Below are 56,890 nucleotides of genomic sequence, written 5' to 3'. Positions count from 1 at the left end.
CGGCGTCGCGCTCCCAGGCCCGCACCCGGTCGAAGGAGTGTACGGCGGAGCTCTGGTGGACGGGGTGGAGCTGCCCGGCGAGGGCCTCCTGGACGAGCTGCGAGCCTTCGGCGACGCCGACGTGGTTCGGGCCCGCGTCCGTGACCGGCCACGCGGCGGTGGGCGGTTCGGCGAGGAGGGGGTTGGTGGCGCCTTCCGCGGGTTCCGGCGCCCAGGTCGCGACCTCGTCGCTCCCGGCCCGGATCTCCAGCAGGAAGTCGGACGGTTCGAGGGGCCTCGTGGCCGTGCCCCAGCGGTAGCCGGAGGCGAGGAGCAGGTAGTGCGCGCGGGTCACGGCGACGTAGGCGAGCCGCCGTTCCTCCAGCAGGTCCCGGTCGCGGCTGCGCTCGTCGAAGTGGGCGAGCTCGTCTCTGGTGAGGCCGGTGAGCCGGGGCAGGTCGACCGCGTCGCCGCGCAGGGGGTAGGGCAGTTTGCGGAAGTTCTCGGTCCACCGCGAGTTGGTGCGGGGGCTGGCCGGGAACAGGCTGCCCTTGCCGATGGTGCCTTTGGAGGTGGTGGTCTGTGAGAGGCCAGGGACGACGACGACGGGCCATTCCAGGCCTTTGGCGGCGTGCACGGTCATGAGCTTGACGCTGTTGGTCTCGCCGACGCGGCCCGCCTCCAGGCCGAACTCCTCGGTCTCGGCGGCATTCAGGTAGGCGAGGAACGCGCCGAGCGTCGGGTCCTCGGCGTCACCGGCGAAGCGGGCCGCCGCGTCGAGGAAGGCGTCGAGGTCGGCGCGTGCGGCGAACGCCCCGGAGCCGCCTGCCCGGGCCGCCACCTCAATGTCGAGTGCGAGCCGCCGCTCGACTTCGGTGATGAGGTCGGGCAGCGGCTGCCCGGCGTGCGCCCGCAGCACTCGCAGTTCCTGGGCGAGGGCGAGGAGCCGCACGCGGGCCAGCGGGGAGTACGGCTCAAGCCACTCGGGCCGTTCCGGCAGCTCGTCCAGGGCGTCGACGAGGCTGCCGCGCTCTTCGCTCATGTCGGCGGCGACCTGTTCGACGGGGTCCTTGGGCCTTCTGGCTCCGCTCGCGCTCTCCCTGGTCAGCTCGCGCGCGTGGTCGCCGAGGATGCGCAGGTCGGCGGGGCCGATGCGCCACCGGACTCCGCCGAGCAGCCGCAGCAGCGCGTCTCCCGCCGTGGGGTCGTAGAGCACGCGCAGGGTGGCGACGATGTCGGCCACCTCCGGCACGGTGAGCAGGCCGCCGAGCCCGACCACCTCGACGGGGATGCCCTTGGCTTCGAGCGCCTTGCGCAGCGCGGGGAACTGGGCGCGTTTGCGGGCGAGGACCGCGATGTCGCCGGGTTGCAGCGCCAGGGGCCCGCCCCACGTGCTCTCTTTGACCTTGTCGCGTTCGCCCCGCCCCCACGGCGCCCCGTCGGGGGCTTCCTCCTTGCCCAACAGGGTGTATACGCGCTCGGCGACCCACTGGGCCTCGTCGTCGGCGGTCTCGTGGAAGGCGCAGACGACGCGCCCGCGTTCCACGCGGCTCGGGCCGGGGGTGAGCACGGGGACGTCGCGGAGCTCGTTTCGCAGCGGCAGCTGCACGTTGCCCGCCACCTTGAGGACGTTGGCGCCGTTGCGGAAGCTGACCGACAGGCGACGCACCGGGGCGGGGTCGCCGCCGACGGCGGGGAAGTCGGTCGGGAACCTGGTGAGGTTGCCGGCGGACGCGCCGCGCCAGCCGTAGATCGACTGGGAGGGGTCGCCGACGGCGGCGACGGCGTGGCCGCCGGAGAACAGGGCGCGCAGCAGCGCGAGCTGGGCGTGGCTCGTGTCCTGGTATTCGTCGAGCAGCACGACGGGGAACCGCGTCCGTTCGATCTGCCCGACTTCGGCGTGCCGCATCGCGATGCGGGCGGCCAGCGCCATCTGGTCGCCGAAGTCGATGACCTCGCGTGACCGCTTGAGCCGGTGGTACGCCTCGACGAGCGGCAGCAGCTGGGTGCGGATCTCGTGGGTGGCGAGCGGCTTGCGCTGGGCCAGCACGGTCTTGCCGGTGAGCTCGGCGAAACGCGCCTGAAGCCACTCGCCGGTCTCGCGGACGTCGCCCGGTTCGCGCAGGTGCTCGGCCAGCTCACCGGCCAGCTCCAGCACGGCCGCGGTGACCGACGGCGGGCCCAGCTCGACCTTGTCCATCGGCCCGTCGTATCCGGCGACGACCCGGGCGGCGAGCTGCCAGGCGACCGCGGGCGTGATCAGACGCATGGTGGGTTCGAGGCCCTCGCGCAGCGCGTGGTCGGTGAACAGGCGCGAGGCGTAGGCGTGGTAGGTGGAGACGGTCGGTTCCTCGTCGAGCTGGTCGGCGGAGATCAGTTTGTGCTCGACGAGGGCGGTGAGCCGCTTGCGCACGCGGGCCGCCAGCTCGGCGGCGGCCTTGCGGGTGAAGGTGAGGCCGAGGACGCGCTCCGGCCGTACGAACCCGTTGGCGACCAGCCACACGACCCGGCCCGCCATCGTCTCGCTCTTGCCCGACCCAGCGCCCGCCATGACGACCATGGGTTCGAGCGGCGCCCTGATGACCTCGGCCTGCTCGGGTGTGGGGGCCGGGAGCCCGAGTTTGGCGGCGAGTTCCTCCGGCGTCAGCACACCTGGCCTCCTTGGTCGTTGACCGGGCAGCTCCCCTTGACGGCGCAGGTGCGGCAGCCGTCGTTGACGGTGGCGGAGAAGGAGGCTCTCGACATGCCGGAGGCCACCTCGTCCACGAGGTCCTTCGCCCAGCCGGGGTCGGGGTCCTCGCCGAGCGCCCGCTGCACCTGTTCCTTGGCCACGGGCGCGTCCTTGCCCGCGGCGTTGCCCACCTGGACGAGGGCGGCGCCGCCCGGCTCGATCATGCCGTATCTCGCGAACGCCCCGAGCACGGTGGCGAGCTGGTAGACCCCGAGCTGGGGGTTGCGCTGGAGGTCGCCCTTGGGCGGGGACGACCCGGTCTTGAGGTCGATGATCACGGCCCGGCCGCGTTCGTCCTGTTCGACGCGGTCGACCCGGCCCCTGATCGCGACGGTGTCGGAGACGGCGGCCGTGAGTTCGCGTTCCAGGGCGACCAGTTTCCTCGGGTTCTCGTGGTGCCACCGTACGAAGCGGGCGATCATCCGCTCGGCCACGGCGCGCTGCTTGCGGTTGAACCAGACGCCGCCGAAGTCGAGGCTGCCCCAGATCTCGTCGAGGCGGGCGCCGAGCTGCTCCTCGCTCGGCATGCCGGTCGCGGCGAGCACCGCGATGGCGTGGACGACCGTGCCGAGGCTGCGGGCCGCGTCGGTGCCTCCGCCGCCGACGGCGGTCTCCAGGAGCCACCGCAGCCCGCATCGGGTGAAGTTCTCCACGGCCGAGGGCGAGACGCGCACCACGCCGTCCGGCCAGCCGATGGGGCGGGTGTCGGAGAGCTCGGTGAGGGCGTACCAGTCGTCGGGGTGGGCGCCGCGCACACCGGCCGCCGCGAGGCGGGCGAGGTGCTGGGCGGCGATCTGCCGCATCTCGGCGGGCCTGTCCTGGTCGCACACGGCCGACCGCAGGTCGGCCACCAGCGCGGACATGCTCAACCAGCGGGCGCGGTCGAGCGCCCCGGCCTCGTCGCCGCCGCCGGGCACGAGCTCGGCGAGGAACCGCGACGGGCGCTCGTCGGTGTCCTCGCCGCCGACCGCCGTGACGACGAGCCGCTTTCGCGCGCGCGTGGCGGCCACGTAGAACAGGCGCCGCTCCTCGGCCAGCATCTTCGAGGTGAGGGCGGCGGCGGCCACGTCGCCCCGGACGGGGTCGCCGCCCTCGACCAGGCCGACCAGGCTCTCGATGCCGAGCATCGACCCGCGCAGCCGCAGGTCCGGCCAGACGCCCTCCTGCGCCCCGGCCACGACCACGACGTCCCACTCCAGGCCCTTGGACCGGTGGGCGGTGAGGATGCGTACGGCGTCGCCGTCGGGGGCGCGCTCGGCCAGCGAATCACCGGCGATCTCCTGGGACGCCAGGTCCTCCAGGAACACTTCAGGCCCGGCCATGGGCAGCCGGTCGACGAACCGCGCGGCGTGGTCGAACAGCGTGACGACCGCGTCGAGGTCGCGGTCGGCCCGCGCGCCCCGGGCGCCGCCCGCGAGGCCCTCCCGGGTCCACGTGTCGGCCAGGCCCGACGCCTGCCACACCGTCCACAGCACGTCCTCGGCCGACCCGCCCCGCTGTACGGCGTCACGCGCGACGGCGATGAGCCCCGCCACCCGTTCGGCGGGGGCGGCCACGTGGCCTTCGACGCGCACGAGCCGGCGCGGGTCGCGCAGCGCGGCGACGAGCAGTTCGCCCGATGTGAGGGCACGCGGCGGCTCCCCGTCGCCACGCGGCTCGCCGTCGCCCTCCCCCTCCGGAAGGCCGACCGGCTCCTCTCCCCGGGCTCCCCGGGCTCCCCGGGCTCCCCCGACGTCCTCGCCTTCCCCGTCTTCTGCGCCTTCTTCGCCCTCCCCGTCGCCCTCGTCCACCGGGCGGTCGGCGACGCGCAGGGCGCGCCGCAGCCGGCGCACCCCCATGGTGTCGGTGCCGCCGAGGGCGCCGGTCAGCAGCTCCTCGGCGACGGCCTCGTCGAGCGCCACCGGATCGACGGCGACCCGGAGCAGCGCGATGAGCGGGCGGACCCCCGGCTCCTTGGCGAGCGGCACCTCGTCGCCCGCCACCGCCACGGGCACGCCGGCGCCGATGAGCGCCCTGCGCAGCGTCGGCACCTGGCGGCTCGCCGACCGCACCAGCACCGCCATGCGCGACCACGGCACGCCGTCGAGCAGGTGCGCCCGGCGCAGCGTGTCGGCGACGACGGCGGCCTCCTGGCCGGCGCTGTCGGCGAGCAGCGCCCGCACCTCGCCGGGTTCGACGCCCGGCGCGGCGGCCAGGTCGCGGTGGCCGCCCTGCGCGGCGGGCAGGCGCTCGGTGACGCGGCGCGAGGCGCGCAGCAGCGCCTCGCCGCTGCGGCGGCACACGCGCAGCGCGACCACGGGGGCGTCGGCGCCCTCACGGGTGGGGAAGCGCTGCGGGAACGCGAGGATGCCGCGCACGTCGGCGCCGCGGAACCCGTAGATGGACTGGTCGGGGTCGCCGACGGCGATGAGGTCGCGCCCGTCGCCGGCGAGCTGCTGGAGCAGGAACTCCTGCGCCGGGTCGGTGTCCTGGTATTCGTCGACGAAGACGACGTCGTAGGCGGCGCGTTCGCGCCTGCGCACCGCCTCGTCGGTGAGGAGCCCTGCGGCGGCGCGGATCAGCTCCGCGTAGTCCAGCACCGGCACCGGTTCGAGGTCGAACCGGGCCTGGTAGCGGTGGGCGAAGCGGCCGACCGCCTCCCAGTCGTCGCGGCCCTGGCTCCTGCCGTACGCGATGAGGTCGTCGCCGTCGAGGCCGCGCTCGGCGGCGCGGGCCAGGAAGTCGCGCAGCTCCTCGGCGAAGCCCCGGGTGGTGAGCGCCTCCCGCATGCGGGACGGCCATGCGCGCGCGCCGTCGGTCACCTCGCCGTGGAGCAGGCGGCGCACTTCGAGGAGCTGTTCGGGGCCGGTGAGCAGGCGCGGCGGCGGCTCCCCGGCGAGGACCGCCTCGCGGCGCAGCAGGGCGTAGGCGTAGCTGTGGAAGGTGAGCGCGAGGGGCGTGCGGGTCGTACGGCGGAGCCGGCCGGTGATCCGCTCGCGCAGTTCACCGGCGGCTTTGCGGCTGAATGTGAGGATCAGCACCCGCTCGGGGTCGACGCCGCGCCGCTCGACGCGGTCGACGACCGTCTCGACGATCGTGGTGGTCTTACCCGTGCCCGGCCCGGCGAGCACGAGCAGCGGCCCGCTCTCGTGGTCCACCACAGCGCGCTGGTGCTCGTCGAGCACAGGGGCGGCGCGCCCCCCCGCACCTTCGCCTCGCACCAAACGCCACGTCTGACCACTCACAGTTCAGCATTCCACCAGACCTCAGGGACAGATCGTGCCCACTTGACGCCTCTGGCGGTGGGTCAGGGGGCCCAGGGGATCTGCGGGGACCGGTGGAAGTCGATGCCGAGCCTGCGCCAGCGGGGTGCGTGCGCCGCCGGCCGTACGGCGAAGTCCTCGAATTCGCGGGCCTCCCGCCTGCTCCACGCCACCAGATCCCCAGCACACCCAGAAGTGCGGCGATGACAGCCCATGTCCTCACCCGTCTGATTCGATCAGGCGCGTTGCGGGAGGACAAGAGAATAGAAAAGTTTGTTTATTAATTGACGTGGCCGCGGACCGGGCCGCGCGGGGTCGCGGCCCGGTGCCGACTCGGTAGCGCTCGGGATTAGCGGCTCGGGGGTCTTGGGGGCTGCTACGCCGGCTCGAAGACGTGCTCGATGAAGCGGTCCGTGGCCTTGCCGTCGTCGCGGGGGGCGTAGGTGGTGCGGAAGGCGGCGTAGCGGTTCGCGAAGCGGGCGGAGATGGTGGTGATGTCGCGGATGGCCTCGACGGCCTGCGCGGCGGTGGACACGACGGGGCCGGGGGCCTGGCCGTCGATATCCAGGTAGAGGCCGCGCTTGTTGGCATACCTTTCGAGGTCGTAGGCGAGGATGACGACCGGCCGGCCCGTGGCGACGAAGTCGAACATGGTCGAGGAGTAGTCGGTGACGAGGACGTCGGCGACGAGCATGAGCTCCGCGATGTCCGGATATGTCGTGACGTCGGTGATGAAGTCATCGCGGTGCGAGGGGCCGAACGGCCGGGCGCTCCCGGCGCGGGCGCCCACCGAGCCCGGCCCGGGCACCACCGGCACCATGGGCACGGCCTGCATGGGATGCGCGCGGACCAGCAGATGGTGATCGGCCCCGAGCACCCTGCGCGCCAGCCTCACGTCGAGCTTGACGGTGCCGTTCTTGCGGTCGTAGTCGCGCCACGTGGGCGCGTACAGCACGATCTTCCGGCCCTCGGGGACACCGAGGCGGCGCCGTACGTCCGCCGCGAGGCTCTCGCGGTCGGGCAGGGACAGCAGGTCGTTGCGCGGGAACCCGCACTCCAGCACCTCGCCCTGATAGCCGAAGGCCTGGCGCATCACCGAGGAGGCCCAGGTGCTCTGCGTGACCAGCAGGTCCCACCCGCGCACGTCGGCCGCCTGGCGGTACCACACGGGCGGCTTCGGGTCGCGCGACATGTGCGGCAGGTCGTTGCCGATGTGCTTGACCGGGGTGCCGTTCCAGAGCTGCACGACGGTCTGGTCGTCCCTGGCGCGGAACCACTGCGGCAGCAGCCCGTTGGCCACGACGAAGCGCGACCTCGCCAGCGCCGCGTAGTGCCCGCGCCCGCCCGCCCGCACCACGGTGGGCGCGATGCCGCCGCCGAGACCGAGCTCGGCCGAGCCGGGCGGGGTGAAGGCTCCGTCCTTGACGACCCAGATGTGCTCGCGGTCGTCGCCCCGGCGCAGCCGCTCCTCGTAGATCGCGCGGGCGTTGTCGGCGTAGTGCCGCCCGTCGTTGACGACGTAGACCGTGGCCTCGCGCAGCGGGGCGCTCCGCTCGGCGGGGTAGACCGTGCGCCGGAGGGCGTAGAGCCCGGCCGCGCCCATCTCGTCGGCGGGCCGGTCCTCGCCGACCGAGATCATCGGCACGTCGAAGCGGGTCGACACCAGGCGGTACTCCCGCCCGGCGACCATCCTCGGCCCCTCGTCCAGCGACGGCAGCAGGTCGTGCGCCACCCGCACCGGCACGACCTCGCCGACGGGGTGCCGGACCGTGAGGGTCCAGTTGCCCGACGCGAGAGGTACGGCGTCGCCGAACCTCTCCATGGCCGCCGGGGAGAACCGCGCCGTGAACCGGTCGCCGTCGCGCTCCAGGGGCACTTCGTACAGCAGCCCGGTGCGGTTGCGCAGGGTGAGGACCCGCCGCCCGCGCTCGGGGTCGGGGTAGGAACCGGAGAGCGTGAGCACGGCGCCGTCGGTCCACGCCACGGAGGTGATCACCGGCCGGGCGCGGTGCGCGGACACCACGACCCGGTCGCGCCGGTCGGCCAGCACGGTGATCTCGCGGTCTCCGGACAGGAGGCGGGCCTCGGCGGCGCTCCCCAGCATCACCGGGGCCGCCGGGTCGCCCTTGGGCTCGATCCACAGCCTGCGGCCGTCCTTCTCCTGGAGAAGCGAGGAGACGGCCAGGTCGACGACGACGTCGGTGCCCCCGTCGACCGGGGTGAAATCAGCGGACATGCGGTGCCCGCCGAGCCTGGCGTGCCCCCGGGTGGTGGGCCGCCCCGGCAGGAAGACCGTGAGTGCGAGCCGGTCGTCGTCGAGCCGCACCGACCTGAGCTCGGCGCGGGTGGGCTGGAGCACGACCTGCACGGCGCGGTCGGAGGTCCACACCGGACGGACGAACCGGCGGTCGCCGACCGCGAGCCCCGTCGGGCGCTCCGTGCGCCCGGGAACCGGGCCCTTCAGCAGGCCGACGGCCCGGGCGGCGCGACTCCAGATGACGATCTCGGCCCGCCAGGTGGTCGTCTCGGGCACCGCGGGCCTGCGGCGCAGCAGCCGCCTCGCCCCTCGGGCGAGGGCGCGGACGCCCGCGCGCCACCGCAGCGAGCCGGGGTGCAGCTCGGCGACGAAGCCCGACCAGTCGTAGTTGCAGCCCGGCTCGCGCGCGCCGTGGGTGGCCTCGGGGCAGTGGGTCCTGCGGGTGCGCAGCCGTACGGGGGGAAGCCAGCGGGGGCCGCGCAGGACGACGGTGGCCCGGTTGAAGCGCCGACCTCGCACCGACAGGCCGGCGAGGTAGGCGTGGCCGGTGATGCGCAGGCGGCCGTCCACCCAGGAGATGTCGTCGATCTGGGTGATCGGCACGAGGTCGGCCGCGCGTAGTCGGTAGAGGCTCTTCGGCAGTTGGTCCTGGAAGGGCAGGTCGGCGTACCAGCGCAGGCCGGTGCGCACCCGCTTCTGCGGTTCGGCGGCGGCCGTGACGAGTCGCAGCAGGTCGTCGCCCTCGGTCAGCACGCTCTCATCGCGCTGTTCGACCAGGTAGTAGGCGATGCGCCGCTCGACGGGGAGGCCGACTTTGACCTTGGGGTCGACGGTGGCGAGATAGGGTTTGAGGTGGCCGAGGAACTCCCCGCGGCGGGCCGGGCCGCGTTTGACCGCCGTGTCGAACCGGGTGCCCAGCGGGCCGGCGAGCACCTGGGCGTCGAAGTCCCGGCGTTCGCGCGGGGTGAGGCCGCCGGAGCGTATGATCTTCATGATCTCGTCGAGAGGCTCCCCCCTGTCGCAGAGATCCTGGACAGCGCGCAGGCGATCAGCGACGAGGTCACCGTCGGACTGCGTTGCTGTGACGCCGGTGGCCATGAAACGGCACCGCCTTTCGGGACAGGTCGCGGGCCCCAGAGCATTCCTCGACCGGGCCTCGCGGGCTGGAGCCCTCGGCGGCCCCGGCCGGGATGGACCTCCGCCGACCGGCACCGGCACGGCGACCCACGGCCGACGTGCGGCGGCGCGGCCATGGGCGCATCGCATCCTGACCCGCGGCGCGGAATGAAGAAGGCTTGCTGTTCCGGCCAATGGTAATGCGCACCACAGGGGGAGCAATCGCCCATCTCACTCGTCATGGACGTTTGCCCTGGTCAACAGTGCGTGTTCGAATGAATTTAGGTGCTTGCGCCGCTCCAGCGTGCCCGATACATGTCCGCGCGATCGCCACGCAGCGGAGTGGCCTCGTCACTCCAGGCCACCAGGCACCGCTCCTCGTGCCCCCGAACGGGCCTGCCGTCGGAGCGGACCACCCGCCACCAGGGCACCGTCCCGCCCCACAGGGCCATCACCCGCCCGACCTGCCGCGGGCCGCCCTCGCCGAGGTATTCCGCGATGTCCCCGTAGGACATGACCATCCCTCGCGGAATCCGCTCGACCACATCGAGCACGCGCTCGGCGTAGGGCGTGATCTCCATCGTCTAGTGCCTCCAGGCGGCCGGGCCGATGTCGAGGATCTCATCGAGCTTGCCGAACTCGTGGACCGTGCCGCCGTTCACCGTCTCCAGAATGCCGTCGCGGATGGCGTAGACCTCGCCGTCCTCCCCGACCAGCCTCGCGCCGAGCGCGTCGGCGAGGAGGGCGAGCTGGGCGACCTGCCAGTCCGACTCGGGCCGCCCCACCAGCCGGCCGTCCCAGGTGCCGATGGTGTGGGCGGCCTCGCGGTGGCGCGCGACGACCTCGCCCACCTGCTGCGTTCCGCGCAGCTCGAAGCCCACCGGCGAGACCGTGCTCGCGAGCTCCGCGTAAGGGAGCGGAGCCTGACGCTCCACCCGTAGCTCGTACCCCATGAGCGGCGACCTTAGCGAATGTTTAAGGCTGTTGTAGCCGGGAAGGGCAATTATTTCGGTCATGCCGGATCTTTCCTGACCTAAGCGAGCACGGTGGCGGGGACGGGACATGCTCGTGACATGCTCGGACGCCATTGCCACTGCTCGGAGCAAGCCCCGGAAACACCCGGAAAGCCACAGGTCAGCGGCCCCGCCCCGGCCCCGGGTACCACATCCGCGAGCCGCCCCCCGGTCCACCGTCGCGCTCGGAACGGCGGGTCAGCACCACGATCGTGCCCGCGAAGGCCGCCAGCCCGAACACCACGGCGGCGGCGTAGACCCACATCTTCAGGGGATCCGGCCCCGGCACGGCGTGGGGCTCCGCCGGCGGCCCGCCGCCGAAATGCCGATCGTTCGACACGCCCGCCGGCGACCCGCGCCCCGCCAGCTCCCCCGCCCTGGCGAGTACGGCTGCCGCGTCCACCGTGCCGAACCCCACCCGGTCGTCGTATCCGCCCTCGGGACGCCCCCGCGTCCCCGACGCCATCGCCCGGGCGACCAGCTCGGGCCGCAGGTCCGGATAACGGGACTTGACCAGCGCCGCCACCCCCGCCACCAGGGCGGCCGAGGCGCTGGTGCCGCGCGACGTGCCGTACCGGCCGCCGACTCCGGCCACGGGGATGTCCACGCCGGGCGCGGCCACGAGCACCGACAGGTTGTCGTTGGCGAACGCGGCGGGCCGGCCCTGGCGGTCGACCGACGAGACGGCGATGACGCCGCTGTAGCCCGCCGGGTAGTTCCACACCGAGCCTGTTTTCGGCCGCGGACGCCCCTCCTGCCCGTCTTTGCCGTCGTTGCCCGCCGCAGCCACCAGCACGACCCCCTTGGAGATCGCGTAGGACACCGCCTCCCGTTCGGATCTGTCGGGCGTGTAGACGCCGAGGGACATGTTGATGACCTTCGCCCCCCGGTCGGTCGCGTAGCGGATGGCGCGGGCCAGCTTGCTGTCGCGGCCGGGAGGCGGCGTAGGGGTGGGCCGCAGGTCGCCCTGGCGGGTCGGCTGGTCCTTGGTCAGCCGGAGCGACAGCACGCGGGCCTCCGGCGCGGCGCCGAGCAGCCCGCCGCCCGCGCCCGATCCGGCGATGAGCGAGGCCATCGCCGTACCGTGGCCTCCCGGAGGGGCGGCGCTGCGCAGCACGGTGCCGGTGGTCATGTCCGGGCCCGTGGTGACCCGGCCGCGGAGCTCTGGCACGGTGGTGTCCACACCGCTGTCGATCAACGCCACGGTGACGCCGGCGCCCTTGGCGACGGTCCAGGCGCGTTCGGCGTTGATCGCGTCGAGCACCCACCGCTGCCGCTCACGCACCTCCGACGCCTCGGCGGCGGGCCGCGGCACCTCCGGCCGCTCAGGGGCCGTCCGGGCGTACGCCGCGGCCGTCCCGGTGGCCGTCAGCGTGGCCGTCAGGGCGGCGCAGAGCGCCCCGGCGGCGGCGAGCGCGACACGGGCACCACGGGCAGCACGGGCACCACGGCCGGCGAGCACCGCGCGGGCGGCACGGGCGGCACGGGCGGCACCGGCGGCGGGGAGGCCGGTCGGCGCGGCCGGCCCGGTCAGCATTCGTTCCCCTGGGTGCACCGCGGCACGTCCGGCGGTTCGCCAAGGGCGCGGGCGATCCGGGCCGCGACCGTCTGCGCCGCCGGCCACAGCTCGCTGTGGAGCGGTTCGTCCGGAGGGACCGCCTCCCGGGTGCGGCCGTCCGCGTATCCCGCGGCCGAGAACACGATGTACGGCCCGGCGCCCACCCAGTTGGTGCGCTGCCGCTGCGCCGCCCCGAACAGGTCGGCCACGGTGCCGGGGAAGGCCACCGGGCGCACCCCCACGCGGTCGTCCACCGGCAGCAGCGCGGAGGCGGCCTCGCGGGCCTCCTCGTCCTCCATGACCGCGACCCCCACGGTGACCACGAAGGTGGAGGTCTGATCCGCGTAGGTGGCGCGCAGCATCGTGCGACATCCCTGGTCCTTCAGCGCGGACGCCACCTGGTCGTCCACCGCGCCCGCACACGGCGCCTCCGGCGCGATGCCGACGCGGCGCGCGTATTGCTGGACCCGTCCCAGCCCCATGTATTCGATCTCCTCGGGGAACACGAGTGTGGTCGGCCAGGCCCGCCACCTCCGGGCGATGTCCCGCTCGACGTAGCTCGCGCGCTCCTCGGCCGTCAGCGGCCTGGCCCGGGTCTCGCTGAAGCCGCCCATCGCGCCGACCACCACGTTGGTCGCGGCGACCGCGAGGACGATCCCCATGAGCAGGAGGAAGACCGTGCGGCGCCGGATGCCGCGTTCCAGAGCGCGGCGAGCGGCGGCGGCGCTGTCACGGCCCGTGCCGTACGGCGTGCGCCGCCAGGGAGCCGCGCCGGGTCCCGTGCGACCGCGGCCCGGTGAGCGGGCGGGCCTGGAGAGGGCCCTTCCGGCTCTGGAGGCCGTGGAGGCCGTGGAGGCCGTGGAGGCCGTGGAGGCCGTCGAGGCGGCCGTGGAGGCCCGCCCGGCACGGCGCGCGGGCGGCCAGGCGCGGACGGGCGTCCTGCGGCGCGCGGGCCTCGGATGGCGCGGCGGGTCGCCCTGAGGCGCCGGAACCATATCCGGCTGTTCCTCAGGCTCCTCTGACCTACCGAGCTGTGACATGTCCCCATTGCTCCGTGAAGGCGCTGGCACCCATCTTGTCGCTGTCATCCCCCAGAGGGGGCTTTACTACTCACCACTCCCTGGCTGGGCGGATATGAGGAACGTGACCGGTTCTGGGGTGACACGGCGCGCCCGCCCGACCAACAGGGCTATCACGCCGACCGAGACCAGCGCGGCGATACCGGCGACCACGGCCACACCACCGTAGATGGTGATGCGGCTGCTGTCGCGACGCACCACCTCGACGGGCGGCGGCGTCGCGCGCCCCTGCCGCGCGCTCCCGGCCGCACCCCTCTCCGTGTTCCCGCCCGCGTTCCCCGCCGTGCCCTCTCCCGTGCCCCCGCCCGTGCCCCCGCCCATGCCCTCGCCCGCGTTCCCGGCCGTGCCCCCGCTCGCGTTCCTCTTCGCGCCCTTCCCCGCACCAAGGACGCGGGCGGGGTCGTGGGCGTGGGAACCGTCCGCGACGAAGGTGTACCGGGCGAGACGCGCCGCCTCGGCGAGCGACCGCGCGGCGTTGACCACACCGAAGCCCAGATCGGTGTCGTAACCCCCGGTGGGGCGCTTGATGGCCCCCGCCGTCAGGGCCTGGATCACCAGGGCCGGCGGCAGGTTCGGGTGCTCGGCCTTGATCAGCGCCACCACGCCCGACACCAGCGCGGTCGCCTGGGACGTTCCCTTCCCGACCCAGTACTCGTCGCCGGGCCCCGCCCCGAGGATGTCCACGCCTGGGGCGGCCAGCAGCACCGAGGGGTTCCAGTTCGAGAACGACGCCCGGCGCAGCCCGTGATCGGCCGCGGCGACCGAGACCACCCCGGGGAAGGCCGCCGGGTAGGAGTACGGCGCGAAGCCCGTCCCGCCGGGGGCCGGCGCGCCGTCGTTGCCCGCCGCCGCGACCAGGACCACCCCTTTCGACACCGCGTAGCCGATGGCCGCCCGTTCCTTCTCCGTCGCGAGCTCCTTGGAGATGGACATATTGATCACGTCGGCCCCCTGGTCCACGGCATACCGGATGCCCTTGGCGACCACGTCCTCGAAGCGGGGGTCGGAGTTGAAGGCGCGAAACCCCGGCTCCTCGTCCTCCAGGATCACCCGGACGGACAGCACCCGGGACTCGGGGGCGACGCCGATCACCCCGTCCTCGCCGCCGAGCCCATGGCCGTGACCGGCGATCAGCGAGGCCATGTAGGTGCCGTGGAGCCTGCGCGGCGGCACGTTGGGAGGATTCGCGCCCTCCGTGAAATCCTTGCCCACGATCACCGACCCCTGAAGGTCGCGGTGGACGGGGTCCACCCCCGAGTCCAGCACCGCGACCACGACGCCCTCCCCCTTTGTCACGCGCCACGCCTCGGGCAGGTCGAGCGTGTCGAGCACCTTGGCCTGCCCGCCCCTCACGCCGTCCTCGAACGCCTGGGCCGGCGGGGCGAGGAAGGCCGACGGCACGGCCAGAGCCGCCGCCGTCCCGAGCGCCAACGCGACCACACGCCTGCGGACCGCCCTCAGCACCTCCACTCCTCGACCGCGGCGCAGTCCGGCATCCTCGGCCTGCTCAACACCGCCAGCAGCCGTTCCGCCATGTCCGGCGCGAAGGCGAACATCCCCGGCCGCTGCTCCCCCACCGCCTGCGCGGGCCGCCCGTCGGCCTGCCCGGCCGTCGTCAGCACCACGTACGGCCCGGCCTGGCGGACCGAGGCCGCCTGCCGTACGCGTGACGTGAAGCGTTCGCTCACCGTGCCCGAGAACGCCAGGGCCCGCAGGCCCGGAGACGCCTTGCCCGTCTGGGGGACGGCCGCCTTGGCCTTGAGCGCCGTGGCCTCGTCGGGGAACACCGCGACGCCCATCGTCACCACGACTCCTTGGAGCGCGTCCAGGTAGGTGGCCCGCAGTACGGCCCGGCACCCGGCCCGCACGAGCGGCTTGCGCAGCGCCTGGTCCACCGCGGTCTCGCAGCGGGTGTCGGTCGAGATGCCGACCCGGTCGGCCTGCTCCTCGCCGCCCTGCTCGGCCGTGTAGGCCAGGGTCTCGGGGAAGATCCTCCCCGCCGGCCAGAGCCGCCAGCGGCGCGCGACCTCCTCCGCCGAAGCCCTCCGCAGTTCCTCGGTGGTGGGTCCCCGGGTGAGCTCGGCCCCGGCTGCGCTGGCGGCCACCCCGGCTATGACCGCGCAGATCAGCGTCAACGCCGACGCCACCACGAGGGCCGGCCAGACCGGGCGCGGGCTCCGGTCATGGACATCACTCACGGCTCGACTTTAATGCGGAAGAGTGCGGCTTTTTGGCTCTATCTGGTTGCACGAAGGCCGACCTACCGACTCGGCGTGTTCCTCCTGGGAAAGGACCGACGGCGCGGCCTCGGGATGAACGAGGACACGCCGTCGGGTGGGTGGGCGTCAGTAGGTGGGCAGGCTGGGGTCGACGGCCTTGACCCAGCTCAGCACTCCTCCGCCGACGTGGACGGCGTCGGAGAAGCCGGCGTTCTTGAGGACGGCGAGGACCTCGGCCGAGCGGGCGCCGGACTTGCAGTGCAGCACGATCTTCCGGTTCTGCGGCAGGTCGGCCAGAGCGGCACCGCTGATGAACTCGCCCTTGGGGATGAGCACCGCGCCGGGGATGTTGACGATCTCGTACTCGTTCGGCTCGCGCACGTCGATGAGGTAGATGTCGTCCCCGCGGTCCTGCATCTCCTTGAGCTCGGTCGCGGTGATGGTGGAGCCGGAGGCGGCCTGGGCGGCCTCGTCGGAGACGGTGCCGCAGAACGCCTCGTAGTCCTCCATCAGCTGGGTGATGCTGGGGTCCTTCCCGCACAGCGCGCACTCGGGGTCCTTGCGGACCTTGACCGTGCGGTACTGCATCTCCAGCGCGTCGTAGATCATCAGACGGCCCACGAGCGGCTCGCCGATGCCGGCGAGCAGCTTGATGGCCTCGTTGACCTGGATCGATCCGATGGACGCGCAGAGCACGCCGAGCACGCCGCCCTCGGCGCACGACGGCACCATGCCGGGCGGCGGCGGCTCGGGGTAGAGGCAGCGGTAGCACGGGCCGTGCTCGGCCCAGAACACGCTCGCCTGGCCGTCGAACCGGTAGATCGAACCCCAGACGTACGGCTTGCCGAGAAGAACCGCGGCGTCGTTGACCATGTAGCGGGTCGCGAAGTTATCGGTCCCGTCCACGATCAGGTCGTAGCCGGAGAAGATCTCCATGACGTTGTCGGTCGTGAGCGCCACGTTGTGAACGATCACATTGACGAGCGGGTTGATCTCCTTGACGCTGGCCGCCGCGCTTTCCGCCTTGAGGCGGCCGATGTCGGACTGGCCGTGGATGACCTGGCGCTGCAGGTTCGACTCGTCGACGACGTCGAAGTCGATGATCCCGAGCGTGCCCACTCCAGCGGCGGCGAGATACAAAAGTCCAGGCGAGCCCAGGCCGCCCGCGCCCACACAGAGGACCTTGGCGTTCTTCAGCCGTTTCTGTCCCGCCATGCCCACGTCGGGGATGATCAGATGGCGCGAATAGCGGCGCACCTCGTCGACTGTCAGCTCGGCGGCCGGCTCTACCAGCGGTGGCAACGACACTTTTCTCCGCTCCCGTTTCAGGGTCATCAGGGGGTCTCCACGGCGCACCGCACCGTGCGCCCCGCACATGCAAACCTAGCCGGGCCCCCTGGGCATTCCCAATAGCGGTCGGACCCCGCGAGAACACGCCTGCCGGGCGCTCAGGCGGCCGACGCGGCGATGGCGTACGAGATCAGCTCTCTCGCCTCCTTGGCGACCAGGGCCGGGTATTCCATCTGGGCCACATGGCCCGCGTTCGGCAGGAGCACGAGCCGCACTTTCGGGAACGTACGGCCGGCGCGGGCGGCCATGCGAGGGTCGACGAGCCGGTCCTTGCGCCCGTGGATCACGAGCGTGGGCGCGACGACCTTCGCCGCCTGGCGCCAGAGGTTCTCCTCGCCCCGCCTGAAGTATTCCGCGACGATGGCGCGTGCCGAGGCGGACAGCGCCTGGCCGGAGTAGGTCAGCCCGTCGCGCCGGCGCAGCTCCTCGATGGCCTCGCGCAGCCGCTCGGGGTGCACTCGGGCCATATCGCCGTAGCACATGGCCAGGGTCGCGACGATCCGCCGTTCCGCGGGAAGGACACGCAGGTGCTCCACGGCCCACTCCCCGATGCGCGGGGCGGCCGAGACGACCACACGGGCCGGGCCGTATCTCGGCATCAGGTCGGGCAGGGCCGGTGACACCAGGGTGAGCGAGCGCACGAGGTCGGGGCGGGTGGCCGCCAGGCGCACGGAGATCGCGCCGCCGAGCGAGTTGCCGAACAGGTGCACGGGTCCGTTGTCAAGGGATTCGATCACCTTGACCATCATGTCGGCGCGGGCGTCGACCGAGTAGTCGTTGCCGGACGGCGGCGGTGAGTAGCCGGCTCCGGGCAGGTCGACGGCGTGCCCCGTGACGACGTCGCGCAGCTCGTCCATGAGATCGGTCCAGTTGGTGGAGGATCCCGCGAGACCGTGCACGAACACCGCCGTCTCCGGCGCCCCCCGTGGCGTCGACCGGACGAACACTTCTTCCTGTCCTCCGAGGTCGATCAGCTGACCGGGCCATACCGCTATCGGCTCGTTCACCGCGCCTCCTTTGTCGCACCACTAAAGGCTCTTACACCTCTATTACACCCCTTGACCAGCCGTTTTGCGGCTTTCGCTGCAGCGTACCGTCACGGTGCAAGCGCCTAAGGACGCCTTACGACACGGTTGGGCGGAACCCGCGGACCGGACACCTGCAGGCACCTGCACGGCACCCGTGCGGCGCGCGTACGGCGCCGCCCCCGCAGGACGAACGAACGTCTGTCCACGCCTTCGCGTGTCCCAAGGGGCCACTGACAGAGGCCACCGTCCATGCCTTCACATGTCCCCATGACCACACGTGCCCCAGGGGCCTGACGTGGAGTGGCGGTCCAGGCCGGCGCGAGCACGAGGCGAGGGACGGAAAACCTCACCTCCTATGCGACCTACGGCTACGGCTCCCCCCGGCCACGGACGGACCCTAGCCACATACCTGGACATGCCCACACTTTGCAACACATAACCCCTAATAATTCACTTGATCATGCAAAGTGAGTGGTTTTTAGGCCGGAATAGCCGACCGGCTCGGCAATCTTCCATCGGACCACGGGATCTACAGGCGATTCGCCATAGGCGGCTTCGCTGAAACTTCATCTTAAATCACTGCCTTTTCGACACCATCATGATCAGAAGCCGCAGATCCACACCGATCCGACCACTCAGGTCATAGAGGACCCACCTGAAACTTCACTTCTTTCTGTTCAACTCACCACACCAGTTAAAGACCCTCTGCATTCAGTAGATAACTAACCGTAATCAGTTTCATGGTCACGAATCAGGACATCTAGCCCATTAGCCCCTCAGGCCGATCATTCGGAAAGGGAAGTAGAAGATGAATCTGAAGCGACTCTCGAACGTGCTTGTCGCTGCTGCTGTCGCCGGTGGTGGCCTGGTTACGGTTGGCGCTGCCGCCACGATCACCGCCTCTCCCGCGTCTGCGGGGGACAGGCGGAGCTGCCACAAGAACCACTGCCTATACAAGGTGCACGTCGTGAAGATACGCCGGTTCAGGGCGTTCGACCACCACGACCACCACCATCACGCCTCGCGCCACCACCACAACAGGCACCACCATCACAACCACCGTCACCATCACCACCACGACGGGGACCACCACGGGCACCACAAGGGCTGGGATGGTGACCACGATGGCGACTCCCGTGACGGCCACCGCCGCCACCACCACCGCCACCACCGTCACCACGCCCACTGCCACCACGGCCACTGCCACGAGGGCCACGGCCACGAGGCGCGCGGCGGGGAGCACTTCTTCTACTACAAGAAGAAGGTGAAGTTCATCGGTGGCGGCGGTGGATGGGCTCGCCGCATCAAACACTAATCCGAGAAGGCAAATAAACCCGATTAGCAGGATGGGCAGGTCTGGCTGATCGCCGGCCGACTTGACCCGAGGCGTCAGCGTCGTGGCACTTCCCAGGTGCCACGACGCACACGCATATTTCCTACCGATTTCGAATCTATCCCTAAGGTGCCTGAGGTGCCTAACATGCACTGATTGTTGTAGTGTCCCACCCTCTGGGCTGACTCCAGCCCTCCAGAACACCCCCATTTCCCCGGGAGAACGAGAGCCGACCCGTGATAGGCCGCCTTCAATGCGTCGTTCTCGACTGCACCGCCCCCACCGAACTGGCCGAGTTCTACGCCGCCCTGCTGGGCGGCTCGGTCGACCGGCCCGACCCCCGCTGGTCGCTCGACGCCGACTGGGCCACGCTCCACACACCCGGCGGAATGGTCCTCGCGTTCCAGCGCGTGCCCGACCACCGCCCGCCGCAGTGGCCCGATCCCGCCCACCCCCAGCAATTCCACCTCGACATCGGTGTGGCCGACCTGAACGAGGCCGAACGGCAGGCGGTCGCCCTCGGAGCGAACCCCCTCCCCCGGCCCTCCAAGGAGGATTCAGGCGCCGAGCCGTCCTGGCGGGTGTACGCCGACCCTGCCGGCCACCCCTTCTGCCTGGTCCAGGAGTAGGGCCGCCCGCTCAAGAGGCCGCTCTCAAGAGGCCGCTCTAAGAGAGGCCAAGGAGTGAGGGCGGACGGCTCACGCCGTCTTCCTGGGCTTGCGGTGCGCCGGAGCCTTGGCCTCCTCGGCCGGCTTCGCCTCCTTGGCCGGCTTCTCTCCGGCCTTGGCCGCGGCCTTGCCCCGCGCCGAGCGGGCCGGGGCAGGTTTGCGGGCCTGTGCCGTACCGGCCTGCGCCGCCTCGCGTTCGCGCTTGGCGGCCTCGACGCTGGCGCGCAGGGCGGCCATGAGGTCGACGGAGGGGCCGGCCTCCGCGGCGGGAGCGGCGGGGGCGACGAGCTCGCGGCCGGCGACCTTGGCCTCGATGACCTCTTGGAGCGCCTCGCGGTAGGCGTCGCGGTATTCCGTCGGGTCGAAATCGGCCACCATGGTCGTGATCAGCGACTCGGCCATGCCAACCTCGGCGGGACGCACGTCGACCTCCTCGTCCAGGAAGGGGAAGTCCGCGGTGCGGATCTCGTCCGGCCAATACATGGTCTCCAGGACGAACACGCCGTCACGCACGCGCAGCGTGGCCAGCGACTCCCGCTGCCGCAGCGCGATCTTGACGATGGCGACCTGCCCGGAGCGCTCCAGCGCGTCGCGCAGCAGCACGTACGGCCGCGCGCCCTGCCCGTCGGGCTCCAGATAGTAGGACTTGGCAAAGTAGATCGGGTCGATCTGCTCGGCGGGGGTGAACTGCAGCACGTCGACGCGGCGGGAGGACGACAGGGGAAGTTCGTCGAAGTCCTCGTCGGTGAGCACGACCACCTCGCCCGTGGCGAGCTCATATCCCTTGGCGATGTCGCCGTAGGACACCTCTTCCCCACACACGCCGCAGACACGGCGGTATTTGATGCGCCCGCCGTCGGTCCGGTGCACCTGATGGAAGGTGACGTCCTTCTGCTCGGTCGCCGAATACACCTTGATCGGGATCATGACGAGCCCGAAGGAGATCGCACCCTTCCAAATGCTGCGCATCGCGTCCTCCCCGAGCCGGACTCATCCACAGCACACAGGGTTTTCGAGCACGTTATCGAATAACTCCAGCCGGAGCCGTGGATTACTCGCCATCAGGGCACATACCCGTCATGGGGGATCCGATGCCATATCCAATCGAACCGATGCTCGCGACATCCGGGGCGCTACCGGCTGACCTGCGAAGTTACGCGCTTGAGGTCAAGTGGGACGGCATCCGGGCCATCGCCTATGTCCACGACGGGGTACGCATCACCGGGCGTAAAGGGACCGACTTCACCCGCCGCTACCCCGAGGTCGCGACCGCGACCGAAGACCTGGCCCGTACGGCGAGCCGCGTGATCCTGGACGGGGAGGTCGTGGCCTTCGACGAGTCCGGCAGGCCCAGCTTCGAGCTGCTCCAGCGGCGCATGCATGTCGAGAACCCCGCCGAGGCCGGCCTGCTGACGCTGATCCCGGTGAGATACCTGCCGTTCGACCTGCTCTACCTCGACGGCCGCGTCCTGTTCGCGGTGCCGTACGCCGAACGCAGGGCGATGCTCTCCGGCCTCGACCTCGACGTCCCGCCCTTCTTCCCCGGGGAGGGAGGCGACCTGCTGGCCGCCACGCGCGAGCAGGGGTTGGAGGGGGTGGTGGCCAAGCGTCTGGACTCGCCGTACCGCCCGGGGCGCCGAACGGACTGGTGGATCAAGGTGAAGCACCTGTCGACCAGGGAGGTCGTGATCGCCGGCTGGCGGCCGGGCGCGGGGAAGCGCGCCGGAGGGGTCGGGTCCCTGCTCATGGGGGCGTTCGGGGAACGGGGTCTGACCTACATCGGGCACGTGGGCACCGGCTTCAGCGACGCGGCCCTCGACGACCTGCTGTCGCTGCTGGCGCCCTTGGAGGCGCCTGGCAGCCCCTACGCCGACCGGCCGCCCGCGGAGGTCGCGCGGAACGCCCACTGGGTGCGGCCCGAGGTGGTGGGCGAGGTCGCCTACACGATGTGGACGCGGGAGGGCAGGCTGCGCAACCCCGTCTGGCGCGGGCTGCGGCCGGACGTGCTCCCGTCGGAGGTGCGGCTGTGAGCGCCTCATCGGGCCGCAGGGTGACGGTGAACGTCGGAGGTCGCGCCCTGTCCCTCAGCAACCTGGACAAGGTCCTCTACCCCGACGTCGGGTTCACCAAGGCCGAGGTGATCGACCACTACTCCCGCCTCGCCCCCGTCATCCTCCCCCACCTGCGGGGACGCCCCCTCACCGTCAAGCGCTACCCCAACGGGGTCGACGGGGCCTTCTTCTTCGAGAAGAACGCCCCCCGCCACACGCCCGACTGGATACGTACGGTCACCCTGCCCGCGCCGGGCAGCACCTCGGGGAGGGAGACCCTCGACTACGCGATCGTGGAGGACCTGCCCACCCTCGTCTACTTCGCCAACCTCGCCGCGCTCGAACTGCACGTGCCCATGTGGCGGGTCGACGGGAGCGGTGCCCCCCTCCCGCCCGACACCGTGGTGTTCGATCTGGATCCCGGCGCCCCCGCCACCGTCGTCGAATGCTGCCTGGTCGCCTCTCTGATCCGGCACGAGCTCGACGCCGACGGGATCACCGCCCGGCCCAAGACCAGCGGAGGGAAGGGACTCCAGCTTTACGCACCGTGGGACGGCGGAGACCCTTCGGCGTACGCCAAAGGCATCGCCCGCAAACTGGAGAAACGGCATCCCGCCTCCGTCGTGAGCGTGATGACGCGCAAGGCCAGGCCCGGCCGGGTGTTCATCGACTGGAGCCAGAACAGCACGGCCAAGACCACGGTCGCGCCGTACTCCCTACGAGCCCAGCCCAGGCCCACCGTCTCCACCCCGCTCACCTGGGACGAGGTGGAGCGCTGCGAGGAGCCCGAGGACCTGGTCTTCACCTCGGCCGATGTGCTGGCCAGGGTGGAGGAGCGGGGCGACCTGTTCGCCGGGGCGACCGGCACCGACCTCTAGGCCCGGGAGGCCGGGGATGCCGGGGATGCCCGAGGGCGCCGCTCCGACGGCTCGCCTCCCCGCGAAACGGGACTCGAAAAGTAGTGTGGGAGTGAGTGTCGGCGGTTCGCGGCGCGAGGTGAGGGAACGGCCTCAGTGACCGGCTTTCTCGCGAACACCCGGCGTCCACGTCGCACAGCCCAGGTCAGGCGGCCCTGGCCGTACAAGCCAGGTCACGCGGCCCGGGTCCACCACGAGGCGGCTTCACCACCGGACTGGAGAGGATCTGAAATGTCAGAAATGAACCAGCACGACGACCCCGTTCTGGTGGAGGAGGAGGACATCGCGGTCGAGGCTCCTGAGGCCGACACCGTCGAGCAGCACCGGAACCTCCGCGAGGACTCCGGCGACTGGCCTCCCCCGGGAGTGCCGCTGGAAGCCGACCCCGCCGACGCGGCGGACCAGGCGCGCGTGGTCGACGTCGACGAGGACGACTATCGCTGACCTGATTACTCGCACGTAGGATGAGCGGGTCCGCTGACCGTCCCATGGAGCCACCCCAAGGAGACCGCCGTGACCGCTACCCCGGACGCGAAGCCCCGGGGCACCCGGCTGCCCCGGATGGCCCGCCGCCGCCAGCTCCTCGCGGCCGCCCAGGAGGTGTTCGTCGAGAACGGCTACCACGCCGCCGCGATGGACGAGATCGCTGAACGCGCCGGGGTGTCGAAGCCCGTCCTGTACCAACACTTCCCCGGCAAACTGGAGCTCTATCTGGCCCTCCTCGACCTCCACGTCGAGGACATGGTCAAGCGGTGCCGCGACGCGCTCGACTCCACCACCGAGAACAAGCAGCGTGTCCGGGCCACCTTCGGCGCCTTCTTCGACTTCGTCTCCAGCCAGGGCGAGGCGTTCCGACTGGTCTTCGAGTCCGATCTCCGCAACGTCGCCCCCGTGCGCCAGCGCGTCGAGCGCTCCCTCCGCGAGTGCGCCGAAATGATCAGCCAGGTCATCCAGGAGGACACCGGCTGCTCCAGCGACGAGGCCCACCTCCTCGGCGTCGCCCTCGTCGGCATGGCCGAGGTCAGCGCCCGCTACTGGACCACCACCCACGGGTCCATCCCCCAGGACGCCGCCGAACAACTCGTCGCCCGCCTGGCCTGGCGCGGCATCAGCGGCTTCCCCCGCACCTCCGACCACTGACCGCCGTCCTGTTCGCTTGACGCGATCAGCCCTGCGCCCGGTGGACACGGGGCGCGAGTATGGTCCCTGGGCGTTCATCACGCCTCATCGAAATCGGCCCTCCGGAAGGGAACCCGATGGAAATCAAGATCGGCGTGCAGTCGGTGCATCGCGAGCTCCACCTCGAAGTCGACCTGTCCTCCGACGAGGTGGAGGAGGAGCTGCGCAAGGCCCTGGCCTCGGATCGAGGCGTTTTCACCCTGCAAGACGTGAAAGGGCGGCGGGTGATCATCCCGGTCTCCTCGCTCGGCTTCGTGGAGATCGGTGAAGACGAGAACCGCCCGGTCGGTTTCGGCGGCACGCTGTGATCCGCCTCACCCGCCACTTCTAACCCATTCCCGACATCCACGACTTCCCCCCCGTACGACGTGGGCGGGAAGCCCACCCCGGAGGATCTGTGGAAACCTCACCCGCGCTGGAATTCGACGACGTGACCATCCGCGTGGTGGGCCGCACGCTGATCTCCGAGGTGGCCTGGAAGGTCGCCCACGGCGAGCACTGGGTCGTCCTCGGCCCCAACGGCGCCGGCAAGACGACCCTGCTGTCGGTGGCGTCCGCCGTACAGCACCCCAGCTCGGGGGCGGCCTGGGTGCTCGGCCACCGGCTCGGCCGGGTCGACATGCGCGAGCTGCGCAGCCGGATCGGGCTGGTCGCGGCCGGGCGCAGGCTCGTCGACGAGGCGCTCATGGAGGAGGAAGGAGCCACGGCCGAGGCGGTCGTGCTCACCGGGCACACCGGCACGAGCGTCCCGCTGTGGGACCGCTACGGCCCCGCCGAGCGGGAGCGGGCCTCGACGCTCCTGGCCTCCCTGGGGTGCGGAGACCTCGCCCAGCGGCCGTTCACGGTGTGCTCCCAGGGCGAGCGGGCCCGGATCCGGGTCGCCAGGGCGCTCATGGGGGATCCGGGCATCGTGCTGCTCGACGAGCCCTTCGCGGGCCTGGACCTGCCCGCCAGGGAGGATCTGATCGAGGCGCTGGAAGGCCTGAAGCCCACGTCGGTGCTCGTCACCCACCACCTGGAGGAGGTCCCCGCCACCACCACGCACGCGCTGCTGGTCAAAGGCGGCGGAGTCCTCGCCCAGGGGCCGGTGGAGGAAATCCTGACCGGCGAGAACCTGTCGGAGTGCTTCGGCCGCCGGCTCCTTGTGGACCACTCCGACGGCCGCTGGCACGCCAGGGCCCACAACCCCCGCGCGCGGGCCGCGGCCGACCGCGCGGCGGGCTGGATCCCCGGGGCGGCTCCCGAGACCGCGTTCTGACGACCGCGGCAAAAGGCGCGTCTCGCACAACCACGGCACGACTGCGGCACGACTTCGGCAGACGGGCACGACCGCGGCCCGGGCCGGGGCCGTGCCTGGGCCGTGCCGGGCCGATGCCCCCGGCTATGCCTGATCGTCCCCCGGACGCTCCCGACGCGGGGCCAGACGGCAGCAGCGCGGGCGGTGATGCCTGGGTGCTCGATGGAGAGTGGTGTCAACGCTCGGACAGATCACGCTTTCCCGCCTGAACGCTGCACGCGATGTCCAGCGGTTCGGCACACATCTCATCAGGGAACTGTCATAGCGGCGCGAGGCCCTCATATCAGGCACGCTACAGCCGTCCGGGCCGTTTGCCTTCCCGAAGCGGCCAACGACTTCCCATAAGCAGCCCCGGCCTCGGGCACGGAAGCACGCCCGAGGCCGCCCAGAGGCCAAAGCCGGGGGCAAAGGCCGGGGCCGGGGCTCAGGGGCCGGGGGTCAGGCCGAGGGCGGCCATCCGCTTGCCGTGGGCCTCAGTGAGCCGGGCGAACATGCGGCCGATCTCGGCGAGGTCCTCTCCGTGGGCTCCGACGAGCATCGCGGCGAGCGCGGGCCGACCCGCCGCGATGCGCTGCCCCTGGCTGAGGGCCTCGCCGACGAGGCGGCGCGCCCACAGGGCGAGCCGTCCGCTGACCTTGGGGTCGGCCTCGATGGCGGCCCGCACCCGCTCGACGGCGAACTCCGAGCGCCCGCCGTCGGCCAGCACCTCGTTCACGAGGTCCTGGGCGGCCGGGTCGAGCTGGCGGGCCGCCTCACGGTAGAAGTCGAGAGCGATCCCGTTGCCCGCGTACGCCTTAACGAGCGCCTCCAGCCAGTCCGACGGGGCGGTCTGGACGTGCCAGTCGTCCAGGGCGGCCGTGAACGGCTCCATGGCCTGCTCCGGGTCCACGCCGAGGGACTCCAGCAGCCCACTGAGCAGCCGGAAATGGGCGTGTTCGGTGGAGGCGAGGTCGCTGAGGGCCGCCCGGTCGGTCAAGGTGGGGGCGAACCTGGAGGCGTCCTCCGCCATCCGCAGGAAGCCGGTCAACTCCGCATAGGCCAGGACACCGAGAAGATCGACGACGCCCGGCGCCGGAGGGGATTCACTCATAGGTGCAGCGTACGAGGAACGGGCCCTCACCCCCCACTCACACCGGTCTCGCCCGCTCCGGAGTCCGGATCACGGCCAGGAAGCACGGCCGGAACCATGGCCCGAACCATGGCCGGAACCATGGCCGGAACCATGGCCCGAACCATGGCCTGGAAAACATCCCGAACGCCAAGAAATCGGTTCTCCGTTGTGGTATCGAGTACACTGCTCTGTGAAAGTGCGACCGCACTATGTAAATCCAGGAGGATTGTCTCCTGGACCCCCAAGTTTGGCGTTCGCCACTGCGGTCGCGACGACGTGAGAGGGCTGGCTTCTCCGCGCGGACCCCGGCACGGGGGATCGTACGAGTCCGTGGTTCCGACGGGCCCGCCTTCACTGGAGACTGAGGCAGGCCACCCTGACGACTTTCCGAGACCTCGGAGTCATACCAGAGATTGCCGATGCCCTCGAAACCGAGGGCATCACCACGCCGTTTCCGATCCAGGAGATGGCACTACCGCTCGCGCTGGGCAGCCAGGATGTGATCGGCCAGGCTCGCACCGGCACGGGCAAGACCTACGCCTTCGGCATCCCGATGCTCCAGCGCATCGGCAAACCCCGTAAGAACCGCAAGAAGCCCCGCGGCCTCGTGGTCGTGCCCACCCGTGAGCTCGCGCTCCAGGTCACCGAGGATCTCGTGGCGGCCGGCGGCAAGCTCGGCTCCCGGGTGCTCTCGGTGTACGGCGGGCGGGCCTACGAGCCCCAGGTCGAAGCCCTGAGGACGGGCGTCGACGTCGTGGTCGGCACGCCGGGCCGACTGCTCGACCTGGTCAAGCAGAAGCACCTCGACCTCGGGCAGACGGCCATGCTGGTCCTCGACGAGGCCGACCGCATGCTCGACCTGGGCTTCCTGCCCGACATCGAGCGGATCATCAAGCTCATCCCGTCGGAGCGGCAGACCATGCTGTTCTCCGCGACCATGCCGGGCGAGATCGTGGCGCTGGCCAGGAAATACCTCAACCGCCCCACGCACGTGCGGGCCGAGAGCACCCAGGCCGAGGCGGAGGCCAAGCCCGAGATCGAACAGCATGTCTGGCGGGTCCACCGCATGGACAAGATCGAGATCGTGGCGCGGCTGCTCCAGGCGGAGGGCCGCGGTTTGACGATGGTGTTCTGCGAGACCAAGCGCGCCTGCGACATGGTCGCCGAGCAGCTTGAGACCCGCGGCTTCGCCGCGGCCCCGGTCCACGGCGACCTCGGCCAGGGCCAGCGCGAGCAGGCGCTCCGCGCGTTCAAGAACGGCAAGATCGACGTCCTGGTCGCCACGGACGTGGCGGCGCGGGGCATCGACATCGACGACGTCACGCACGTCGTCAACTACGACTGCCCGCAGGACGAGAAGGCCTACGTCCACCGGATCGGGCGCACCGGCCGGGCCGGGCGCACGGGCACCGCGGTGACCTTCGTGGAGTGGGAGGAGCTGACCCGCTGGAAGGTCATCAACAACTCGCTGAACCTGGACTTCGCGGAGCCGGTGGAGACCTACTCCACCTCGCCGCACGTCTTCGCCGAGCTGACCATCCCCGAGGGCACCAAGGGTGTGCTGCCGCACGCCAGGCGTTCCCGGGCGGGCCTGTCCGCGGAGAAGATCGAGGACCTCGGCGAGACCGGCCGCTCCCGCGGCCGGCGGCGCGACGAACGCGATGATCGTGAGACGCGTCCCCGCCGCGACCGCCAACGCCGCCGTACCCGCGGCGGCAGGTTCGAGGACGCTCCGACCGACGCCGAGTCGGCGGCGGAGGAGTCCTCGACGCAGTCGGCGCCCCCCGCTCCCGAGCAGGAGGTTTCGGTCATGGACAAGCGCCGTCGCAGCCGCGTGTCCGAGGAACCCGTCACCGCCGTCGGTGACGATGCTTCACCCGCCGTCGGCATCGCCATCGCGCGCAGATCGAGGGTGAGACGTACGGCGGGAGCCGCGGAGGCCGCCCTGGCCGACGTCCTGTCGGACGGCGACGGCCGGGAGGCCGAGCCGTACGCCGGGTCGGCCGAGCCGGACGGGCAGGACGAGCGGCCCGTGGTCGAGCCCGAGCGGATCGTCCCGAGTAGCCCGTTCATGGTGATCTTCAAGTCGCCCGACCTCGCGACGGACGATGACGAGATCGCGCCGTCGGCGGCCACGGAGCGGGCCGCTCAGCGGCGTCGCCCGCAGCGCCCGCGCCAGCCCCGCCGGGGCTGAGCACGCCGTCGCCGTACACCCCCGGGTGTGCGGCGACGCCAGATGATCAAGCACGACCCCATGGGTGTCGCTCCCAACGGCGACACCCATGTGGGACTTTTGGCGGTGTCACCGTGACAAGCGCTCGGTATCGTGGTGCTACGTGAGCACGCCACGCTTCCTTACCCTTCCCGACGGGGTCCGCCCGCAGCAGATCCACACAGCGGTGGGGGATTTCGCAGTTCTTGAGGCTCTCCCCGTGACCGGCATCCCGGAGCGGTGGCCGGCGTTGCTGGTTCCCGGCCTGACCGGCAGCAAGGAAGACTTCATCGCGATCATGGAGCCGCTGGCCCTCGCCGGGCGAAGGGTCGTGGCGATCGACATGCGGGGCCAGTTCGAGACTCTCGGCCCCGAAGACCCCACCGCCTACACCTGTGCCGCCCTTGGTGAAGACGTCGACGAGCTCGCCGCCATGGTGGGCGAAGGCGGTCCGGTCCATCTGGTGGGCCATTCCTTCGGGGGGCTCGTGAGCAGGGAGGCGGTCATCGACGGCCGCACCAAGTTCGCGTCGTTCACGTTGATGGACGCCGGCCCGGCGGCGATCGTCGGCAAGCGCGAGGAGGCCGTCCGCACCATCATCAAGGAGCTGCCCGACCTTGGGGTGGAGCACATCTGGTCCAGCCGCTTCGAGGCCGACGCCCTGGGCGCCGGGGTGCCCGACGAGATCGTCTCGTTCCTGCGCAAGCGCCTGCTGTCCAACTCGCTGACCGCTCTCACCGTCATGGCCGAGGAGGTGCTGTCGGCCTACGACCGCACCGACGAGCTGGCCCAGATCGGGGTGCCGACGCTGGTGCTGTACGGCGAGCGCGACGACGGCTGGCCGCCTCATCTGCAGGCGGAGATGGCCCACCGGCTCGACGCCGACTGCGTCGTCGTGCCTGGAGCGATGCACTCGCCCGCCGTCGAGGCGCCCGCCACCACCGCGGCCGCGCTCACGAGGTTCTGGAATGAGGCGGAGTCGCGCTTTCGCACGCTGTGACGCCATGCGCGGGCGTCAGCCCGGCATGCGCGGGCGCCAGCCCGGCATGCGCGCGCCCTGGCATGCACGCACCCCGGCATGCACGCACCCCGGCATGCATGCCGCTCCCGCCCGGTGCGCGACACCCACCGGGCGGGGAGCCGGGAGGCTCGGCGCCTGCTCAGTCGTCGAGGTTGATCTTGATGCCCGCCGCCCGGGTGCCGTCGGTGAGCGGCCCTTCGCGCCTCTCCTCGGCCGTGCGGGTCAGCGAGCCGCCGATCCAGTCGTCGAAGTGGCGCTCCAGGTCACCGATGGTGGTCTCCTCGCCGTGGGTGGGGAGCACCCTGGTGGCGTGGGGCAGGGTGAACAGCCGGGCGCCGATCGCGGTGAGCTGGTCGGCCAGCGCGGGGTATTCCCCGCCGATGCGCCCGGGCCCGTCTGCCTGGAGCGTCTTGCCGGTGAACACCGCGCCGAGCGCCTCGCAGTAGAGCGACACGCCGCCCGCGGTCACCCCCGGCGTGGCGAGGACCTCAAGCTCGACGCCGGCCACCGCGAACAGGCCCTCGTCCTCCATCTCGATGTCGGGCCACGTCTCCGACCAGGTCTCGCGCCACAGGCGCCTGTCCTTGGGGTGCAGGGCGATCACGGCCTCGTCCTTGGCGGCCACCTCGATCGCGGCGCCCACGTGGTCGGGCAGGCCGTGTGTGCAGATGACGGCGAGCACTTCGCGCTTGCCCACCTTGTCAAGGATCGCCTCGACGTCCCGGGGGGTGTCGACGACGATGGCCTCGTCGTCGTCGCCGATGATCCACGTGTTGTTCTCGACCTTGTGCTCGACGCCGTCGACGTCGATCACGCCCTCGGTCACCACTCGCTCGATACGCGCTGTCACGTCACAAAACCTTACCGGTGCGGGGGCTCCCCCGGCCTCCGCGCGCCTCGGCCGGGAGCCACGACATTGCCCACCTTTCACTAGGGGTCACTCTGAGCCGTCGGGCCTCTCCTCGCCCAGCCTGGGGGAGAGCACGCCGAAGGGCAGGTCGAACTCCTGATCGTTGTCGCGCAGGTCGCGCAGGGAGAAGCGGCCGAGCGCGATCAGGCATCCGGAGTCCGCGGGCCAGGCGATCATCCACAGCCAGTTGCCGAGCGCCTCCCCGGCGTACACGGCGCGGTCGGCCGCGCCGTCCACGAACCAGAGCGCGGTCGGGTGTCCCATCACGTCGACCTTGAGCTGCGCCGTACCCTGGCCGAACCCGGGTCCCGGGTCGGGGCCGGGCAGCCCGGCATAGGCGGCTCCGAGCCCGATGCCGGTCTCTTCGGCCACGACCAGCATGTCGCCCGGGCCGTAGTTCACCGACGGCCCGCTCAGGGCGACCACGCTGGCCCTGACGCGGCCGTCGGCGTCCTCCACCTCGGCGAAGCCCGACACCATCCAGTCCTCCGCGGGCAGCGGCCAGGGCAGCCACACCGGGACGTCGGAGCGCTCACACAGACTGCGCAGGGCCTCGGGTGTGGGCCTGTGGGGAGGTTGAAGCGGGAAGACGTCGCCGTGGACGGCGCATCTCCATCCGGTCGGCAGGGCCCGGGAGGGTTGCAGGGGCGTGAAGCATCGTGGACAGACGGGTGCGGCTCTCACGCCTACCTACGCTGCGTTGCCCCCGCCCCCAGCGTCAAGGCCACTACCGTTATGCCGTCGTAATATTAGCCATGTGCGGGTAAATTGCGTGGGTGCCATCATCAGCGATCGATCCGGGCGTTTGCTCCTGATCAAGCGTGGGCGCCCACCCGCGCGGGGATCCTGGTCGCTGCCCGGCGGACGGGTCGAGCCGGGCGAGTCCGACGGCGAGGCCGTCCGCCGCGAGGTGCTGGAGGAGACCGGTCTGCGGGTGGTGGTCGGCGGCCTCGCGGGCACCGTCGAACGTCCCGGCCCCGGCGGCGTGACCTACGTGATCCGCGACTATCTCGCCGTCCCCGCGGCGCACGCCCGCGACGGGGACGGCGAGGAGGGCGAGGACGTCTCCCCGACCGCCGGCGACGACGCCGAGGACGCGCGCTGGTTCACCCACGCCGAGGCCGTACGGCTGCCGCTGAGCGAGGGCCTGGTCGAGGCCCTCACCGAGTGGCGGATCCTCTCCCCCGATCAGCGTTCGAACGAGGTGCGCCAGATCAGCAGCTGATCGGCGCTGTAGGTGGTGGAACGCCCGAGGGCCACGACCTCCTCCTCGGAGGCCGCCACCGCGCCGAGCCGCTGCGCCCCGTCGCCGCCGAGGCCGTCGCTCTCCACGGCGTGGCGATGCCAGGTGAGGCCGTCCTCGGAGGCCCAGGCCGCGCTGTCGCCCTCGCCCGGCGCGCCGTGCCAGCCGACCGCCACGAGCCCTGCGTCCCCCGAGGCCAGGTCCAGCACCGAGGCCGCCTCGCTCACGGGCAGCCACGCGTATTCCCAGGTCTCCCCGTCGTCGCCCGATACCGCCGAGAACGTACGGCGTGCGCCGGAGTGCTGTGCCGTACCGACGGCGGTGATCCTGCCGTCGCGGGCCACCACGTGGTGCAGGGCGGCCGAGGTCGCCTCGGGGGGAAGCACCCGTTCCCGCTGCGTCCAGCGTTTGCCGTCCGAGGAGACCCAGGCGACGCCGTACTCCTTGCCGGTCGCGACGGATCCGCCGACCGCGACGAAACCCTCGGAGGTGGCGGCGACGTCGCCGATGCGGATGTCGGCCTGTCCTCCGGGGAGCTTGTCCGCGCGGGTGAAGCGGCGCAGGTCGGAGGTGAACCACAGCACCGGCGAGGTGCCTCCCAGGGTGCGGTCCTCGCCCGCCACCACATAGCCGGCCTCGCCCGCGGCGACCGAGTGCGCCGCCAGGTAGTAGTGGTCGGCCTGGGGGGCGAGCGCTCCCTCCGCCGGGACGCCCTTCCAGGTCTCGCCGTCCGGCGAGGTGACGACGAGCATCCGGGTGGAGGACCCGTCGGTCATGGTGCCGCCGACGGCGATCCAGCCCTCCGGGCCGTGCGCCACGTCGGCCAGGGACTGCCTGCGCGGCCCCGACAGGACGGACGCGGGCCCCGCGGCCCGCCAGTCGTCCCCGCCGGCGCCCGTCCAGATGCCCGCCTCTCCTGCGGCGGCCCCCACGGCGACGAACCGGTCGCCCGACACGGCCAGCCTGGTGGTCTCCCGGGCGACGCGGGTGAGCCCCTGGATGCCTCCGAGGTCCACCGGCGCCATCTTCGCGCCCTTGGCCGCCGCCATCAGCACCAGCCGGTTGTCGTTTCCGCCCATGCCGCGGTCGCCGCCCACGACGAGGGTGCCGCCGCCGGAGACCGTGAGCGCACGCAGTGTCGTGCCGCTCAACTCTCCGAGGTCGGCGCGCTTCTGCCAGCTTTTGCCGTTCGAGCTGGTGTAGACGGTGTAGCGCTGCCAGCCGGCCTCGGCGACCGCCGCCACGCCCGACCCCGCGCCCGACAGGCGCAGCACGCCGACGCCGTCGCGGGCGAGGCCGCCGATCGTGCCGCAGCGCCGCCACTCCCGGCCGGTCCCCGAGCAGTAGACGCGCACCTCGCCCTTGTCGCTGCGCTGCCGGATCGGCACGAGCACGAAGGTGTCGTCCAGGGCCGCGAGCGCGCCCGTTCTGGGCGTCACGTCCTTGAGGGCGGCGCCGGTGCGCGTCCAGGTGCGTCCGCCGTCGGCCGACCGGAGGATGACCGAGGTCGAGCCGCCCGAGCCGGGTTCGGCCAGGGCGACCACGGACTTGCCCCGGGCGGCGACGGCCTTGATGCCTCTGATCCCGCCGGAGTCGCCGATCTGCTTGGCCTCGATCCGGGTCCAGCTCCGCCCGTCGGGGGACGTCCAGACGACTGGTCCCTCTGTCCCGTTGTCGAGTACGGCGGTGCCCGCGGCGACGAACCCCGACGAGGTCCGCGCGATGTCGGCGACCTTGTCGCTGGGCTGGAACACGCCGAGTTCGCTCGGGTCGACCGCCGTCCAGGCGATGCCGTTCTCGCTCGTCCACAGGCCGCGTGATCCCGGGCCCGCGTCGGTCGGCACCTCGTTGCCGGCCGCCAGCCACTTGCCATCTCCTCCGACGACGCGCCCGACGGTGGTCGCGGTGGACTCGTAGCCCGCCGGACCGGTCACCGATCCGAGCCGCCAGGTCCTGCCGTCGTCGGTGGAGACCAGGAACAGCGGCCTCGGCACCGGACTGGTGGTGTCGCTGCCGACCGCCACCACGGTGTCCCCCACCGAGGTGACCGCGTTGAGCACCTGGTTGGAGCCGCCGCCGTCGGCGGAGACGGCGAACGTGCCGTCGGCGTTGCGGCCTTCGCCGTCGGCCAGCCTGAGGCCGTCCGCGGACGGCCCCACCCACTGCCACACGATCACTCCGGCGCCGAGCAGTACGGCGAGGGCGGCGGCGAGAACGACAGGCAGAGGCACACCGTCCCGCCTGCGCCTGCGGGCGGGGGTGGAGCGCCGCAGCGCCGACGGAGGGACGGCGCGGTGCGTGCCGCCGGGCGGCGCGTCCGCCACCAGCAGGTCGGGCCGCGTCGGGCGTCCGGCGGGTGGGCCGCCCACGCGCCGGACGGACCCCTCGGGCCGGGCGCCCGCCGTACCTCGGGGCGGCTCCGGCTCACGCGGCCGACCCTCGGGCCGGGCGGGCGGAGGTGGCGGAGCGGGGGGCGGAGGCGCAGGGGGCTGAGAGGGCGGAGGCGCAGGGGGCTGAGGGGGTGGGCCTTCCCGCGGCGGGGCTTCCCGCGGCGGGATCCGCCGCTCGGCGGACTCGCGCGGCGCGTACGGCTCGCGCGCCGGTCCCGAGGCCACCAGCTTGTCCGGGCGGCTTGTGATCCTTCTCGGCTTCCGCGGCTCGGACTCGGGCTGCTCGTCCCGGTGTCCTTCCTGCACCGGTTCGGCCGTTCCGCGGGGGTCGGCCCCTGCGGAGTACGGCGGATCGTACGGCCTGCGTCGTGGGCTTGGCGGCTCCGACAGGGGGTCCTCCAGTGGGGACGCACCGTCCTCGGGGAGCGGTGCGGCGAACGGGGGCATCCCCCACGGGGAGGCGAACGGGACGCCTCTGGCGCCTCCGCCCGCCGCCGGTCCTGGGGGCGCGTGCTGGAGCGTCGGAGGTTGCTTCGAAGCCCCTTCCGGGGCGTTCGGCGGCTTCGGAGTTCCTTTCGACGGGGGTGTGCCCGTGCGCGATGACTGATCCGCGCCGTCCTGCGGCGGCCATTGTTGTGAGCGCGGGTCGTGGGGGCCCGAGGCCACGCTCAGCACCTCCTCATCGGGAGTCTGCCTGGCCCGGGGCTGCCCGGACCGTTCCACCTGTATTGGTCTCACCGGATTGTGGTGAATCCAGTGATTTTGAGCAGTGTTCATATCCGCGGGCTCGGCCGCGAAGGGGGGCCTGGACTCACCGGCGGCCGGTGGGACGCCGCGACAATGGCTCACTCGCGCACTGAAACGATCACCTCTCCTCTCCGCCTCGCATCGGGCTCCGAAGCGAGATCCCCTACCACTCCGGTATCCAGACCAGCATGACGGAACCCTGTCTGGCGAGACCTCTCTAGGGAGATTTGCGGGATTCACCCAGAAACCGTGGCAATGGCCCTTCGCTTGGCAATCATCCATACGAGCGCGGCGAAGACCGCCATCTGCACAAACGTCCCGATGATGCTCTGCCACGGCACCGAGCCCTGGCGCAGAGCCTGCTCCAGCGAACCCGCGGCCGCGCTCACCCCGAACGCCGACACGTTGTTGACGACATGCAGCGCGATCGGAGCCTCAAGCCCCCCGGTCCGGATCGCCAGCCACCCCGCGACGATCGCGAAGAGGAAGACGTCGATGATGCCCCAGTCGGTGTAACCGTGCATCGCCGCGAACCCCGCCGCCCCCACCAGGATCGCGGGCCACGGGCTGCGCACCAGGGCCCCGAACGCCTGGAGGAGCCACCCGCGGAAGGCGTATTCCTCGGCCGCCGCCTGGAAGGGCACCAGCAGCAGCACGACCACGATCGCCGGCAGGAACTTCTCCCACCCCACCCAGCCGAACATGCCCGACGTGCTGTAGCCCGATATGGCGAACATCGCGGCCAGCGCCACCTGGGCGGTGAACTGCGCGGCCACGGCGATCAGTACACAGGTCCCGAGCCAGCCCCAGCGCAGACGGCCGAGCACCGACGACAGTGTGCCGGGCGGGCGGCGCTGGATCCCCCAGGCCCCCAGGTAGACCGCCGGGATGACCAGCGCCAGGGACAGCAGCAGCACCGTGAGCTGGAGCAGCACGTGGCCGCCATCCAGAATGTTCAGCCCGACCTCGAAGCCGAGCAGCAGCGCCACGACCGTCCCCCCGACGACGGAGACCCCCGCCGCGACGACGAACCCGAACGCGATCAGCAGCGTGCCGAGCACCGGCCGCCACCAGCGGTTCACCTCGTTCCTGGCCAGGTGGTCGTATCGCGTGCCCGGCGGCGCCGCCATCGCCCACGGCCGCCCGGTCACCGGCGGGTACGGCGCAGCCCCGCCGTACGGCCCGGCGCCGCCGTACGGCCCCGGCCCGCTGGGCGGGTCCGGCGCGTTCGGCGGCCGGACCCCCGCACCGGCGGGGTCGACTCGGGGATCATGGGGCGGCTGCCATTGCTGATTCGACCCGTTCATTCGCCTATTGTCCTCCCCGGCCGTTCAGGTGCTGTGGCGCGCGTCCCCCTAACGCATCCCCTCAACGGTCACAGTGGCCGGGACGGGCTCCCGCGCTCAGGGGCCGGGGGGCGTGAAGGCACTGGTGCGGGCCAGGCCGGCGGCCCTCCCCTTGGCGGCGACGACCAGGGCCATCTTCCGGGACGCCTCGTCGATCATCTCGTCGCCCAGCATGACCGCGCCCCGCCGTTCGACCGTGGTGTAGTAGTCGTAGGCGTCGAGCACCAGTTCGGCGTGGTCGTAGTCCTCCTGCGACGGTGCGTAGACCTCATTGGCGGCCTCGATCTGCCCGGGGTGGAGCACCCACTTCCCGTCGAACCCGAGGGCGGCGGAGCGGCCGGCCACGCGCCTGAACCCGTCCACGTCCTTGATCTGGAGATACGGCCCGTCGATCGCCTGCAGGCCCCGGCTGCGCGCGGCCATGAGGATGCGCATGAGGATGTAGTGGTAGGCGTCGCCCTCGGTGTAGCCGGGGGGCTGCTCCCCCACGACGAGGGTGCGCATGTTGATGGACGCCATGAAGTCGGCGGGCCCGAACACGAGCGTCTCCAGCCTGGGCGAGGAGGCCGCGATGGCGTCGATCTCGACGAGCCCCCTGGCATCCTCGATCTGGGCCTCGATCCCGATGCGCCCCACCGGCAGGCCCATGGCCTGCTCGATCTGGGTGAGCAGCGTGTCCAGCCACGTCACCTGCGCCGGGCTCTGCACCTTGGGCAGCATGACGCAGTCCAGCCGGTCGCCCGCGCCCTCGACGACCTCGATCACGTCGCGGTAGGCCCACCGCGTGGTGACGTCGTTGACCCGTACGACCCTCGTCTTGCCCGTCCAGTCGCCCCCGCGCAGGGCGGCGGCGACGTTCTTGCGCGCCTCGTCCTTGGCGAGCGGCGCGACCGAATCCTCAAGGTCCAGGAACACCTCGTCGGCCGGGAGGCCCTGAGCCTTTTCCAGGAAGCGCGGGTTGCTGCCGGGCACCGCCAGGCACGATCGTCTGGAACGCATGCACACACGCTAGCGGCCCGCTGACAGCGCGGTTTCTACGGGGACCCCCACAAAGCTTCTATGGGGACCCCCCACAAAGCCGGGGCCCGGTTGTTGGCGCCGCCCCCTTACAGCGCAGCGCACGGCTATCCGCACAATGGACACCGAAGTATGAATGGAGAGGAATCACCATGGCCAACGTCTCCGCAGTCGGCAAGCCCGCCGTACTGTCCGATCTCCTGCCCGGCACCCGTGTCCGCGACGCGGCCCTCGTCGTGGGCGCAGCCCTGCTGACGGGGGTGGCCGCGCAGATCAGCTTCCTCATCCCCGGAACGCCCGTCCCGGTGACCCTCCAGACCTTCGCGGCCCTGTTCGCCGGCGCCGCGCTCGGTTTCCCCCGCGCCTTCCTCGGCATGGCGCTCTACCTCGCCCTCGGCCAGCTCGGCCTGCCGTGGTTCGCCCCCGAGGGCGGCAACGCCACGCTCGGCTACGTCGTCGGCTTCATCATCGCCGCCAGCGCCGTGGGCGCCCTCGCGAGCCGCGGCGGCGACCGCACCCCGCTCCGCACCCTGGCCACCATGGCCCTGGGCACCCTGCTCATCTACGCCGCCGGCGTGCCGTGGCTGATGGTCGCCACCGGCATGGACTTCGGCACCGCCATCGACAAGGGCGTCGTGCCGTTCCTCCTCGCGGACGGCCTCAAGATCCTCCTGGCCGCCGGCATCCTCCCCCTCGCGTGGAAGCTCACCCGCCGCTGAGAACGAGCGTGAATGTACGGCCGAGGCCACCGGGTCCCGGCCGTACATTGGTGTCGTGAGTGTGATCGAAGAGGGCGCGAAGAAGTCGGGCGTCCTGTGGATCTCCCTGCCGGGGTCGCGGCGGCCCCGGCTCGCCTGGCATACCTGGCACGACGGTGCGATCTACGTGGTGACGGGCGGCCCCGAGCAGCGCCTCCCCGGTCTCGCCGAGGCCGACCGGGTGCGGGTGACGCTGCGCAGCAAGGACAACGGCTCCCGGCTGACCGAGTTCGACGCCCGCGTCGAGGTCGTCGACCAGTCCGCCTCCCCCGAGGCCGTCGCCGCCCTGGCCAAGGACCGACTCAATGCCCCGGACGCCGCCACCCTGACCGACCGCTGGGCGCGGTCCGCGACCGTCGTACGGCTGACGCCCGCCTGACGCCCGCCCAGGGCCTGCCTCAGGCGGCTCAGGCGGCACGGGCGGCTCAGGCCGCGCGGGCGGCTCAGACGGCCGCGCGGGCGGGGTCGGGAACCGGTGGCGCGGTGACGGGCCCCGGGCGTGTGGTCGCGGTCTGGGCGATGAGGGCGCCCGCGAGGACGATGAGCCCGCCGACCATCTGGTAGGGGCCGAGGGCCTCGCCGAGCGCGACGAACGCCACGATCGAGGCGGAGATCACTTCGAGGGAGGCCACGGTCGAGCCGACGGCCGCCGAGAGCCTGCGCACGGCGGTGATGCTGGTCACGTAGGCGAGGACGGTGGCGACGAGCACGAGGACCGCGAAGGGCGCGAGCGTCGGCAGCGTGAGGTCGCCGACCGTGGCGGTGCCGCCGAGGACCGACCAGGGGATGTCCCACGGCCTGGCGAACGGGACGAGGACGACGGAGGCCCCGAGGAGGCCCCAGCCGACCAGGCCCAGCGGGTCCATCTCGTCCCCGAAACCATCGCTGAGCAGGAAGTATCCCGCACAGCACGCCCCGGCCCCGAGGGCGAACAGCAGGCCCAGCAGGTCGATGCCGAGCCCCTGCCACACCTCCACCACGACGGCGAGACCGGCGACCGTGACGAGGGCGCCGGCGAAGGCCGCGAGCGGCAGCCGTACCTTCCTCACGAACCGCACCCAGAGAACCACCAGCACCGGCGAGGCGTATTCGATCAGCAGGGTCACGCCCACCGGCAGCCGGGTGATGGCCAGGAAGAAGAGCGCCTGCATGCCGGCGACGGCAATACCGGCGTAGAGGCAGAAGTACGGCAGCATCCGGCGGGGGATGCGCAGCGCCCGCGGCTTGACGACCGCGAGGACGGCCACCAGCACCAGGCCCGCCGTTGTCATGCGCAGCCAGACGGCCTCCAGCGGCGCGAGCCCGGCCGCGCCGAGGAATTTGGCCGTCGGCCCGGACATGGAGAACGCCACCGCCGCCAGGAGGGCTAGGGCGAGCCCGCCGTTCCAGAACGGCGAAGCGGGCCTGGAAGGGCTGCGCATGAAACACTGCTCCCGTAATGACCGTTAAAGCAGTTTGATGCTGTCATGGTAGCTCGGGGTGGGGCAACCCGGGGCCCCTTCTCTCCCGGGAGAGGTCCCCCTACCTGGGGTTGCACGAGCTGGTCCGTTTACGCTGCGAATGTGAGGATCTTCGTGGCTCGCCTCCCCGGAACTCCCGTCTTCGACCCGGCCGGAGACCAGATCGGCCGTGTGCGCGACGCGGTGGCCTCGCTGCGGGGCACGCTGCCGCCTTCTGTTCACGGACTCGTCGTCGAGGTGCAACCCCGGCGACGAGTGTTCCTCCCCATCACCCGGGTACGGAGCATCGAAGCCGGTTCAGTCGTCTTCAGCGGCGCCATCAACCTCCGCAGGTTCGAGCAGAGGGCCACGGAGACCCTGGTGATCGGAGAGATGCTCGATCTCTCGGTCGAGGTTCCCGGCGGGACGGGGAGCGAACACGTGAAGGTGCACGACCTGGCGATGGAACAGGTGCGGCCCTCCGAATGGCTGATCACCAAGGTCGCGGTGGTCACAGGGAGCCGGGGATTCCGCCGTCGTGCCGAGACCCGCGTGCTGGACTGGCATGAGGTCCGCGGGTTCGGCGTCATCCAGGCCGACCAGGAGGCCGCCGCCCTGATCGCGGCGTTCGACTCGCTTCGAGCGGCCGACCTGGCCAGCGCCATGCACTCGCTGCCCGACAAGCGCCGCTCCGAAGTCGCCCTCGCGCTCGACGACGAGCGGCTGGCCGACGTGCTCGAAGAGCTCCCCCAGCGCGATCAGATCGACATCCTGGACATCCTCACTCCGGAACGCGCCGCCGACGTGCTGGAGGCCATGGACCCCGACGACGCCGCGGACCTGCTCCAAGACCTCCCGACGCACCAGGCCGAGGCGCTGCTGTCGCTGATGGAGCCGAGCGAGGCCGCGCCGGTGCGCCGCCTGCTGACCTACGGCGAGAACACCGCAGGCGGCATGATGACCAGCGAGCCGGTGATCCTTCCCCCCACCGCGACCATCGCCGACGCCCTCGCCCACATCCGCCAGCGCGACCTGAGCCCCGCGGTCGCGGCGCAGGTCTACGTGACCCGGCCCCCCACCGAGACGCCCACCGGCACCTACCTCGGCGTCGCGCACTTCCAGCGCCTCCTGCGCGAACCACCCTCCACCCTGCTCGGCCGGGTGCTCGACGAGTCGATCGACCCGATCCGGCCGGAGTTCCCGCTGCCGGAGGTGGCGACTGGCCTGGCGAACTACAACCTGGTGGCGGTTCCCGTGGTCGACGAGCTCGGGCGCCTGGTCGGCGCGGTTACCGTGGACGACGTGCTCGACCACCTGCTGCCCGAGGACTGGCGCGAACGCGACGGGGTGTTCCATGACTGAGCGGCTCGACCAGCCGCGTGCGGCCCGCCGTACGTTCGGCCCGCACTACGACCCGGAGGCGTTCGGGCAGTTGTCCGAGCGGATCGCCAGGTTCCTGGGGACGGCCCGCTTCCTGGTCTACATGACGGGGTTCATCATCCTGTGGGTGGCCTGGAACAGCCTGGCTCCGCGGGAGCTGCGGTTCGATCCCTATCCCTTCATCTTCCTGACCTTGATGCTGTCGCTCCAGGCGTCCTACGCCGCGCCGCTGATCCTGCTGGCGCAGAACCGGCAGGCCGACCGCGATCGCGTGACCTACGAGCAGGACCGCGTGGTCGCCGACCGCAACCGGGTCGACATCGAATATCTCACCCGGGAGATCGCGGGCCTGCGCCTGGCGCTCGGCGATGTCGCCACGCGCGACTTCATCCGCTCGGAGCTCCAGCGGGTGACCGAGGAGCTGGAGGAGCGGGCCACCTGAGAGCCCCCGAGGGCGCATCGACCGGATGCGGATTCGGAATACCTCCTCTGGGTTCATAACATGGAGTCATGGCACCTTCCCCGGAACAGGTGACAGCCGCGCTCGCTACGGTCAACGACCCCGAGATCCGTCGGCCGATCACTGAGCTCGACATGGTCAAGAGCGTTGATATCGCCCCCGATGGGACGGTGCGTGTGGGGATCTTCCTCACGGTCGCCGGCTGTCCGTTGCGCGACAGGATCACCCGTGAGGTCACCGACGCGGTCACCAAGGTCAACGGCGTCACCGCCGTGCACGTCGAACTCGACGTCATGAGCACCGAACAACGCAAGAACCTCCAGACCAAGCTGCGGGGCGACCGAGGCCCGGAGAAGGAGATCCCCTTCGCCAAGCCCGGCTCGCTGACCCGCGTGTTCGCGGTCGCGAGCGGCAAGGGCGGCGTCGGCAAGTCCTCCGTCACCGTCAACCTGGCCGCCGCGATGGCGTCGAGCGGCCTCAAGGTGGGCGTGGTCGACGCCGACATCTACGGCCACTCCGTGCCGCGGATGCTGGGTGTGGCCGAGCGTCCCACCAAGGTCGAAGACATGATCATGCCGCCGGTGGCGCATGACATCAAGGTCATCTCCGTGGGCATGTTCAAGCCTGAGGGCAACAGCGCCGTCGTCTGGCGCGGCCCGATGCTCGACCGCGCCCTCCACCAGTTCCTCGCCGACGTCTACTGGGGCGACCTCGACGTCCTGCTGATGGACCTGCCGCCCGGCACCGGCGACATCGCCATCTCGGTGGCGCAGCGCATGCCGACGGCCGAGATCCTCGTGGTCACCACGCCGCAGATGGCCGCCGCCGAGGTGGCCGAGCGCGCCGGGTCCATCGCCGCGCAGACCCACCAGCAGATCGCCGGCGTCATCGAGAACATGGCCTGGCTGCCCTGCCCCCACTGCGACGAGCGCATCTCCGTGTTCGGCGAGGGCGGCGGCCAGACCGTCGCCGACGCCCTCACCCGCACGCTCGGCACGCGGGTGCCGCTGCTCGGCCAGGTGCCGATCGACACCCGCCTGCGTGAGGGCGGCGACGAGGGCAAGCCCCTGGTGCTGACCGACCCCGACGCCCCCGCCGCGGCCGAGCTGCGCCGCATCGCGGAGGGGCTCAGCAAGCGGTCCAGCAGCCTCAAGGGCCTCCAGCTCGGCCTGGCCCCGTCGCGCGGTTAGACGCCGATCGGCAAGTAGCCCCTGATCCACGAGAGCCGGTGGGCCGCACCCCTCAGGGGTGCGGCCCACCGGCTCTTATCGTGCTCTTGTCGCGCTCTCGCGATGCTCATGCGTGGCTCTCATGATGCTCCTGCGATGCCGAGGTCGCCGTGTCGGGTCTTCCCGGGTCACGCCGAGCGCCGCCAGGCGTGCCGCGCCCGGCCCTGAGAAGCCTCTCAGGTGGCCTCAGGGTCGAAGGGAGGCACTTCGCCATAGTCGAGCTCGTCGATGCCTGTGAGGGCGTATGACGGCGTGTAGGAGGGATCGTAGGCCGATGCCGTCGACGTGGTGCGCCACTCGTCCTCGATGTCGTCCAGCAGATGCTTGCGGACGAAGTTCTTGGGGTTGAGGTCGGTCGGGTCGAAGTTGGCGAACTCCGGCCCGAGGCCGGACCGCAGGTCGCTCTTGGCCGAGGTCGCCATGCGGCGCAGCTTGCGCAGCCCCCGCCCCGCCTGAGCGGCGGCCTCGGGCAGCTTCTCCGGCCCGAAGACCAGCAGCGCGATGACGACCAGCGCCCCGATCTCCCACCAGCCGAGATTCAACACCGCGATCTCCTACCAGCCCGGGTCGCAGACCCACCGTGGGGGCCTATGCGGGCCCCCATTGCCATTCAGACTAATGCCCCAGCAGGGCTGATGCACCCACACGCGACCGCGGTTTCCCCCGACGTGCCCCCAGGTCGGAGGCACGAGGGGGCGGGTCGGAGACGGGGCGGAGGCAGGTGGAAAGCGGGTGCGAGGCGGCTCGGGGCACGGACGTCAGGACGGCCGCGGCACGGGAACCTCGGCCGCCTCGACCACGACGGTCGCGACGGACTCCTGGCCTCCCCGGCGGTACTTGATGTTGATCCGGTCGCCGGGCGCCTTGCTGCGGATGAGGGCGATCAGCTCGTCGCTGCTCTGCAGGGCGGTGCCGTTCATCTCCAGGATGACGTCGCCGGCCTTCAAGCCCGCCTTGTCGGCAGCGCCGCCGGGGGTGACGGGCTGGGCGCCGGCGGTGGGCTCGGTCGCGATGCGGACCCCCTGGCCCCGGTAGCCGGAGTCGAGGGCGACGCCGATCCGGGAGCGCTTGGCGACACCCGTGCTGATCAGCTCCTCGGCGACCCGCCGGGCGTGGTTGACGGGAATGGCGAAGCCGAGGCCGATGCTGCCGCCCTGGCCGCCCATGGACCGGCCGAGGGTGGCGATGGCGGAGTTGACGCCGATCACCCGGCCGCCGAGGTCGACGAGGGGGCCGCCGGAGTTGCCGGGGTTGATCGCGGCGTCCGTCTGGATGGCGTTGATGTAGCTCGGGTCGGCCGAGCCGGCGTCGTCGCCGGCGGTGACGGGCCGGTTGAGCGAGCTCACGATGCCCTGGGTGACCGTACCTGACAGGCCGAGCGGCGAGCCGATGGCGATCACCGGGTCGCCGACGACCACGTTGTCGGAGTTGCCGAGCACGAGCTCGGGCGTGCCGAACGTGTCGTCCGGTTTGACCACGGCGAGATCGGAGCCGGGGTCGCGGCCGACGATGCGCCCCCCGGTCATCTTGCGGTTGTGGAACATCACCTGGATCTCCCCACCGCGCGAGGCAGCGGCGACCACGTGGTTGTTCGTCAGGACGTAGCCGCCCTTGATCACCAGGCCGGAGCCGGTGCCGGCCTCGCTGAGGCCCTTGACCTGGAGCGAGACCACACTCGGCAGCACCTTGGCCGCGACGCCCGCGACCGAGTCGGGGGCACGGCCCGTCGAGCCGGTGGGCGCCGGGCCCAGGTTGTAGGCCGGGTCCGAGGTGCCGCCGCGGGTGAGCACCTGGGTGCCGACGCTTCCGGCGATGCCGGCGACCAGCGCGACCACCACGGCCAGCGTCACGATGAAGCCGGTCCTCGGCGACCTGGGCGGCTCGGGCGGCCGTGCGGCCCCGAGCGGGGCGCCGGGCGGCGGGGGCGGCGCCCACCCGGGCCCCATGCCGAACGCCTGGTTCGGCGGCGGAGGTGCGGTGGGCGGCGGGGCGGCGCCGTAGCCGCCGCCCGGGCCGCCGGCCGAACCTGCAAACGGGGACGTGCCCGCGGACAGGCCGGTGGGCGGCGGTGGGCCGGACGGCGAGGCGAAGGACGCCGTGTCGCCCGTGCCCGCCGGGTCGCCCCAGCGCGCCTCCTCGTCCGGGGTCTGGTCCCACGGCTCACGGACCTGCTCCCGAGGACGTGCGGGATCGGTGTCCTCGGCCGGAAGGAAGTCCGGCCGCGCGCCCTGAGGGGACCCCTCGGCATCCGACGGAGTGCGCCCCTGCCCCTCGCCGGGGTCCTGGGCACGCCTGTCGTCGGTCATCGATCGATCACCCCTTGTCTCGCGCGCGGCAGCTCCCCTCGGAGCGATGCCATTGTTCCGAGCCCGGCATACGGGAGATGTAAAACCCGAACGCTATGCGAAGGGGTTGAGCCACGCGAGAACGGTCTGCGCCCCGCGCCCGAGCCGTGCGAGCACGCCCGGCTCGGCCTCGTGCGGCAGCGCGGAGACCGCGGCGTCGACCATGTCCGCCGGCGCGTCGGTGAAGACGGTGTAGACATGACCCCCACTCGCCCAGATCATCTCCTGCCCGACTGAGTCCCGAACCCAGATCGTATGCCCCCCGCGGCGCTGGGGATGCCAGCCCCGCAAGCCCTCTTCGTCCAGTGTGCCGGGTTGCACGAACACCGAAACCATCGACAGCCCATCCGAGTAACCGAGCTGGAGGTAGCCGTTCTCGGACTCGTCGGCGGAGAACAGCTCCAGCCTGCCGGGGAGCGTGGCCGGGAAGTCCCATCCCTTGGCCTTCAGAGCCGGGGCGTCGGCGACGGCGAAGAACGCGTTACCGTCCGTGTACGCGCCCGGTTTGGCCTGCTCGGGCAGGCGGAAGTCGATGAAGGCGCTCGCACGGGCCAGACGTCCGCCGGCGTCGAGGATCTCCCTGCGCAGGATCACGCCGCTGGCCTCGTCGATCCAGTAGCGCGCGGCCGGCGCGCCGCCCGGGCGCATCACCTCGACGATCCTGGTGGGCCGTCCGCACACCCGGCCCTCCCCCGCGGTCGTCACCTCGAAGTTGCGGGCCATGACGTCGATCATGCCGTCGTGCGGCGCCGCCAGCCCGCCCGCCGGGGTCGCCGGGTCGACCAGCTCCACCGTGCCGGGTACGGCCTCGCCCGCCGCCATGGTCTTGACGGTGATGCCGACCCCGGGAACGCTCGTGACGTCCACCAGCGACGAGGACGACCCCTCGGGGTTCCACATGGTCACGAACTGCGTGCCGTAGTACGCCTGGACGCGTACGGCGTGCGCCGCCTGCCGGAGGAGCCCGAGACCGCTGTCCTCGCCGAGCTCGTCGTCGGGCTGGACGGCCCGGGCGGGCGCGCTCAGCGCGGTCAGCCCGAACAGTACGGCGACCGCCGCGAGGGCGAGTGGCGCCCTCGTCACGGCCGGGGTGCGGCCGGGCCCGGCGTGCCGTAGGGAACCGTGGTGTTGTGCTGCTGCTTGAACATCTCGACCGGCGGGACGACCGGCTTCGGGTCGGAACCCCCGACCACGAAAAGCGTGCCCAGCGCGACGGCCGCCGATGCGACACCCACCGCGACATATCCGGCTCTGCGCCGGTTTCGCGTGCTTCGCCCGGGGCCGACTAGTCCATCCCCGGCGCCCCGCCTCGGCCTGTTGTCCAGAGGCGCGAAACTGTAGGGCCCGGGAATCGAAACTCCCCCGAAGGACGCGCCCTTGTCTGGAAAGGGACGGGTCCTGGGGGGCAGCGGATCGCCGGGCTCCGCCATGCGCAGCAGTGCCATCGTGAGATCGGTCGGCATCGCGGGGCCGTCAAGAGACCGCAGCCTGCTCTTCAGAGCGCGGGTGGAGTCGACCTCCGCCCTGCAGGCGGCGCAAAAAGTCAGGTGGGCCAGCGCCCGCTCACGCTCGCTATGGCTCAGCTCGCCGTCGACGAACGCGGAAACACGCTCTCCAAGGTGGCTCATCTTTACACTTCCTCCCCACGTGTCATGGTCGGGGGGAGTGACTCGCTCCGGGGTGCACGGTGGTCCAGCGCCTCCCTGAGCTGTGCGCGTCCACGGTGGATCCTGCTTCGGACCGTGCCGAGCTTGACACCGAGCGTGGCGGCGATCTCCTCATAGGAGAGCCCCTCGATGTCACACAGCACAACGGCGGCCCGGAACTCCGGCGCCAGAGCGTCGAGGGCCGCCTGGATGTCGGCCTCAAGGTGGGCGTCGTCGTAGACCTGGGCAGGAGACGGTTCACGCCCGCGCAGCCGCTCGGCCGCGTCGTCGGCGAGTCCCTCGAAGCGAATGCGCTGCCGGCGCCTCGCCATGTCGAGGAAGAGGTTGGTCGTGATCCGGTGCAGCCAACCCTCGAACGTGCCGGGCTGATAGTTGGACAACGACCGGAAGACCCGGACGAAAACCTCCTGCGTGAGGTCTTCGGCGTCGTGGACATTGCCCGTCAGCCGGTAAGCGAGCCGGTACACACGCGCCGAATGAGTCCGAACGACATCCTCCCAACTGGGAGGCGTCCATTCGGACATGGGAGCATCCGCCTGGTGGTCGGACTCGTCCACCAGCACTCCTCTCTCCGGGACCACCGCTACCGCCATAGTGCCTGGTTTCGTCCCTCCGTGCGTACTCACTACCCACTGGGGCGGCAAAGGCCGCTTAAACCGTGCAACGCACCGGGGGTGACATGAGTTCCCGATCCTGGTTGACTCCCCTAGGCTTCGAGCCAGTGACCGCAGTACGAGGGTGGGAGGAGAGGCCGATGACCGCGACGCCGAACAGTCCGGTGGAGGCCACTCTGGCCTATGCCGAGGAGTTCCACCGCGAAGACGAGATCCTCACGGCCGCACGCGGGCTGGGCGAGGAGCTCGGGGCCACCCCCATCCTTCCCGCGGCCGGCGCGGCGCTCTGCTTCCTCGCCACCGCGATCAACGCCAAGGCCGTCGTCGAGATCGGCACCGGGTGCGGCGTCTCGGGCCTGTGGCTGCTGCGGGGCATGCGCCCGGACGGCACCCTCACGAGCGTCGACGTGGAGCCTGAGCATCAGCGGATGGCCCGTCACACCTTCGCCCAGGCGGGGTTCTCCGGGGGCCGCATGCGGCTGATCGCGGGCCGCGCCCTCGACGTCCTGCCGAGGCTCGCCGACGGCGGCTACGACATGGTGTTCTGCGACGGCGCCACGCAGGAATACGGCGACTACCTGGCCGAGGCGGTGCGCCTGCTGCGCGTGGGCGGCATCGTGGCATTCGGCAACGTCCTGTGGCGGGGCCGCGTGGCCGACCCCGCCCAGCACGACCCCGACACCATCGCCCTCCGCGAGCTCGGCAGGCTGGTCCAGGGCGACGAGCGGCTGCGCCCGCTGATGATGCCGCTGGGCGACGGCCTGCTCGCCGCCGTCAAACTCGCCTGAGCTTCACGCTCACGTCCTCACGCGCCCCTGAGGCCCTTCTCGTCGGGCTGAGGCTCTCGTCCCGGCCCTGACGCCTCACGCGGGTCTGAGGCCTTCTCTCCGCGGACCGACCGGCCTCACACGGCCTGAGGCCCTCTCGCCGAGGGCCGGCCGCCTTACCGCGGATCGCTCGACCGGCCCGCCGGGTCGCGGGCCAACCAGTCCAGCAGCAGCCGTACGCCGAAGCCGGTGGCGCCCTTGCTGAGGATCCCGGCGTCGACCATGCTCCGCCCGGCCCCCGCGATGTCGAGGTGGGCCCAGGGGCGCCGTCCGGTGAACTCGCGCAGGAACAGCGCCGCGGTGACCGCGTCGGCTCCGTGGCGCTTGCCCGCCTCCAGGTTGGCGAGGTCGGCCACCGCGGACTTGATCGCGGGCATGTAGTCCTCGATCAGCGGCATGCGCCACAGCCGGTCGCCGACCGCCTGCCCGGCCTCGACCAGTTCGCCCGCCAGGTCGTCGTCGTTGGCGAACAGCGCCGCGACATCCCTGCCGAGCGCGACGGTGACCGCGCCGGTCAGCGTGGCGATGTCGATCATCACGTCGGGGTCGAGTTCGGCGTCGGCGTAGGCGAGCGCGTCGGCCAGGACGAGGCGGCCCTCGGCGTCGGTGTTGAGCACCTCCACGGTGCGACCGCCGTACTGCGTGATCACATCGCCGGGGCGCATCGCGCTCCCGGAGGGCATGTTCTCGGCGGACGCGATCAGGCCGGTGACACGCGTCCGCACACCTAGATCGCGGAGGGCGCTCATCACCGCGATCACCACCGCTCCGCCCGACATATCGGTCTTCTGGAGCTTCATATTGTCGGTGGGCTTGAGGGAGAGGCCGCCGCTGTCGAACGTGATGCCCTTGCCGACGAGCACCACATGGCGGAGCTGCTCACCTTCCACTCCCTCGGGCTCGTAGGACAGCTTGATCAGTCTCGGCTCGTAGGCCGACCCCGCGCCCACGGCCAGGATGCCGCCGAAGCCCTCCGCCCGCAGTTCCCGCTCCGTCCACACCTTGGTCGGGAGCCCCTGCTCCTCGGCCCGCTCGGCGAGCCACGCCGGGCTCTTGACCGAGGCGGGGGTGTTGGCGAGGTCACGCGCCAGGGCCACCGCGCGGGCCGCGATCTCACCCTTGCGCACGTCCGCCTCAAGCTCGGCGGACACCGTGGAGCCGTCGCCGGCGTCGGCGGACGTGGCGATCTCGATCGAGGTCACGGACGTGGTACGGCGTGAGCCGATCGAGAACGAATACGCAGCGAGCAGCGCCCCCTCGACGAGGCTCGACACCGGCCCCGACGGCGGCACCACACTGAGCGAAGGCCGCCCCTTGGCCGCGCGCGCCAACGCGGCCCCCGCCCGGCGGAGTTCGCCTTCCGTGGCGTCGCCCACGCCGTACAGCAGGACCCGGCCGACCGCCTCCCCCCGGGCGACGGGAATCTCGACGATCTCTCCCGCGTCGCCCTTGGCCTCGTAGTAGGCGAGCAGGCCGGCCACCGGCACCGGGAGCTCAGGGGCGTCCGGCTTCAAATCACGGCCGAACGGGATGGCCACCAGTTCGGCCCTCTCACTCACCCGGGAGCGAACAGCAATCGAGGTGTCGAGTGGCACGTCTTCTCCTTGCGTTGTGCGGGCGCGCGGCGAGCGCATTTCATCCGGTTCGCGAGTCTGGCCTAGCTTCGCCGACTCTGACTAGTTCTCCACTCCGACAACCGACGACAGATGTCAACGGATACCGTCGGTCAAGGCTGGCCACGCACCGGCCAAGGCGTCCCCGTCAACGCAAACGGCCCCGGTGCGAATCCGCCTCGTAGGCGGAAACCGCATCCGGGACCGCGGAGCTCTTCGGGGACCCGCCCCCTGTCAGCCCACCACGTTTTTCAACGCGTCCCCGAGGTCGCGAGCCTCTTCGGCCGACAACTCCACGACAAGCCGACCGCCACCTTCCAGAGGGACCCGCATGACAATGCCTCGGCCTTCCTTGGTGACCTCCAGCGGACCATCCCCAGTCCGTGGCTTCATCGCCGCCATGCGTGTATCCCTTCCTGCATTGGACTCCGCGGTTGCGATCCCCGACCGCCCGATGGGTGGCCGACGCATTCACGTCTTCTGTGATGTCCTATTATCCCGCCTCGGAGCCACTTCCGGGTAACGATCTCCTCCCGGAATGCGTTGTCGGACCCTCGCCACAGGGCCAAACCCGCAGGCTCGGGGCTCACAGAGGCCCTGCCGCCGCAGGCCGCGGCACACCTCGCCGAGCAGGACGAAGGCCGCTTCTCCCTGCCTCTCACAGCCGGACGGGGCCCGCGAGAAGCACCTCGCCGACCGCCCGTCCCCCCTTCCCGTGAAAGGGGTAATCGCCGCTCGGCGCCCATCGTGCCTGGACGCCTCACGACCCTCCGCTAGAGGCAGCCGTTGTCAAAAATTTATTAGAAGATGAAGATCATTTGACCTGGTATGCGGGGTTTGCCACGGCCTCGCGCACCCAGCAGTCGACCACGTGATCATTCACGAGTCCGATCGCCTGCATCAGCGCGTACGCCGTCGTCGGCCCGACGAAACGGAACCCCCGCGCCTTCAACTCCTTGGCCAGAGCCTTGGATCCCGCCGTCACGGCGGGAACCTCGGAAAGGGTCATCGGCACCGGAGCCCCGGGATCGGCATAACGCCAGACCAGCTCCGACACGCCACTCGGAACCGCGAGCGCGGCCCTCGCGTTGGCGACAGCCGCCTCGATCTTCGCCCGGTTCCGTACGATCCCGGCGTCAGCCATCAAACGTTCCAAATCCGCGTCAGCGAACGCCGCCACGGCCGGAATCGAGAAACCCTCGAAGGCTTTGCGGAAGTTCTCCCGCTTACGGAGAATCGTCAGCCACGACAAACCCGATTGGAACGCTTCAAGCGTGATCCGCTCGAACACGAGATCATCCCCGTGAACTGGACGGCCCCACTCCTCATCGTGGTAGGCCACATAATCCGGCGCCGACGTCACCCATCCGCAGCGTCGCACCTCGCTCACGATGCCCCCTCCGGCGCCCGTCCCGGCCCGTCGCCCCGCGCCCCCACACCCTCTGAGCGGCCCTCCGGCCGCCGTATGGCGGGGAAACTCCACGGCGCCCTCGCCGCCCCCGCGTCCGCGCCCTCAGCACCCGCCCCGCCCCCGGCACCCCCGGGCCTGGCGCCCTTGGATGCGGCGTCCATGGGTTCAGCGCCCTTGGGTTCAGCCTCCTTGGGTTCAGCGCCCTTGGATGCGGCCTCCTTGGATGCGGCGTCCTTGCCGGACGAGCCCGTCTGAGCGGCCTCCGGAGCCGAGGATCGGCGGGCCGACCCCGCCGAAGCCTTGCCACCCTCCTGGCCGCCATCCTGACCGCCCGAGCCTGCCGAAGGCTTGACACCCGGGCCGGTCGAAGCCGCAGGAGTGCTCTCCGAGGCGGAGGACTGGCCGGCCGAACCCGCAAGCGTGGTCTCCGAGGCGGACGACTCATCGGCCGAGCCCACCGAAGCCTCGGCGTCCCGACTGGAACCCGCCGATACGGCCTCCTCGTCCCCCGGGCCCACCCGGGTGGCCTCGCCACCCTCCTGGGCACCCTCCCGGCCGGCCGAGCCCGCTGCCACGTCCTGCCGTGAGTCCGAGCCTGCCGAAGACTTGGCCTCCCGGCCCGCCGAGGCCGCAGGCGTGGCCTCCGAGGCGGACGACTGGTCGGCCGAATCCGCCGAAGCCTTGCCGCCCTCCTGGGCGGTCGAAGCCGCGTGGGTCTCTTCGAACTCACCCGTCGCGGCGGACGGCCCGGCGTACGGCGAACGCGTGGCGGGGCCGTCTCGGCGGCCGAGGTCGATGTCGCCTTCGGGTGCGGCGGGCTCGTGCGCGGTGCGCGGATCGCCGCCGGAACCGGTCAGGAACTCCTGCCGGGTGCGAAGCCTGGTGGAGAGGAGCTCGGCGAGCCGCTGCTCCAGCACCGCGATCCTGGTGTCCCTGGCCCCGATGGCGGCGGCGGCCCTGGACAGGGTCTCGTCGACGCTCTGGGTGTGGTAGCCGACCAGGCTGACGGGCAGGCGCAGCGCCATGAAGTCGATGGGTGCCAGGCGCTGGGGATCGGGAAGTTCGACCGGCGGAAGGTCGGGGGTGAACTCGACCATCTCGCCGGCGCGCCCTTGGGAGACCAGCACCACACAGACCAGAACGGCGACAGCGGCGAGTACGAGTACAACGACCACACAGGCATGGTGCCACAATCCACGGTCGGCAGGTTTCGCGATCAACGCATTTAAGGTACAAACGCCATCCGTCTCACCGCAGCGCCGGCACCCTCGGAAATTCCATACCAGCCCGAAAAACCCATCGTGGCCACCGGGCATAGCATCTCGGTTATGCGGCCCGTTGTTTTGACCTTGGAGGAGCCCTGCGACCCCGTGTGGGTCACGGCTCACTCGACGACCGAGATCCAGTCTCTCGTGAGCGCGGGTCACACCGTGGTCGTCACCCCCGCCTTGATCGCCGCGCGCCGGGCGGAGGGCCACCCCGAGTCGCCCGCCCCGGGGCACCGCCCCGAGGGCGGTGAGGCCGACAGTGAGACCGGTGGTGAGGCGGCGGAGCTGGCCGCGGCCTCGATCTGCGCGTGGCTCGGCGCCCGGGTGTTCCGCACGTCCCGGCCCGATGCCGTACGGCAGGCGCTCGACATGACCGAGTCCCTCGCCGGCCGCCGCCCGCCCGCCGTCACCCGCCGCGGCCTGGCCTGACCCTCGCCGGGGGCGTCGCGCTCGGCCGGGCTCACGCCATACCGTCGCCCTGCCCGCCTGTCGGCGTGCCTGCCTTGCCCGCCGTGGCATCGCGCTGATCTGGCCGGGGGCGTCCGTCAGTCGATGCTTTCGGCGAGTTCTTCCGGGGTGGGCGTGATGGGTTGGGCGACGCCTTCGATGTGGTCGAGGGCTTCGGACACGTTCGTCGCCCAGGAGACCGCGTCGAACACGTCGGGCCGCGTGAACCCTTGCTCGTACATGCCTTCCACAAGCTCGCGCAGCGGCCGGTAGAGGCCCCACGGGTCGAGGATCACGAGGGGCCTCTGGTGGATGCCGAGGACGCGGCTGGTCCACATCTCGAACAGCTCTTCCAGGGTGCCGATGCCGCCGGGGAGGACGAGGAAGGCGTCGGACCTCGCGTCCATGACGCCTTTGCGTTCCCGCATGTCGGCGGTGATGACGAGCTCGTCGGAGTCGGTGTCGGCGATCTCCACGTCACGCAGGACCTCGGGGATCACCCCGATGGTGCGGCCCCCCGCCGCGCGTACGGCACGGGCCACCGAGCCCATGCACGAGATCTTGGCCCCTCCGCTGACCAGGTGGTGCCCCCGCCGGGCGATCTCGGTGCCGGTCTCCGCGGCCAGGTCCAGGTAGCGCTGCTCGATCTTACGGCTGGACGCGCAGTAGACGCAGATGTACACCGGCACACTCCCAAATCACAGAATTACGGTGATGTCACCCTGTTAACCACTTCTTCCTACCCAGACGATGGACGGCGGGTCTACTGGGTTTCGACCTGGGCCCGCTCAATGGCTTCGCGCTCCACGGCCTCGCGCTCCACAGCCCTCCGCTCGGCCGCGAGCCGGGCGCCGCGCCTGCCGTCGGCCTCGGCGATGATCTGGACGGCTTCGTCCACGTCGTCGGTGAGCTGGATGAGGTCGAGGTCGGTCTCCGAGATCATGCCCCGGTCGAGAACCGACGAGCGGATCCAATCGAACATGCCTCCCCAGAATTCCGTGCCCAGCAGCACCACGGGGAAGGACGTGACCTTGCCCGTCTGGACCAGCGTGAGCGCCTCGAACAGCTCGTCCAGAGTGCCGAAGCCACCGGGAAGGGTGACGAACCCGCTGGCGTACTTCACGAACATGGTCTTGCGCACGAAGAAGTAGCGGAACTCGACACCAAGATCCACGTAGTCGTTCATGCGCTGCTCGAAGGGGAGCTCGATGCCGAGCCCCACCGAGACGCCGCCGGCCTCGCGGGCGCCGCGGTTGGCGGCCTCCATGCAGCCGGGGCCGCCGCCGGTGATGACGGCGTAGCCATGCTCGGCGAGGGCGCGTCCGAGCTCGACGCCGAGCTCGTAGTCCGGTGAGCCCGGCTTCGTGCGGGCCGAGCCGAACACGGTGACGGCGTCGGGCAGTTCGGCGAGCTGGCCGAAGCCCTCGACGAACTCCGCCTGGATCCTCATCACCCGCCACGGATCCATGTGCAGCCAGTCGGCCGGGCCCCTGCGGTCGAGAAGCCGCTGATCATAGGTGGATTCCGGCACGAGGTGACCGCGGCGGAGCGAAGGACCTTCGCGACGTTCGGGGCGGGTCTGTCTCATGGCGCACACGCTAACTCTCCTTGGAATACCCACGGCGAAAAGAATCTTGAAAATCTGCGGGGAGCCGGGGAACCGTCGGTGAACAGGGCCGCGTCTAAGTGACGAGGGTGCTGCTCGGGACTGAAAGTGGCTTTCCCCGCCAAATGGCCGGCGAGGAAAGCCACTTTCGTTTGTGTCGGCCTCTCCGTCCCGAGCTTCGGGCCGGGGCTCAGCTCAGCCAGGCCACCATGGCCCGTTCGCACTCGGCGATCTGCGAGAGCCGTACGTGCTCCTCGCGCTGGTGCGCGAGGTTGGGATCGCCCGGCCCGTAGTTGACCGCGGGCACGCCGAGCGCGGAGAAACGCGACACGTCGGTCCAACCGTACTTCGCGCGGGGAGTGCCCCCGACCGCGGCGGCGAACGCGGCGGCGGTGGGGTGGGTGAGCCCGGGACGCGCTCCGGGAACCCCGTCGGTGAAGGCCACGTCGAAACCGTCGAAGACCTTGCTCACGTGCTCGCGAGCCTCCTCAAGGCTCCGGTCGGGGGCGAACCTGTAGTTGACGGTCACCACGCACTCGTCGGGGATCACGTTGCCCGCCACACCGCCGTGTACGCCGACCGCGCTGAGGCCCTCGCGGTATTCCAGGCCGTCGACCACGGGCCGGCGCGGCTCATAGGCGTTGAGCGTCTCCAGAATGGGCTGGATACCGTGGATCGCGTTGATCCCGCGCCACGAGCGGGCGCTGTGGGCGCGCTTGCCGCCCACCCGCACCTCGGCCCGGAGCGTGCCCTGGCAGCCGCCCTCGATGACGCCGTCGGTCGGCTCCATGAGCACCGCGAAGTCGGCCTCCAGCCACTCGGGGCGCTCACGCCCGATCCTGCCGAGCCCGTTGCGCTCGGCCTCGACCTCTTCGCAGTCGTAGAAGACGTAGGTCACGTCGATGTGGGGGGCGGTGAGCTCGGCGGCGAGCTTGAGCCCCACCGCGACGCCGCCCTTCATGTCACAGGTGCCGAGGCCGTGAAGGATGTCGCCCTCGACGCGGCTCGGCAGGTTGCCCGCGACGGGCACGGTGTCGAGATGCCCGGCGATCACGACCCGCCGACCGCGGCCGAGCTCGGTGCGCGCCACCACGGCGTCACCGTGCCGGTGGACCGTGAGATGGGTCAGGGGCCGCAGCGCCTCCTCGACGGCATCGGCGAGGACCCGCTCGTTGCCGCTCACCGATTCGATATCCACGATGCGGGCCGTCAAGGTGCCGACGTCCTGCGATAGATCCAGCATCATGACGCCTCAGCCTATCCGGCGGGAAGCGGCGAACCCCCGCCGGACGCGACCGCCACCGCCGGATTCTCGCTGTTCTCCTGAAATCAGGCGTTGGCGCCGTGCTCGCGGAGGATCTCGTTGAGTTTGAGCTTGTCGTGCTGCTCGCCTTCTTCGAGACGCTTGAGCACGAGCATGCACCGCATGCCGAAATCTCCGCCGGGGAATGACTTGACCTTCGTGCCCTCGACACACACCGACCACGCGGGAGCCTCACCCCTCGGCAGCTCCTCGCCGGTCTGGACGTCGTAGACGCGCGTGGTCGCGGTCAGCACCACCCCCGCGCCGAGCTTCGCGCCGCGGCGGACCCTGGCGCCGTCGACCACCATGCAGCGCGACCCGATGAAGGCGTCGTCCTCGACCACCACCGGCACGGCGTTCGGCGGCTCAAGCACGCCACCGATGCCCACGCCACCCGAAAGGTGCACGTTCTTACCGATCTGCGCGCACGACCCCACGGTCGCCCACGTGTCGACCATCGTGCCGGAGTCGACATAAGCGCCGATATTGGTGAACGACGGCATCAGCACCACCCCGGGGGCCAGGTAGGAGCCCCACCTGGTGATCGCGCCGGGCACCACACGCACACCTTCGAGCGTGGTCTTGAGCGGAATGCGGTCATGGTGCTGGAAGTCGCCGACCTGCGACCGGGCCATGCCGAGCACACGGAAGCTGAGCAGGATCGCGCGCTTGGCGCGCTCGTCCACCACCACCTCGCCGGTGGTCTCGTCGACGAAGGCCACCCTGGCCTTCCCCGTGTCGAGAAGATCGACGGCGCCGACCACGGCACCCCGGGCTTCCGTGTCGCCGGGCGACAACTCCGCGCGACGCTCCCACAGTTCGTCGATGACCGCGGGAAGGGGGCTGGAATAGCTCTGGCTCATGGCCAGCGAGCTTAGCCGCACAGAGGTGATCTCCATGCCCCGCATCGCACTACGACGGCACATCACGATTGTGCTATGGCGCTGTGCTATAGCGCGTTCCCGAAGCGTTCCACGAACACCGGCACCATCCAAGGACGGGTAGGTTCATTGCCGTGCGAAGGCACTTCTCCCGAGGGGTTCTGACAATTGCGATCGTCGTCGTGGTGTTGGCCGTGGCCATTACGGCAGGTGTCTATGCACTGCTCAAACGAGCCACACCCCTCGCCCAAGGCGCCCACTGCACCATAACCACGCCGCAGGGCCAGTTGGAGTTGGACATCGAGCAGGCCGACGTCGCCGCCACGATCGCGGCTGTCGCCGAGCGCCGTCGCCTGCCTGAGCGTGCCGTCGTCATCGCCTACGCGACCGCGATCCAGGAGTCCAAGCTGCTCAACATCCCCTTCGGGGACCGGGACTCCGTCGGCGTCTTCCAGCAGCGTCCCTCACAGGGCTGGGGCACGCCGAAACAGCTCCTCGACGTCGTCTACGCGACCAACAAGTTCTTCGCCGGACTGGTCAAGGTCAAGAACTATCGCACGATTCCACTCCACGTCGCCGCCCAGGAAGTGCAGCGTTCCGCCGATGGAACGCTGTACGCCCAACACGA

Annotated in this window: 53 protein-coding genes (2 of these 53 cut by a window edge); 19 read left to right on the top strand and 34 right to left on the bottom strand. The window is 71.2% G+C overall.

Annotation, left to right across the window (positions count from 1 at the left end; all coding sequences use genetic code 11):
* From BLQ73_RS11965 to BLQ73_RS11935, 8 genes are all read right to left on the bottom strand, one after another.
* Window positions 1–2,629: the 5' portion of an ATP-dependent helicase gene (locus tag BLQ73_RS11965; protein ID WP_093170469.1), read on the bottom strand. The gene continues 653 nt to the left of window position 1, outside the view; the window shows 2,629 of its 3,282 coding nt (coding positions 1–2,629); the start codon lies at window positions 2,627–2,629; its stop codon lies off the left edge, out of view.
* A complete protein-coding gene (locus tag BLQ73_RS11960) occupies window positions 2,623–5,934 on the bottom strand; it encodes an ATP-dependent helicase (RefSeq protein WP_245691016.1) in 3,312 nt (1,103 codons plus the stop codon). Before BLQ73_RS11960 ends, BLQ73_RS11965 begins: the two co-directional genes overlap by 7 nt.
* A gap of 62 nt (window positions 5,935–5,996) precedes the next feature.
* A complete protein-coding gene (locus BLQ73_RS34585) occupies window positions 5,997–6,125 on the bottom strand; it encodes a hypothetical protein (protein ID WP_275936285.1) in 129 nt (42 codons plus the stop codon).
* A gap of 203 nt (window positions 6,126–6,328) precedes the next feature.
* Complete coding sequence (locus tag BLQ73_RS11955; RefSeq protein WP_245691015.1) at window positions 6,329–9,307, bottom strand: CDP-glycerol glycerophosphotransferase family protein; 2,979 nt, start codon at window positions 9,305–9,307, stop codon at window positions 6,329–6,331.
* Window positions 9,308–9,606: 299 nt separating this feature from the next.
* Window positions 9,607–9,906, bottom strand: a complete 300-nt coding sequence (locus BLQ73_RS11950; protein WP_093170467.1) for an MGMT family protein — start codon at window positions 9,904–9,906, stop codon at window positions 9,607–9,609.
* A 3-nt stretch (window positions 9,907–9,909) separates the two neighbouring features.
* On the bottom strand, window positions 9,910–10,278 hold the full coding sequence (locus tag BLQ73_RS11945; RefSeq protein ID WP_093170466.1) for a hypothetical protein: 369 nt from the start codon (window positions 10,276–10,278) through the stop codon (window positions 9,910–9,912).
* 181 nt (window positions 10,279–10,459) lie between these two features.
* Window positions 10,460–11,875 carry a S8 family serine peptidase gene (locus tag BLQ73_RS11940; RefSeq protein ID WP_093170465.1) on the bottom strand — a complete coding sequence of 472 codons (1,416 nt, stop codon included), beginning with the start codon at window positions 11,873–11,875 and terminating at the stop codon, window positions 10,460–10,462.
* Window positions 11,869–12,558 (bottom strand): hypothetical protein, encoded by a 690-nt coding sequence (locus tag BLQ73_RS11935; protein ID WP_093170464.1) that lies wholly within the window; start codon window positions 12,556–12,558, stop codon window positions 11,869–11,871. Before BLQ73_RS11935 ends, BLQ73_RS11940 begins: the two co-directional genes overlap by 7 nt.
* Here BLQ73_RS11935 and BLQ73_RS32265 point away from each other — a divergent pair.
* Complete coding sequence (locus tag BLQ73_RS32265) at window positions 12,557–12,877, top strand: hypothetical protein (RefSeq protein ID WP_176955384.1); 321 nt, start codon at window positions 12,557–12,559, stop codon at window positions 12,875–12,877. The genes BLQ73_RS11935 and BLQ73_RS32265 overlap by 2 nt on opposite strands.
* 125 nt (window positions 12,878–13,002) lie before the next feature.
* Here the strand turns inward: BLQ73_RS32265 and BLQ73_RS11925 are convergent, their stop codons facing one another.
* The 5 genes from BLQ73_RS11925 to BLQ73_RS32260 form a co-directional block, all read right to left on the bottom strand.
* Window positions 13,003–14,439 (bottom strand): S8 family serine peptidase, encoded by a 1,437-nt coding sequence (locus tag BLQ73_RS11925; protein ID WP_245691014.1) that lies wholly within the window; start codon window positions 14,437–14,439, stop codon window positions 13,003–13,005.
* Complete coding sequence (locus BLQ73_RS11920; protein ID WP_245691013.1) at window positions 14,433–15,173, bottom strand: hypothetical protein; 741 nt, start codon at window positions 15,171–15,173, stop codon at window positions 14,433–14,435. The genes BLQ73_RS11925 and BLQ73_RS11920 overlap by 7 nt, the downstream gene beginning before the upstream one ends.
* 147 nt (window positions 15,174–15,320) lie before the next feature.
* Window positions 15,321–16,502 (bottom strand): adenylyltransferase/sulfurtransferase MoeZ, encoded by a 1,182-nt coding sequence (gene moeZ, locus BLQ73_RS11915; protein WP_093170555.1) that lies wholly within the window; start codon window positions 16,500–16,502, stop codon window positions 15,321–15,323.
* Window positions 16,503–16,642: 140 nt separating this feature from the next.
* Window positions 16,643–17,551 carry an alpha/beta fold hydrolase gene (locus tag BLQ73_RS11910; protein WP_093170462.1) on the bottom strand — a complete coding sequence of 303 codons (909 nt, stop codon included), beginning with the start codon at window positions 17,549–17,551 and terminating at the stop codon, window positions 16,643–16,645.
* A 970-nt stretch (window positions 17,552–18,521) separates the two neighbouring features.
* A complete protein-coding gene (locus BLQ73_RS32260) occupies window positions 18,522–18,815 on the bottom strand; it encodes a hypothetical protein (RefSeq protein ID WP_093170461.1) in 294 nt (97 codons plus the stop codon).
* A 326-nt stretch (window positions 18,816–19,141) separates the two neighbouring features.
* Between BLQ73_RS32260 and BLQ73_RS11900 the strand changes: the two genes are divergently transcribed.
* A complete protein-coding gene (locus BLQ73_RS11900) occupies window positions 19,142–19,534 on the top strand; it encodes a VOC family protein (RefSeq protein WP_093170460.1) in 393 nt (130 codons plus the stop codon).
* Window positions 19,535–19,603: 69 nt separating this feature from the next.
* Here BLQ73_RS11900 and ku read toward each other — a convergent pair whose 3' ends face one another.
* Window positions 19,604–20,542 (bottom strand): non-homologous end joining protein Ku, encoded by a 939-nt coding sequence (gene ku / locus BLQ73_RS11895; RefSeq protein WP_093170459.1) that lies wholly within the window; start codon window positions 20,540–20,542, stop codon window positions 19,604–19,606.
* A 143-nt stretch (window positions 20,543–20,685) separates the two neighbouring features.
* On the opposite strand from ku, the gene ligD (BLQ73_RS11890) reads away from it, so the two are divergent.
* The 6 genes from ligD (BLQ73_RS11890) (at window position 20,686) to BLQ73_RS11865 (ending at window position 24,978) form a co-directional block, all read left to right on the top strand.
* The gene (gene ligD, locus BLQ73_RS11890) at window positions 20,686–21,603 is read left to right on the top strand and encodes a non-homologous end-joining DNA ligase (protein ID WP_093170458.1); all 918 of its coding nucleotides are present in this window, start codon (window positions 20,686–20,688) and stop codon (window positions 21,601–21,603) included.
* The gene (gene ligD / locus BLQ73_RS11885; RefSeq protein WP_245691012.1) at window positions 21,600–22,502 is read left to right on the top strand and encodes a non-homologous end-joining DNA ligase; all 903 of its coding nucleotides are present in this window, start codon (window positions 21,600–21,602) and stop codon (window positions 22,500–22,502) included. The genes ligD (BLQ73_RS11890) and ligD (BLQ73_RS11885) overlap by 4 nt, the downstream gene beginning before the upstream one ends.
* Window positions 22,503–22,772: 270 nt before the next feature.
* The gene (locus BLQ73_RS11880) at window positions 22,773–22,985 is read left to right on the top strand and encodes a hypothetical protein (protein WP_093170457.1); all 213 of its coding nucleotides are present in this window, start codon (window positions 22,773–22,775) and stop codon (window positions 22,983–22,985) included.
* Between the two features lie 69 nt (window positions 22,986–23,054).
* Window positions 23,055–23,681, top strand: coding sequence for a TetR/AcrR family transcriptional regulator (locus BLQ73_RS11875; protein ID WP_093170456.1), 627 nt, complete (start codon window positions 23,055–23,057; stop codon window positions 23,679–23,681).
* A gap of 116 nt (window positions 23,682–23,797) precedes the next feature.
* On the top strand, window positions 23,798–24,028 hold the full coding sequence (locus BLQ73_RS11870; protein WP_093170455.1) for a DUF3107 domain-containing protein: 231 nt from the start codon (window positions 23,798–23,800) through the stop codon (window positions 24,026–24,028).
* Between the two features lie 89 nt (window positions 24,029–24,117).
* Window positions 24,118–24,978 (top strand): ABC transporter ATP-binding protein, encoded by an 861-nt coding sequence (locus BLQ73_RS11865; RefSeq protein ID WP_093170454.1) that lies wholly within the window; start codon window positions 24,118–24,120, stop codon window positions 24,976–24,978.
* Between the two features lie 463 nt (window positions 24,979–25,441).
* Here BLQ73_RS11865 and BLQ73_RS11860 read toward each other — a convergent pair whose 3' ends face one another.
* Complete coding sequence (locus tag BLQ73_RS11860; RefSeq protein ID WP_093170453.1) at window positions 25,442–26,107, bottom strand: ferritin-like fold-containing protein; 666 nt, start codon at window positions 26,105–26,107, stop codon at window positions 25,442–25,444.
* A gap of 487 nt (window positions 26,108–26,594) precedes the next feature.
* Between BLQ73_RS11860 and BLQ73_RS11855 the strand changes: the two genes are divergently transcribed.
* Both BLQ73_RS11855 and BLQ73_RS11850 read left to right on the top strand, forming a co-directional pair.
* Window positions 26,595–28,322 carry a DEAD/DEAH box helicase gene (locus BLQ73_RS11855; RefSeq protein ID WP_218125789.1) on the top strand — a complete coding sequence of 576 codons (1,728 nt, stop codon included), beginning with the start codon at window positions 26,595–26,597 and terminating at the stop codon, window positions 28,320–28,322.
* Between the two features lie 142 nt (window positions 28,323–28,464).
* Window positions 28,465–29,340: an alpha/beta hydrolase gene (locus tag BLQ73_RS11850; protein WP_093170451.1), complete on the top strand. Its 876-nt coding sequence runs from the start codon at window positions 28,465–28,467 to the stop codon at window positions 29,338–29,340.
* Window positions 29,341–29,500: 160 nt separating this feature from the next.
* Here the strand turns inward: BLQ73_RS11850 and BLQ73_RS11845 are convergent, their stop codons facing one another.
* The gene (locus tag BLQ73_RS11845; RefSeq protein WP_093170450.1) at window positions 29,501–30,211 is read right to left on the bottom strand and encodes an MBL fold metallo-hydrolase; all 711 of its coding nucleotides are present in this window, start codon (window positions 30,209–30,211) and stop codon (window positions 29,501–29,503) included.
* Between the two features lie 87 nt (window positions 30,212–30,298).
* Window positions 30,299–30,955, bottom strand: a complete 657-nt coding sequence (locus BLQ73_RS11840) for a DUF6758 family protein (RefSeq protein WP_093170449.1) — start codon at window positions 30,953–30,955, stop codon at window positions 30,299–30,301.
* 88 nt (window positions 30,956–31,043) lie between these two features.
* On the opposite strand from BLQ73_RS11840, the gene BLQ73_RS11835 reads away from it, so the two are divergent.
* Window positions 31,044–31,496, top strand: coding sequence for an NUDIX hydrolase (locus BLQ73_RS11835; RefSeq protein ID WP_093170448.1), 453 nt, complete (start codon window positions 31,044–31,046; stop codon window positions 31,494–31,496).
* Here BLQ73_RS11835 and BLQ73_RS32255 read toward each other — a convergent pair.
* The 3 genes from BLQ73_RS32255 to BLQ73_RS11815 form a co-directional block, all read right to left on the bottom strand.
* Entirely contained in the window at window positions 31,460–33,883 is a 2,424-nt protein-coding gene (locus BLQ73_RS32255; RefSeq protein WP_176955377.1) for a beta propeller repeat protein, read from the bottom strand. The genes BLQ73_RS11835 and BLQ73_RS32255 overlap by 37 nt on opposite strands.
* A 1,004-nt stretch (window positions 33,884–34,887) precedes the next feature.
* The gene (locus BLQ73_RS11820; RefSeq protein WP_093170446.1) at window positions 34,888–35,958 is read right to left on the bottom strand and encodes a CPBP family intramembrane glutamic endopeptidase; all 1,071 of its coding nucleotides are present in this window, start codon (window positions 35,956–35,958) and stop codon (window positions 34,888–34,890) included.
* A 96-nt stretch (window positions 35,959–36,054) separates the two neighbouring features.
* Window positions 36,055–36,996 carry an HpcH/HpaI aldolase/citrate lyase family protein gene (locus BLQ73_RS11815; RefSeq protein WP_093170445.1) on the bottom strand — a complete coding sequence of 314 codons (942 nt, stop codon included), beginning with the start codon at window positions 36,994–36,996 and terminating at the stop codon, window positions 36,055–36,057.
* A gap of 170 nt (window positions 36,997–37,166) precedes the next feature.
* Between BLQ73_RS11815 and BLQ73_RS11810 the strand changes: the two genes are divergently transcribed.
* Both BLQ73_RS11810 and BLQ73_RS11805 read left to right on the top strand, forming a co-directional pair.
* A complete protein-coding gene (locus tag BLQ73_RS11810; RefSeq protein ID WP_093170444.1) occupies window positions 37,167–37,733 on the top strand; it encodes a biotin transporter BioY in 567 nt (188 codons plus the stop codon).
* Window positions 37,734–37,788: 55 nt separating this feature from the next.
* The gene (locus tag BLQ73_RS11805) at window positions 37,789–38,151 is read left to right on the top strand and encodes a hypothetical protein (protein ID WP_093170443.1); all 363 of its coding nucleotides are present in this window, start codon (window positions 37,789–37,791) and stop codon (window positions 38,149–38,151) included.
* Window positions 38,152–38,215: 64 nt separating this feature from the next.
* Here the strand turns inward: BLQ73_RS11805 and BLQ73_RS11800 are convergent, their stop codons facing one another.
* Window positions 38,216–39,193, bottom strand: coding sequence for an EamA family transporter (locus BLQ73_RS11800; protein ID WP_093170442.1), 978 nt, complete (start codon window positions 39,191–39,193; stop codon window positions 38,216–38,218).
* A gap of 141 nt (window positions 39,194–39,334) precedes the next feature.
* On the opposite strand from BLQ73_RS11800, the gene BLQ73_RS11795 reads away from it, so the two are divergent.
* The 3 genes from BLQ73_RS11795 (at window position 39,335) to BLQ73_RS11785 (ending at window position 42,241) form a co-directional block, all read left to right on the top strand.
* Window positions 39,335–40,573 (top strand): magnesium transporter MgtE N-terminal domain-containing protein, encoded by a 1,239-nt coding sequence (locus BLQ73_RS11795; RefSeq protein ID WP_245691011.1) that lies wholly within the window; start codon window positions 39,335–39,337, stop codon window positions 40,571–40,573.
* Window positions 40,566–41,033, top strand: coding sequence for a DUF1003 domain-containing protein (locus tag BLQ73_RS11790; RefSeq protein WP_093170440.1), 468 nt, complete (start codon window positions 40,566–40,568; stop codon window positions 41,031–41,033). The genes BLQ73_RS11795 and BLQ73_RS11790 overlap by 8 nt, the downstream gene beginning before the upstream one ends.
* Window positions 41,034–41,101: 68 nt before the next feature.
* Window positions 41,102–42,241 (top strand): Mrp/NBP35 family ATP-binding protein, encoded by a 1,140-nt coding sequence (locus BLQ73_RS11785; RefSeq protein WP_093170439.1) that lies wholly within the window; start codon window positions 41,102–41,104, stop codon window positions 42,239–42,241.
* A gap of 215 nt (window positions 42,242–42,456) precedes the next feature.
* On the opposite strand, the gene BLQ73_RS11780 is transcribed toward BLQ73_RS11785, so the two are convergent.
* The 5 genes from BLQ73_RS11780 to sigE form a co-directional block, all read right to left on the bottom strand.
* Complete coding sequence (locus BLQ73_RS11780) at window positions 42,457–42,825, bottom strand: sec-independent translocase (protein WP_093170438.1); 369 nt, start codon at window positions 42,823–42,825, stop codon at window positions 42,457–42,459.
* 213 nt (window positions 42,826–43,038) lie between these two features.
* Entirely contained in the window at window positions 43,039–44,586 is a 1,548-nt protein-coding gene (locus tag BLQ73_RS11775) for a S1C family serine protease (protein ID WP_093170437.1), read from the bottom strand.
* Window positions 44,587–44,679: 93 nt separating this feature from the next.
* Window positions 44,680–45,708: a sigma-E factor regulatory protein RseB domain-containing protein gene (locus BLQ73_RS11770; protein WP_093170436.1), complete on the bottom strand. Its 1,029-nt coding sequence runs from the start codon at window positions 45,706–45,708 to the stop codon at window positions 44,680–44,682.
* Window positions 45,705–46,253 carry an anti-sigma factor family protein gene (locus tag BLQ73_RS11765; RefSeq protein ID WP_093170435.1) on the bottom strand — a complete coding sequence of 183 codons (549 nt, stop codon included), beginning with the start codon at window positions 46,251–46,253 and terminating at the stop codon, window positions 45,705–45,707. Before BLQ73_RS11765 ends, BLQ73_RS11770 begins: the two co-directional genes overlap by 4 nt.
* Before the next feature lie 2 nt (window positions 46,254–46,255).
* On the bottom strand, window positions 46,256–46,885 hold the full coding sequence (sigE, locus tag BLQ73_RS11760; RefSeq protein ID WP_093170434.1) for an RNA polymerase sigma factor SigE: 630 nt from the start codon (window positions 46,883–46,885) through the stop codon (window positions 46,256–46,258).
* Between the two features lie 161 nt (window positions 46,886–47,046).
* On the opposite strand from sigE, the gene BLQ73_RS11755 reads away from it, so the two are divergent.
* The gene (locus tag BLQ73_RS11755) at window positions 47,047–47,694 is read left to right on the top strand and encodes an O-methyltransferase (RefSeq protein ID WP_093170433.1); all 648 of its coding nucleotides are present in this window, start codon (window positions 47,047–47,049) and stop codon (window positions 47,692–47,694) included.
* Window positions 47,695–47,849: 155 nt separating this feature from the next.
* Here BLQ73_RS11755 and BLQ73_RS11750 read toward each other — a convergent pair whose 3' ends face one another.
* From BLQ73_RS11750 to BLQ73_RS11735, 4 genes are all read right to left on the bottom strand, one after another.
* Window positions 47,850–49,328 carry a leucyl aminopeptidase family protein gene (locus BLQ73_RS11750; protein WP_245691010.1) on the bottom strand — a complete coding sequence of 493 codons (1,479 nt, stop codon included), beginning with the start codon at window positions 49,326–49,328 and terminating at the stop codon, window positions 47,850–47,852.
* A 252-nt stretch (window positions 49,329–49,580) separates the two neighbouring features.
* On the bottom strand, window positions 49,581–49,748 hold the full coding sequence (locus BLQ73_RS11745; RefSeq protein ID WP_093170431.1) for a DUF3117 domain-containing protein: 168 nt from the start codon (window positions 49,746–49,748) through the stop codon (window positions 49,581–49,583).
* 412 nt (window positions 49,749–50,160) lie between these two features.
* On the bottom strand, window positions 50,161–50,736 hold the full coding sequence (locus tag BLQ73_RS11740) for a DNA-3-methyladenine glycosylase I (RefSeq protein WP_093170430.1): 576 nt from the start codon (window positions 50,734–50,736) through the stop codon (window positions 50,161–50,163).
* Window positions 50,733–51,932, bottom strand: coding sequence for a hypothetical protein (locus tag BLQ73_RS11735; RefSeq protein WP_093170429.1), 1,200 nt, complete (start codon window positions 51,930–51,932; stop codon window positions 50,733–50,735). Before BLQ73_RS11735 ends, BLQ73_RS11740 begins: the two co-directional genes overlap by 4 nt.
* A gap of 153 nt (window positions 51,933–52,085) precedes the next feature.
* Between BLQ73_RS11735 and BLQ73_RS11730 the strand changes: the two genes are divergently transcribed.
* Complete coding sequence (locus BLQ73_RS11730; protein WP_245691009.1) at window positions 52,086–52,454, top strand: hypothetical protein; 369 nt, start codon at window positions 52,086–52,088, stop codon at window positions 52,452–52,454.
* A 116-nt stretch (window positions 52,455–52,570) separates the two neighbouring features.
* Here BLQ73_RS11730 and BLQ73_RS11725 read toward each other — a convergent pair whose 3' ends face one another.
* From BLQ73_RS11725 to BLQ73_RS11710, 4 genes are all read right to left on the bottom strand, one after another.
* Window positions 52,571–53,161, bottom strand: coding sequence for an LOG family protein (locus tag BLQ73_RS11725; RefSeq protein WP_338056619.1), 591 nt, complete (start codon window positions 53,159–53,161; stop codon window positions 52,571–52,573).
* A gap of 74 nt (window positions 53,162–53,235) precedes the next feature.
* Window positions 53,236–54,060, bottom strand: a complete 825-nt coding sequence (locus BLQ73_RS11720; RefSeq protein WP_093170427.1) for an LOG family protein — start codon at window positions 54,058–54,060, stop codon at window positions 53,236–53,238.
* A gap of 208 nt (window positions 54,061–54,268) precedes the next feature.
* Window positions 54,269–55,321: a succinyl-diaminopimelate desuccinylase gene (gene dapE / locus BLQ73_RS11715; RefSeq protein ID WP_093170552.1), complete on the bottom strand. Its 1,053-nt coding sequence runs from the start codon at window positions 55,319–55,321 to the stop codon at window positions 54,269–54,271.
* Between the two features lie 86 nt (window positions 55,322–55,407).
* Complete coding sequence (locus BLQ73_RS11710; protein WP_093170426.1) at window positions 55,408–56,244, bottom strand: 2,3,4,5-tetrahydropyridine-2,6-dicarboxylate N-succinyltransferase; 837 nt, start codon at window positions 56,242–56,244, stop codon at window positions 55,408–55,410.
* A gap of 152 nt (window positions 56,245–56,396) precedes the next feature.
* On the opposite strand from BLQ73_RS11710, the gene BLQ73_RS11705 reads away from it, so the two are divergent.
* Window positions 56,397–56,890 carry the 5' portion of a hypothetical protein gene (locus BLQ73_RS11705; protein ID WP_093170425.1) on the top strand. 358 nt of this gene lie beyond the right edge of the window, so the window shows 494 of its 852 coding nt (coding positions 1–494); the start codon lies at window positions 56,397–56,399; its stop codon lies beyond the right edge, outside the window.

This window comes from Sinosporangium album (assembly GCF_900100605.1).
GTDB classification, from domain to species: domain Bacteria; phylum Actinomycetota; class Actinomycetes; order Streptosporangiales; family Streptosporangiaceae; genus Sinosporangium; species Sinosporangium album.
This window is presented reverse-complemented; position numbering and strand designations above follow the sequence as displayed.

Excerpts from the sequence above, each read along its gene's own strand:
- BLQ73_RS11955 (WP_245691015.1), bottom strand. The coding sequence starts at position 9,307 with ATGGCCACCGGCGTCACAGCAACGCAGTCCGACGGTGACCTCGTCGCT.
- BLQ73_RS11950 (WP_093170467.1), bottom strand. The coding sequence starts at position 9,906 with ATGGAGATCACGCCCTACGCCGAGCGCGTGCTCGATGTGGTCGAGCGG.
- BLQ73_RS11945 (WP_093170466.1), bottom strand. The coding sequence starts at position 10,278 with ATGGGGTACGAGCTACGGGTGGAGCGTCAGGCTCCGCTCCCTTACGCG.
- BLQ73_RS11940 (WP_093170465.1), bottom strand. The coding sequence starts at position 11,875 with ATGCTGACCGGGCCGGCCGCGCCGACCGGCCTCCCCGCCGCCGGTGCC.
- BLQ73_RS32265 (WP_176955384.1), top strand. The coding sequence starts at position 12,557 with ATGAGCAGGAGGAAGACCGTGCGGCGCCGGATGCCGCGTTCCAGAGCG.
- BLQ73_RS11935 (WP_093170464.1), bottom strand. The coding sequence starts at position 12,558 with ATGGGGATCGTCCTCGCGGTCGCCGCGACCAACGTGGTGGTCGGCGCG.
- ku (WP_093170459.1), bottom strand. The coding sequence starts at position 20,542 with ATGCGCAGCATTTGGAAGGGTGCGATCTCCTTCGGGCTCGTCATGATC.
- ligD (WP_093170458.1), top strand. The coding sequence starts at position 20,686 with ATGCTCGCGACATCCGGGGCGCTACCGGCTGACCTGCGAAGTTACGCG.
- BLQ73_RS11880 (WP_093170457.1), top strand. The coding sequence starts at position 22,773 with ATGTCAGAAATGAACCAGCACGACGACCCCGTTCTGGTGGAGGAGGAG.
- BLQ73_RS11870 (WP_093170455.1), top strand. The coding sequence starts at position 23,798 with ATGGAAATCAAGATCGGCGTGCAGTCGGTGCATCGCGAGCTCCACCTC.
- BLQ73_RS11860 (WP_093170453.1), bottom strand. The coding sequence starts at position 26,107 with ATGAGTGAATCCCCTCCGGCGCCGGGCGTCGTCGATCTTCTCGGTGTC.
- BLQ73_RS11855 (WP_218125789.1), top strand. The coding sequence starts at position 26,595 with ATGGCACTACCGCTCGCGCTGGGCAGCCAGGATGTGATCGGCCAGGCT.
- BLQ73_RS11820 (WP_093170446.1), bottom strand. The coding sequence starts at position 35,958 with ATGAACGGGTCGAATCAGCAATGGCAGCCGCCCCATGATCCCCGAGTC.
- BLQ73_RS11815 (WP_093170445.1), bottom strand. The coding sequence starts at position 36,996 with ATGCGTTCCAGACGATCGTGCCTGGCGGTGCCCGGCAGCAACCCGCGC.
- BLQ73_RS11810 (WP_093170444.1), top strand. The coding sequence starts at position 37,167 with ATGGCCAACGTCTCCGCAGTCGGCAAGCCCGCCGTACTGTCCGATCTC.
- BLQ73_RS11800 (WP_093170442.1), bottom strand. The coding sequence starts at position 39,193 with ATGCGCAGCCCTTCCAGGCCCGCTTCGCCGTTCTGGAACGGCGGGCTC.
- BLQ73_RS11790 (WP_093170440.1), top strand. The coding sequence starts at position 40,566 with ATGACTGAGCGGCTCGACCAGCCGCGTGCGGCCCGCCGTACGTTCGGC.
- BLQ73_RS11785 (WP_093170439.1), top strand. The coding sequence starts at position 41,102 with ATGGCACCTTCCCCGGAACAGGTGACAGCCGCGCTCGCTACGGTCAAC.
- BLQ73_RS11775 (WP_093170437.1), bottom strand. The coding sequence starts at position 44,586 with ATGACCGACGACAGGCGTGCCCAGGACCCCGGCGAGGGGCAGGGGCGC.
- BLQ73_RS11765 (WP_093170435.1), bottom strand. The coding sequence starts at position 46,253 with ATGAGCCACCTTGGAGAGCGTGTTTCCGCGTTCGTCGACGGCGAGCTG.
- sigE (WP_093170434.1), bottom strand. The coding sequence starts at position 46,885 with ATGGCGGTAGCGGTGGTCCCGGAGAGAGGAGTGCTGGTGGACGAGTCC.
- BLQ73_RS11755 (WP_093170433.1), top strand. The coding sequence starts at position 47,047 with ATGACCGCGACGCCGAACAGTCCGGTGGAGGCCACTCTGGCCTATGCC.
- BLQ73_RS11745 (WP_093170431.1), bottom strand. The coding sequence starts at position 49,748 with ATGGCGGCGATGAAGCCACGGACTGGGGATGGTCCGCTGGAGGTCACC.
- BLQ73_RS11730 (WP_245691009.1), top strand. The coding sequence starts at position 52,086 with ATGCGGCCCGTTGTTTTGACCTTGGAGGAGCCCTGCGACCCCGTGTGG.
- BLQ73_RS11720 (WP_093170427.1), bottom strand. The coding sequence starts at position 54,060 with ATGAGACAGACCCGCCCCGAACGTCGCGAAGGTCCTTCGCTCCGCCGC.
- dapE (WP_093170552.1), bottom strand. The coding sequence starts at position 55,321 with ATGCTGGATCTATCGCAGGACGTCGGCACCTTGACGGCCCGCATCGTG.
- BLQ73_RS11710 (WP_093170426.1), bottom strand. The coding sequence starts at position 56,244 with ATGAGCCAGAGCTATTCCAGCCCCCTTCCCGCGGTCATCGACGAACTG.